This window comes from Providencia sp. PROV032 (genome assembly GCF_028484875.1).
Classification (GTDB): domain Bacteria; phylum Pseudomonadota; class Gammaproteobacteria; order Enterobacterales; family Enterobacteriaceae; genus Providencia; species Providencia rettgeri_E.
Genome location: NZ_JAMPSX010000029.1, coordinates 1 through 43,699, shown reverse-complemented (window position 1 = coordinate 43,699; position 43,699 = coordinate 1). Strand labels below are relative to the sequence as shown.

General features: G+C 41.5%; 35 protein-coding genes. 7 read left to right on the top strand and 28 right to left on the bottom strand.

Translation table 11 applies throughout. The annotated features are described in order from the left end of the window. Positions 1 to 295: 295 nt before the first annotated feature. The 4 genes from PSF42_RS17205 to zipA form a co-directional block, all read right to left on the bottom strand. Positions 296 to 511, bottom strand: coding sequence for a DUF3820 family protein (locus PSF42_RS17205; RefSeq protein ID WP_004912576.1), 216 nt, complete (start codon positions 509 to 511; stop codon positions 296 to 298). 79 nt (positions 512 to 590) lie between these two features. Continuing rightward, positions 591 to 1,775: a NupC/NupG family nucleoside CNT transporter gene (locus PSF42_RS17200; RefSeq protein ID WP_004264869.1), complete on the bottom strand. Its 1,185-nt coding sequence runs from the start codon at positions 1,773 to 1,775 to the stop codon at positions 591 to 593. Positions 1,776 to 2,050: 275 nt separating this feature from the next. After that, positions 2,051 to 4,069 (bottom strand): NAD-dependent DNA ligase LigA, encoded by a 2,019-nt coding sequence (gene ligA, locus PSF42_RS17195; protein ID WP_125892118.1) that lies wholly within the window; start codon positions 4,067 to 4,069, stop codon positions 2,051 to 2,053. Positions 4,070 to 4,126: 57 nt separating this feature from the next. Continuing rightward, on the bottom strand, positions 4,127 to 5,128 hold the full coding sequence (gene zipA, locus PSF42_RS17190) for a cell division protein ZipA (RefSeq protein WP_213913187.1): 1,002 nt from the start codon (positions 5,126 to 5,128) through the stop codon (positions 4,127 to 4,129). Between the two features lie 218 nt (positions 5,129 to 5,346). Between zipA and cysZ the strand changes: the two genes are divergently transcribed. From cysZ to crr, 5 genes are all read left to right on the top strand, one after another. Next, entirely contained in the window at positions 5,347 to 6,111 is a 765-nt protein-coding gene (cysZ, locus tag PSF42_RS17185) for a sulfate transporter CysZ (RefSeq protein ID WP_125892122.1), read from the top strand. Between the two features lie 231 nt (positions 6,112 to 6,342). Next, on the top strand, positions 6,343 to 7,296 hold the full coding sequence (gene cysK, locus PSF42_RS17180) for a cysteine synthase A (protein ID WP_213913186.1): 954 nt from the start codon (positions 6,343 to 6,345) through the stop codon (positions 7,294 to 7,296). A gap of 351 nt (positions 7,297 to 7,647) precedes the next feature. Next, entirely contained in the window at positions 7,648 to 7,905 is a 258-nt protein-coding gene (gene ptsH, locus PSF42_RS17175; protein WP_004264876.1) for a phosphocarrier protein Hpr, read from the top strand. 140 nt (positions 7,906 to 8,045) lie between these two features. Beyond that, entirely contained in the window at positions 8,046 to 9,773 is a 1,728-nt protein-coding gene (ptsI, locus tag PSF42_RS17170) for a phosphoenolpyruvate-protein phosphotransferase PtsI (RefSeq protein WP_272680412.1), read from the top strand. A gap of 48 nt (positions 9,774 to 9,821) precedes the next feature. Further along, positions 9,822 to 10,331: a PTS glucose transporter subunit IIA gene (gene crr / locus PSF42_RS17165; RefSeq protein ID WP_125892128.1), complete on the top strand. Its 510-nt coding sequence runs from the start codon at positions 9,822 to 9,824 to the stop codon at positions 10,329 to 10,331. 93 nt (positions 10,332 to 10,424) lie between these two features. Here the strand turns inward: crr and cysM are convergent, their stop codons facing one another. The 8 genes from cysM to PSF42_RS17125 all read right to left on the bottom strand — a co-directional run bounded on the left by cysM (position 10,425) and on the right by PSF42_RS17125 (position 18,182). Continuing rightward, a complete protein-coding gene (gene cysM, locus PSF42_RS17160; RefSeq protein WP_125892131.1) occupies positions 10,425 to 11,309 on the bottom strand; it encodes a cysteine synthase CysM in 885 nt (294 codons plus the stop codon). 374 nt (positions 11,310 to 11,683) lie between these two features. Next, the gene (gene cysA / locus PSF42_RS17155; RefSeq protein ID WP_213913184.1) at positions 11,684 to 12,772 is read right to left on the bottom strand and encodes a sulfate/thiosulfate ABC transporter ATP-binding protein CysA; all 1,089 of its coding nucleotides are present in this window, start codon (positions 12,770 to 12,772) and stop codon (positions 11,684 to 11,686) included. A gap of 2 nt (positions 12,773 to 12,774) precedes the next feature. Further along, positions 12,775 to 13,635 (bottom strand): sulfate/thiosulfate ABC transporter permease CysW, encoded by an 861-nt coding sequence (gene cysW / locus PSF42_RS17150; protein WP_272680411.1) that lies wholly within the window; start codon positions 13,633 to 13,635, stop codon positions 12,775 to 12,777. Then, positions 13,635 to 14,465 carry a sulfate/thiosulfate ABC transporter permease CysT gene (gene cysT / locus PSF42_RS17145; protein ID WP_272680410.1) on the bottom strand — a complete coding sequence of 277 codons (831 nt, stop codon included), beginning with the start codon at positions 14,463 to 14,465 and terminating at the stop codon, positions 13,635 to 13,637. The genes cysW and cysT overlap by 1 nt, the downstream gene beginning before the upstream one ends. After that, on the bottom strand, positions 14,465 to 15,487 hold the full coding sequence (locus tag PSF42_RS17140; protein WP_102137561.1) for a sulfate ABC transporter substrate-binding protein: 1,023 nt from the start codon (positions 15,485 to 15,487) through the stop codon (positions 14,465 to 14,467). Before PSF42_RS17140 ends, cysT begins: the two co-directional genes overlap by 1 nt. Positions 15,488 to 15,911: 424 nt before the next feature. Further along, a complete protein-coding gene (locus tag PSF42_RS17135; RefSeq protein WP_125892139.1) occupies positions 15,912 to 16,811 on the bottom strand; it encodes a Dyp-type peroxidase in 900 nt (299 codons plus the stop codon). A gap of 242 nt (positions 16,812 to 17,053) precedes the next feature. Continuing rightward, positions 17,054 to 17,659 (bottom strand): RpoE-regulated lipoprotein, encoded by a 606-nt coding sequence (locus PSF42_RS17130; protein ID WP_213913183.1) that lies wholly within the window; start codon positions 17,657 to 17,659, stop codon positions 17,054 to 17,056. Between the two features lie 91 nt (positions 17,660 to 17,750). After that, a complete protein-coding gene (locus PSF42_RS17125) occupies positions 17,751 to 18,182 on the bottom strand; it encodes a GNAT family acetyltransferase (protein WP_004264887.1) in 432 nt (143 codons plus the stop codon). 136 nt (positions 18,183 to 18,318) lie between these two features. Between PSF42_RS17125 and hemF the strand changes: the two genes are divergently transcribed. After that, positions 18,319 to 19,236: an oxygen-dependent coproporphyrinogen oxidase gene (gene hemF, locus PSF42_RS17120; protein ID WP_272680409.1), complete on the top strand. Its 918-nt coding sequence runs from the start codon at positions 18,319 to 18,321 to the stop codon at positions 19,234 to 19,236. Positions 19,237 to 19,394: 158 nt separating this feature from the next. Beyond that, positions 19,395 to 20,531 carry a M4 family metallopeptidase gene (locus PSF42_RS17115; RefSeq protein WP_272680408.1) on the top strand — a complete coding sequence of 379 codons (1,137 nt, stop codon included), beginning with the start codon at positions 19,395 to 19,397 and terminating at the stop codon, positions 20,529 to 20,531. A gap of 119 nt (positions 20,532 to 20,650) precedes the next feature. Here the strand turns inward: PSF42_RS17115 and rluF are convergent, their stop codons facing one another. The 16 genes from rluF to PSF42_RS17035 all read right to left on the bottom strand — a co-directional run bounded on the left by rluF (position 20,651) and on the right by PSF42_RS17035 (position 43,204). After that, positions 20,651 to 21,520: a 23S rRNA pseudouridine(2604) synthase RluF gene (rluF, locus tag PSF42_RS17110; RefSeq protein ID WP_125892147.1), complete on the bottom strand. Its 870-nt coding sequence runs from the start codon at positions 21,518 to 21,520 to the stop codon at positions 20,651 to 20,653. 163 nt (positions 21,521 to 21,683) lie between these two features. Beyond that, the gene (gene der / locus PSF42_RS17105; protein ID WP_272680407.1) at positions 21,684 to 23,168 is read right to left on the bottom strand and encodes a ribosome biogenesis GTPase Der; all 1,485 of its coding nucleotides are present in this window, start codon (positions 23,166 to 23,168) and stop codon (positions 21,684 to 21,686) included. A gap of 130 nt (positions 23,169 to 23,298) precedes the next feature. Beyond that, positions 23,299 to 24,471 carry an outer membrane protein assembly factor BamB gene (gene bamB, locus PSF42_RS17100; protein WP_125892150.1) on the bottom strand — a complete coding sequence of 391 codons (1,173 nt, stop codon included), beginning with the start codon at positions 24,469 to 24,471 and terminating at the stop codon, positions 23,299 to 23,301. Between the two features lie 20 nt (positions 24,472 to 24,491). Then, on the bottom strand, positions 24,492 to 25,115 hold the full coding sequence (locus PSF42_RS17095; protein WP_125892152.1) for a YfgM family protein: 624 nt from the start codon (positions 25,113 to 25,115) through the stop codon (positions 24,492 to 24,494). Between the two features lie 10 nt (positions 25,116 to 25,125). Beyond that, on the bottom strand, positions 25,126 to 26,403 hold the full coding sequence (gene hisS, locus PSF42_RS17090; protein WP_125892154.1) for a histidine--tRNA ligase: 1,278 nt from the start codon (positions 26,401 to 26,403) through the stop codon (positions 25,126 to 25,128). Between the two features lie 218 nt (positions 26,404 to 26,621). After that, positions 26,622 to 27,740, bottom strand: a complete 1,119-nt coding sequence (gene ispG, locus PSF42_RS17085) for a flavodoxin-dependent (E)-4-hydroxy-3-methylbut-2-enyl-diphosphate synthase (RefSeq protein WP_125892156.1) — start codon at positions 27,738 to 27,740, stop codon at positions 26,622 to 26,624. Positions 27,741 to 27,913: 173 nt separating this feature from the next. After that, the gene (rodZ, locus tag PSF42_RS17080) at positions 27,914 to 28,858 is read right to left on the bottom strand and encodes a cytoskeleton protein RodZ (RefSeq protein ID WP_272680406.1); all 945 of its coding nucleotides are present in this window, start codon (positions 28,856 to 28,858) and stop codon (positions 27,914 to 27,916) included. Positions 28,859 to 29,060: 202 nt separating this feature from the next. Beyond that, positions 29,061 to 30,242, bottom strand: coding sequence for a bifunctional tRNA (adenosine(37)-C2)-methyltransferase TrmG/ribosomal RNA large subunit methyltransferase RlmN (locus PSF42_RS17075; protein WP_125892160.1), 1,182 nt, complete (start codon positions 30,240 to 30,242; stop codon positions 29,061 to 29,063). 161 nt (positions 30,243 to 30,403) lie between these two features. Beyond that, positions 30,404 to 30,829 carry a nucleoside-diphosphate kinase gene (ndk, locus tag PSF42_RS17070; protein WP_004264899.1) on the bottom strand — a complete coding sequence of 142 codons (426 nt, stop codon included), beginning with the start codon at positions 30,827 to 30,829 and terminating at the stop codon, positions 30,404 to 30,406. A 277-nt stretch (positions 30,830 to 31,106) separates the two neighbouring features. Beyond that, positions 31,107 to 33,428, bottom strand: a complete 2,322-nt coding sequence (gene pbpC / locus PSF42_RS17065; RefSeq protein WP_272680405.1) for a peptidoglycan glycosyltransferase PbpC — start codon at positions 33,426 to 33,428, stop codon at positions 31,107 to 31,109. A gap of 84 nt (positions 33,429 to 33,512) precedes the next feature. Further along, positions 33,513 to 38,552 carry an alpha-2-macroglobulin family protein gene (locus tag PSF42_RS17060; protein WP_272680404.1) on the bottom strand — a complete coding sequence of 1,680 codons (5,040 nt, stop codon included), beginning with the start codon at positions 38,550 to 38,552 and terminating at the stop codon, positions 33,513 to 33,515. Positions 38,553 to 38,863: 311 nt separating this feature from the next. Next, complete coding sequence (locus PSF42_RS17055) at positions 38,864 to 39,316, bottom strand: enhanced serine sensitivity protein SseB C-terminal domain-containing protein (RefSeq protein ID WP_125892166.1); 453 nt, start codon at positions 39,314 to 39,316, stop codon at positions 38,864 to 38,866. A 112-nt stretch (positions 39,317 to 39,428) separates the two neighbouring features. After that, positions 39,429 to 40,724, bottom strand: a complete 1,296-nt coding sequence (gene pepB / locus PSF42_RS17050) for an aminopeptidase PepB (protein WP_272680403.1) — start codon at positions 40,722 to 40,724, stop codon at positions 39,429 to 39,431. Positions 40,725 to 40,897: 173 nt separating this feature from the next. Continuing rightward, positions 40,898 to 41,098 carry a Fe-S cluster assembly protein IscX gene (gene iscX / locus PSF42_RS17045; RefSeq protein ID WP_004912658.1) on the bottom strand — a complete coding sequence of 67 codons (201 nt, stop codon included), beginning with the start codon at positions 41,096 to 41,098 and terminating at the stop codon, positions 40,898 to 40,900. Positions 41,099 to 41,168: 70 nt separating this feature from the next. Further along, positions 41,169 to 41,972: a helix-turn-helix transcriptional regulator gene (locus PSF42_RS17040; protein ID WP_248466703.1), complete on the bottom strand. Its 804-nt coding sequence runs from the start codon at positions 41,970 to 41,972 to the stop codon at positions 41,169 to 41,171. A gap of 44 nt (positions 41,973 to 42,016) precedes the next feature. Then, positions 42,017 to 43,204 (bottom strand): MFS transporter, encoded by a 1,188-nt coding sequence (locus PSF42_RS17035; RefSeq protein ID WP_272680402.1) that lies wholly within the window; start codon positions 43,202 to 43,204, stop codon positions 42,017 to 42,019. Between the last annotated feature and the right edge of the window lie 495 nt (positions 43,205 to 43,699).

The following is a 43,699-nucleotide window of genomic DNA, read 5'->3' as shown; positions in this document are numbered from 1 at the left end:
AGCTCAGCTGGGAGAGCGCTTGCATGGCATGCAAGAGGTCAGCGGTTCGATCCCGCTTAGCTCCACCAATCATTTAAATACTAAACGTCACTACTCGTCTCTTCCATTTTAAATCAATATATACTCAATATTATGCAATCCTCACAAAGCCAAATTCTCTTGAAGATACGCTTTTCCTACTACAATATATGTGAGTCGCATACAGAGTGAACTTTAGTCCAGATCAAATATTTGGGGATAATATGATGTGCTAGAACGATTGAGATTAAAAAGGGCTTAACACCAAGCCAGTCAACTAACCCCGTTTTAATGGCTTTACCAGCCCTTCTAGGCCCTCAATTTTAAGCCCTAGTGTCATTTCCATTAACTGTCCTAAACGTCCAGCAGGGAACTCCCCTTTCTTATAAAACCATAATAAATATTCTTCGGGTAAATCAATCAATACACAGCCTTTATATTTACCAAATGGCATATACGTGTTGGCCATATCAATGAGATCTTGTTTTTCCATTCTGAGTTCTCTTTCATATCAAGCACAAAAAACGGCGTTCATCTGAACGCCGTTTCGTAATCTAGCATGTTTTCGTGGATTACAAAACCAACCCAACGACCGCTGCAGATAAGAAGCTAACTAAAGTTGAACCGTACAGTAATTTCAAACCAAAGCGAGCTACGGTATTACCTTGTTTCTCATCTAAGCCTTTAATTGCACCCGCAATGATACCAATAGATGAGAAGTTAGCGAAAGACACTAAGAATACGGATAAGATCCCAACAGAGCGCTCAGATAACCCACCAGCAATCGCTTGCAAGCCGTCCATCGCAACAAATTCATTCGTGACCATTTTCACTGCCATAATTCCGCCAACTTGTAAGGCTTCATCGGCAGGAATACCAAGCATCCATGCAAACGGATAGAACACGTAACCTAACATGGTTTGGAAGTCGATACCGAATACCGCGGAGAAAATACCGTTAATCATCGCTATGAGGGCAATAAAACCAATCAACATCGCTGAAACGATAATCGCTACTTTAAACCCAGCAAGAATATATTCGCCTAACATTTCAAAGAAGCTTTGTCCTTCATGCAGGTTGCTCATTTGAATATCTTCTTCACCTTCAGGTGGATACGGGTTAATCAGTGATAGGACGACGAAAGTACCAAACATATTTAGAACCAATGCAGCAACCACAAAACGCGGCTCTAACATGGTCATGTATGCCCCAACAATAGACATAGATACTGTTGACATGGCAGTTGCCGCCATGGTGTACATTCTGCGGTCTGACATCCGGTTCAGTTGGTCTTTATACGCAATAAAGTTTTCTGACTGACCCAGTAACAATGAACTGACTGCGTTAAAAGACTCTAACTTACCCATACCATTCACTTTCGATAACACGGTACCGATGATACGGATCACGATAGGGAGAATTTTGACGTGCTGTAAGATCCCGATCAACGCAGAAATAAAGATGATTGGGCATAACACTTGTAAGAAGAAGAACGCTAAGTTGCCTTCAATCATGCCACCAAAAATAAATTTAGTCCCTTCTGCTGCATAGCCTAGCAAGTGGGTAAATACCCCTGCCACACCAAGAACAAAAGATTCGCCAATATTCGATTTTAAGAACAAATACGCTAATGCAATTTGAATAACGAGTAGTTGAACAACATAGCGAGGACGGATCCCTCTACGGTTACTACTGGCTAAAATGGCAAGTGCTGCAATTACAACTAAAGATAAAACGAAATGCAGGATCGAGGTCATATGCGACTCCAACAAATTTAAGAATCAGTCTATGTGCATATTCTATGTAATAGACAACATTTAAATGAGACGGGAGTCACATTAATATGAAAGCTTACTAGGTGTATTTTGCAAAAAGAAGAAGGTGATCACGTTTCAACGATAGCAATTCCTACCATTCGCTTTTTTTGCACAGAAATTTTACTAAAAATTTAAGTTAAGACTTACAACAACCTGCGTATAAAATTGTTGCCTACAATGATTGTAGGCAACTAAGTCAAATTGAATATAGTTCACTATTGAATATTCAGCAAACGAATCAATTCATTTTCATCGATAACGCGTATGCCAAGTTCATTTGCTTTGGCTAATTTAGAACCTGCGGCCTCTCCTGCGATAACTAAATCTGTTTTTTTAGAGACGCTTCCTGAGACTTTCGCGCCCAAAGCGACTAATTTGTCTTTGGCTTCATCACGGGTTAATACACTCATCGAGCCAGTCAACACCACCGTTTTACCTGCAAATGGGCTATCGATTTCTGCACTATTCACCACTTTTACTTCAGGCCAATGAATATTAGCCTTTGTCAATAAATCTTCAATCACCGCCTGGTTATGAGGTTCACGGAAAAAATTGACCACATGTTTCGCAACTACATGACCAATATCTTGAACGGTTTTTAGTGACTCTTCATCCGCCGCCATCACCGCCTCAAGTGTTGTGTAATGCGCTGCTAAGTTTGCCGCCGTTGCTTCGCCAACCTCACGAATTCCAAGGGCATAAATAAAGCGAGCCAATGTTGTTTGCTTAGACTTATTGAGTGCATCAACCAGATTCTGTGCCGACTTCGGCCCCATTCTATCGAGGCCAGTTAAGATACCAGCACTTAACTGATAGAGGTCTGCGGGGGTTTTGACATACTCTTTTTCAACTAACTGGTCGATAATTTTATCGCCCATGCCATCCACATCCATTGCGCGGCGTGAGACAAAATGCTTCAGTGCTTCTTTGCGTTGTGCCCCACAAATCAGCCCACCTGTACAGCGTGCTACCGCTTCACCTTCAACTCGTTCGATATCAGAGCCGCATACAGGGCAATGGGTTGGGAAAACAATTTCGCGGCTATCGGCAGGTCGCTTATCAACGACAACACTGACGATTTGTGGGATAACATCCCCTGCTCGGCGAATAATGACCGTATCACCGATATGCACGCCAAGACGTTCAATTTCATCTGCATTGTGTAGCGTCGCATTGCTGACGACTACACCGGCAACTTGCACGGGTTCTAAACGCGCCACAGGCGTGATGGCACCGGTACGCCCAACTTGAAATTCTACATCTTTTAATAGTGTTACTTGCTCTTGAGCAGGAAATTTAAACGCCGTCGCCCAGCGAGGTGCTCGAGAAACAAAGCCTAACTCTTCTTGAATTGCAATCGAGTTAACTTTAATCACCACACCATCGATATCAAAGCCAAGATCAGGACGAACTTGCTCAATTTCACGATAGAAATCTAATACAGCCTGATGACCAACACGTAATTGAACATAATCACTAACCGGCAAACCCCATGCTTTGAATTGCATCAAACGCTCATAATGTGTATCTGGTAACGTGCCACCTTCTACTAACCCAACACCATAACAATAAAAAGTGAGAGGCCTTTTGGCGGTAATACGTGGATCCAATTGACGTAGAGAACCCGCAGCCGCATTACGAGGGTTCGCAAAGACTTTACCATCTGTTTTACGCGCTTGCTCATTCAGCGCTTCAAACCCTTTTTGAGGCATGAAAACTTCACCGCGGATCTCAACACGATCAGGCACATTGTTACCTGTTAAACGTAATGGAATAGCGCGTATGGTTCGAACATTCGCAGTAATATTTTCACCGACAGTCCCATCACCGCGAGTCGCAGCTTGTACTAACTCACCGTTTTCATACAACAAACTTACCGCTAGCCCATCAAGTTTGAGCTCACAACAGAAAGTCAGTTCTTGATGATTTTTCAAACGGTCTCTTACCCGTTTATCAAATGCAAGATAACTTTCCTCATCAAAAACATTATCTAGCGATAACATAGGAATTTCATGGCGTACGGTATCAAACGCAGCTAATGGCGCGGCACCAACACGTTGAGTCGGCGAATCACTCGTGACAAGTTCAGGATGTTGTGCCTCTATCTCTTTGAGACGTTGCATTAACTTGTCATATTCAACGTCTGGAATTTCAGGCGCATCTAATACATGGTATTGATATTCATGATGACGTAACTGTTTTTTTAATTCGTCTATTTCTTGTTTGGTTGTCATGATCCACTCATACAGATAAAAAACCCCCAATTAATGGGGGTTCTGTTCAATGTTTATTTAACTTAATGTATTTCTAATTCGAGCATGGTACACCTCTATTTTTTGAGGTGTCAGCATTTTACGTTCGTCATCAAGGACTACCCCTCCCGCATCTGATGCGATACGTTGAGCGGCTTGTAACATCAGTTTGAAATTTTGCCCTGCATCACCGTAAGACGGTACCATCATGAACATGGAAACCCCTGGCGTAGTAAAGTCAGCCATTGTCTCAGGGTCGAATGAGCCCGGTTTCACCATGTTAGCAAGGCTAAACAACACTGGTCCCGTACCCGATGGATTGACATGGCGGTGGAATATTTTCATTTCCCCGAATTGGAAACCGGCTTGTAAAATACTTTGCAGTAATAACTCACCTTGAAGTTCCTGCCCTTGCAAAGCGGCTACGTGAAGTACCAGGACTGTCTCCTTGCTACTTGTTGTAGCAGGATCTTCCTGCGGCTCAGCTTTCTTCTCAATATGCTGCGTCTCTTGTTCATAGGTACTCGACTGGGGCTCTTCTCTTAATTTAGTTGAATCAATATGTGGTTCAGTAGCGGCATTGGTAACCGGTTGAGTTTGAAGTTCAGGCTCAACGGCTACTTCCTCACTCATGTTAATGGTGAGTTGCTCAGGAACATGAACAGCTTCATTACGTTGATGCGGCGTAGGTTCGCTATGTACGGGTGATTTAGCCTCTGGCTCCCTATTCATAACAATATCAGGTTCAACCGACGCCTGTGCCTGTATATTAGGTTCAACTGGAGACTCATTTTTTACCGGATATACAGGCTCAGTGGCAGCTGGATGAACAGGTGCCTGCTGAGTAGGTTGATTTTCAGTAAATAATGCAGAACTATCATATTCTGATGAGTTCTCTTGCATATCGTTCTTTCTACGTTTTACGGGTCTGTCGCGAAATAACTTCGAGCGCTCTTTACGGCTGGTCCATAAACCATGCAGTAATAAAGCGACAATCGCTATCGCACCTACGACCACTAATATCAGACGCAAATCCTGCATCGCTGCTATCTCTAGTTGATGAATGATAATGCCAACACGGCGGAAACTACCTTAAGATTATTTCTCAATTGCTCTAAGTGCAACCCCCAGAACGATTTTCTTACAAGAAAGAGAATATTCCGCTTTCATTTGCTGCTTTTTTAAGCGAATAATGGCTAGTCAGCCTAATTTCATATCTATATGATACATGGTCAACCGAAAAGGAGAGAACAAGAAGTATGACCCAATCGACATTTTCGACACAAAAAGACCATTCTGGTTTTTATTATTTTACACAAGGCTGGAGACTAATCACTCGGCCCGGTATTAAACGTTTTGTTATTTTGCCCCTATTAGCCAATATTTTATTCTTAGGCGGCGCATTTTGGTGGTTATATACCAAGCTTGGTGGCTGGATAGACCAAGTGATGGCTTACATTCCTGACTGGCTACAATGGCTCGATTATGTTATTTGGCCAATCGCTGTTATCTCTATTTTGCTCGTATTCACTTATTTTTTTAGTACGGTTGCTAATATTATCGCTGCACCTTTTAACGGTTGGTTATCAGAAAAACTCGAAGCGGAGCTAACAGGTAAACCGTCACCAGATACTGGCGTTGCTGAGTTATTAAAAGATGTACCTCGTATGATAAAACGCGAGTTTGTCCGAATCGGTTACTATTTACCTCGCGCTATTGGGTTATTGATCCTATTTTTCATACCTGGTATTGGCCAAACCGTCGCTCCGGTACTGTGGTTTTTATTTGGTGCTTGGATGATGTCAATCCAGTATTGTGATTACCCGTTTGATAACCACCGTGTTGGTTTTAGCGAAATGAAACAAGCGCTTGCCAAAGAACGGATGCGAAATATTCAATTTGGTGGCGTTATCAGCCTGTTAATGATGGTGCCTTTTGTCAACCTAGTGATCATGCCTGTTGCAGTTTGTGGTGCAACATTGATGTGGGTTGACCGGTATCGCGACCGCTACGCACGCTACTAATCTATTAAATCATTGCGCAGGTTTACCGCCTGCGCTCTTCTTTTATTTAATTCTCTTACCTATTTTCTGCAAAATTTCTTAGAACTATTAGGTCTAAAATAGCATTTCGTTATAAGCTTATACTCAAATCGTATTTGCATTAATTTGTTCTTTCCGTATGTTGAATCCATCTCATTATTTTTTAATCAATACTGATTACATTACTGGCTAACCGATTTTTAAGGATATCCCATGAGCAAAATTTATGATGACAACTCGTTGACCATTGGCCACACCCCGCTTGTCCGATTAAAGCATTTTGGTAATGGCAATATTTTAGCAAAAGTGGAGTCTCGCAACCCAAGCTTCAGTGTTAAGTGCCGTATTGGTGCGAACATGATTTGGGATGCAGAGAAAAAAGGTATCCTAAATAAAGACAAAGAATTAGTTGAGCCAACCAGTGGTAATACAGGTATCGCTTTAGCCTATGTCGCTGCGGCAAGAGGTTATAAATTGACCTTAACCATGCCTGAAACGATGAGTATTGAACGCCGTAAACTGCTCAAAGCATTGGGTGCCAACCTCGTTTTAACTGAAGGGGCAAAAGGCATGAAAGGTGCGATAGCTAAAGCTGAAGAAATAGTGAATAGCAATCCTAAAAAATACCTATTACTTCAACAGTTTAACAACCCAGCAAACCCTGAGATTCATGAAAAAACCACAGGCCCTGAAATTTGGGAAGATACTGACGGCAATGTCGACGTTGTGGTTGCAGGTGTCGGTACAGGTGGAACCATTACAGGGATTGCAAGGTACCTGAAGAACACCAAAGGCAAAGATGTGACTATTGTAGCTGTTGAGCCAGAAACCTCACCCGTTATCACACAAGCCTTAGCTGGTGAAGAAATTAAACCGGGACCACATAAAATCCAAGGGATCGGAGCTGGGTTTATTCCAGGTAACTTAGATTTGAAATTACTCGATAAAGTCATTCAAATCAGCGATGACGAAGCCATCAAAACTGCTCGTGAACTGATGGAAAAAGAAGGCATCCTAGCGGGTATTTCATCAGGCGCTGCTATTGCTGCTGCCACTCAAATTGCCGTAGACCCTGCCTATAAAGGTAAAAATATCGTCGTTATTTTACCTTCTTCGGGTGAGCGTTATTTGTCTACAGCCCTATTTGCTGACATCTCCGCTGAGTAACATAATTTCGTTACAATATCGTTAAAAAAGCACCTAAATGGTGCTTTTTTTGTGGTATGGATCAAACTTTAGCACGGATGGAGATGATTTATAATTCGGGGTTTAGTATTAAACATAGTAATTATTTTGCACCTCGAAATTAATCACTTTTTAGCCAACCTCAAGGGCAACTAAAATAATGTATCAATGAGAAAAGGTAGCGAGATAGCAAGAAAAATAGAAAAAGGGTTGATACCGCACAAAGTAGGAAACCTTTTTTCAAGTTAATAATCTAACTTATACGCAAACCTAGTCTATTTCATCTACAATTGGCTGGGTAATTAAAAAAACGAAAGTTATTGAGGAAATACTATGTTTCAGCAAGAAGTTACTATTACGGCACCAAATGGTCTACATACTCGTCCTGCAGCTCAATTTGTAAAAGAAGCAAAAGCATTCTCTTCTGACATTTCTTTAATTTCTGGCGGCAAATCCGCTAGCGCAAAAAGTTTGTTTAAATTACAAACCTTAGGCCTAACGCAAGGCACAGTTGTGACAATTTCTGCTGAAGGCGAAGACGAAAAAGAAGCCGTTGAGCATTTAGTTAAACTGATGGGCGAATTAGAATAATTTCGCACGAAAATAGCATTTACTGATTTCATTCAATGTCCCTGAGTGATGTCATTCGGGGACATTTGTATAATCGGCTATATTCATTGTCGTCTCTGCAACATCAGAACTCCCAGCACTAGCAGCAGTAAGGTAATATTATGATTTCAGGAATTTTAGTATCCCCGGGTTTTGCTTTTGGTCAAGCTTTAATCCTCAAAGAAGATCCTATCGTTGTTAGCACAAAGAAAATTGCTGACGATCAGGTTGATAAAGAAATCGCTCGCTTTATTGAGGGGCGAAACAAGTCAGCCGAACAACTCAATTTGATTAAAGAAAAAGCCGAAAAAAATCTTGGAGCTGAAAAAGCTGAGATTTTTGAAGGTCATATAATGCTGCTGGAAGATGAAGAACTAGAGCAAGAAATTGTCACTTTAATCAAAGGCGACAAAAAAACGGCGGATGCAGCTGCATACTCTGTTATTGAAGATCAAGCCCAAGCACTTGAATCCCTTGATGATGAATACCTTAAAGAACGTGCCGCTGATGTGCGTGATATCGGTAAGCGTTTATTAAAAAATATCTTAAATATTCCTATCGTTGATTTAAGTGCAATCAGCGAAGAAGTTATTTTAGTCGCAGCTGATTTAACCCCTTCAGAAACCGCACAGCTGAATTTAGATAAAGTATTAGGGTTTATTACTGATTTAGGTGGCCGTACATCACATACCTCAATTATGGCGCGTTCCCTTGAATTGCCAGCCATTGTCGGTACGAGTGATGCCACCAGCAAAATTAAAAATGGCGATTTTATTGTATTAGACGGTGTTAACAACACTATCCACTTGAACCCATCTGAAACCGAAATTGACAAACTGAAAGCCTTCCGTGATGAATATCTTCAAGAAAAAGAAGAGCTCGCAAAATTAAAAGATTTGCCAGCTATCACCCTTGATGGTCATCAAGTTGAAGTTTGTGCCAACATTGGTACCGTCCGTGATGTCGCTGGTGCAGAGCGCAATGGCGCAGAAGGTGTTGGCCTCTATCGAACTGAGTTTTTATTCATGGATAGAGACTCTCTTCCTACCGAAGAAGAACAGTTCCAAGCTTATAAAGCCGTTGCAGAAGCAATGGGCAGCCAAGCCGTTATTGTCCGCACTATGGATATCGGCGGTGATAAAGACCTGCCATACATGAATTTACCGAAAGAAGAGAACCCATTCCTCGGCTGGCGTGCAATTCGTATTTGTCTTGATCGCAAAGAAATCTTACACTCACAATTAAGGGCTATTTTAAGAGCCTCTAAATTTGGTAAACTGCGTATTATGTTCCCAATGGTTATTTCCGTTGAAGAAGTTCGTGAACTAAAATCAGAGCTAGAAATACTAAAAGCGCAGTTACGTGAAGAAGGTAAGGCATTTGACGAGTCAATTGAAGTCGGTGTGATGGTTGAAACCCCAGCCGCTGCGGTTATTGCTCGCCATTTGGCAAAAGAAGTTGATTTCTTTAGTATTGGGACGAACGATCTCACTCAATACACTTTAGCGGTCGACCGTGGTAATGAACTGATTTCTCATCTTTACAACCCGATGTCACCCGCTGTCCTAAACTTAATTAAGCAAGTGATCGATGCATCACACGCTGAAGGTAAATGGACTGGGATGTGTGGGGAGTTAGCTGGAGATGAGCGTGCAACCTTATTGCTACTTGGCATGGGTCTGGATGAATTTAGTATGAGCGCAATTTCAATTCCACGTATCAAAAAGTTAATTCGCAATGCGAGCTTTACTGATACTCAAGCTTTGGCTGAACAAGCACTTGCTCAACCAACAGCGGATGAATTGATGAAACTTGTAGATACCTTTATCCAAGAAAAAACGTTATGCTAAGAACAGCACATTAGTTCGGTCCCATATAAAACGATTAGGAGAAGGTCCATGGGTCTGTTTGATAAACTGAAATCACTCGTTTCGGAAGACAAAAGTAGCAGTGGCAGTATTGAAATTATCGCACCTTTATCGGGTGAAATTGTCAATATTGAAGATGTTCCAGACGTTGTGTTCGCAGAAAAAATTGTGGGTGACGGTATTGCGATTAAACCCGCAGGTAACAAAATCGTTGCTCCTGTAGACGGCACAATTGGTAAAATTTTTGAAACTAACCATGCATTTTCTATTGAGTCAGATGATGGCATAGAACTATTCGTTCACTTCGGTATTGATACCGTTGAGCTTAAAGGTGAGGGTTTTAAACGTATCGCTGAAGAAGGTCAAACGGTGAAAAAAGGTGATTTAATCATTGAATTTGATTTAGCACTGTTAGAAGAGAAAGCAAAATCAGTTCTAACGCCTGTTGTCATTTCTAATATGGACGAAATCAAAGAACTCAACAAACTGACTGGCTCAGTGACTGTCGGTGAAACTGTTGTCATGCGTATTAAGAAATAACTCAACAGCCAATATTTAGTTTAAACCATCAGGCCTTGCCTGATGGTTTTTCATTTCTGAGCTCTTTATTGAAAACAGCTGAATTCAATGGTCTTACTCATTAAATACACCCGTTGATAAATAACGGTCTCCTCGGTCGCAAATAACGGCCACGATAACCGCTCCAGGGTTAGCCTTCGCCACTTTTAACGCACCGGCAACCGCCCCTCCCGAGCTCACTCCACAAAAGATACCTTCAACTTTAGCTAAAGCTCTCATAGTCTCTTCAGCTTCTTGCTGGTTTATATCCAGTACACTGTCGACTAATGAGTCATCGAAGATACCGGGCAAATAACCAGGGGACCAACGGCGAATACCGGGGATCTGACTCTTTTCCGCAGGCTGCAAACCTACAATATGTACATCTGAAGATTGGGATTTTAAATAACGGCTTACCCCTGTAATTGTTCCTGTAGTTCCCATACTGGATACAAAATGGGTAATGCTTCCGTTAGTTTGCTGCCATATTTCAGGGCCTGTGGTTTTAAAATGGGCCAACGGGTTATCAGGGTTATTAAATTGGTCTAAAACTTTCCCTTCGCCTCTTTGTTCCATTTCCTTAGCCAAATCGCGGGCACCTTCCATACCCACAGCCGTACTCACTAAGATGAGTTCTGCGCCATAGGCTTGCATTGAAGCTTGCCGCTCTTTACTCATGTTATCTGGCATGAGTAATTTCAGTTTGTAGCCTTTTACTGCGGCAATCATCGCAAGTGCGATACCTGTATTTCCACTCGTTGCTTCAATTAGCGTATCACCTGGTTTAATTTCACCCCGTAATTGCGCTTCATTAATCATTGAGAATGCCGCGCGATCTTTTACTGAACCCGCGGGGTTATTGCCTTCAAGTTTCACCCAAATTTCAGCGTCAATCCCTTGTGTTAAGCGCTGAAGTTTTACTAATGGGGTATTACCGATAAACTGTTCCAGAGCCGACACTTTACCATCCTTATAATTTTTATATATAAATAAGAAACAATAGAGATAAGATATTACCCCAATATTGATACGTGAAAGTTGAAATCTCTTCACATTAATATTAGAAAAATAGGTTATCTTAATAAGCATTTCTGATATAGCTAATTGATATATTATATTACAATAAGTTTATAGAATTGCCAGCAATATTTCACATAAAAATACAATGATTAATGCCGCAATATCAATTAGTTACAGAAAATTAAGACGCAAAGGAAATTAGGCTAAATATCTACATATATAAAGCCTAACCATTGGTAATATATGGCGGGAATAATAGAAAATATAACACCAACAATATATTTATCAGTATTATAAATTATTGAATTTTATATTCATGCGCTTTTAGCTAATGGTGGAAAAATTAATTCCTGATCCCCTTGATAAATCTTTGCCTGTTGGCTGCCTAAAAAGTAACATTCACCTCGAGTGGGTATCGTTTTAGCAGACTGCCAAATCACTGACAACGGTTCTTTACCCCAGCCTAAAGGCTGAACAGTTAATTGCCAAAAATGCCCTCTTGGCCCCGATTCGGTAACCCTAACGGGTAAGCGGTGCTGCTCATCCACTTCCGCTTGTAATGAAATATCCCAAGGCCGTAAAAATACATCGACTTCACCTTGCTGAGCACCTGTATGCTTTAGTGGGAACTCATACCCATCGATATTTAATGTGGAACCTTTGATATGGGCAGAAATCTGGTTAATTTCCCCCATAAATTCAAGGACAAAACGTGTTTCTGGGCGCTGCCAAATATCGCTCGGCGTCCCTACTTGTTCAATATGACCTTGGCTCATCACCACCACTCTGTCTGCCACTTCCATGGCTTCTTCTTGGTCGTGGGTGACAAAAACACTGGTAAATTTTAACTCGTCATGTAATTGGCGTAGCCAACGGCGTAACTCAATACGCACTTGTGCATCGAGCGCACCAAAAGGCTCATCCAATAATAAAATTTGCGGATCAACCGCGAGAGCCCTTGCTAATGCCACTCGCTGTTTTTGTCCCCCTGATAGCTGTGCGGGGTAACGTGAAGCCAAATGGCCAAGTTGAACCATTTCTAGCAATTTGGTTACTTTATCTTTAATAACCTGAGCTGATGGCCGCTGTTTTCTAGGTAAAACAGTTAAACCAAATGCCACATTATCAAATACTGTCATGTGGCGAAATAGCGCATAATGTTGAAATACAAAACCAACATGCCTATCTTTGGCGTGGATTTTACTGACATCCTGACCATGAAAACGCAATAACCCCTGACTTTGCTGTTCAAGCCCTGCAATAATACGCAATAAGGTTGTTTTTCCTGAACCAGAAGGCCCTAATAGGGCAACCATTTCACCCGATGCAATATCCAGTGAAATATCGTTGAGTACTTGGGTTTTACCAAAGAACTTACCGATTTTTTCAATTTCAATACTCATGATTAATGGACTCCTGATTCAGATTGCTGGCGACTTAAATGCCACTGCAATGCACTTTTAAGAATTAAGGTGATAATGGCCATGACAGCTAGGATCCCCGCAGCCGTAAACGCCCCTACCGTATTATAATCTTGATGCAATAATTCAACCTGCAACGGTAAGGTGTATGTTTCTCCACGAATAGCCCCGGAAACCACTGAGACCGCACCAAATTCACCAATCGCCCGGGCGTTAGTTAAAACGACCCCATACAAGAGCGCCCAGCGGATATTCGGTAAGGTCACACGCCAAAACATCTTCCACCCTGAGGCTCCCAGTAACACTGCCGCTTCATCTTCTTGGCTACCTTGGCTTAGCATCAAAGGCACCAGTTCACGTACAACAAATGGGCAAGTCACAAAAATAGTCACCAATGCCATACCTGGCCATGAAAACATCAGTTGGATGTCAAAACCTTCAAGCCATCCACCAAACCAACTGTTTGAGCCATAAAAAAGTAAGTACAGCAAACCCGCGACAACAGGCGAAACCGCAAACGGGATATCAACCAAGGTTAATAATAACTGGCGACCGGGAAACTGAAATCGCGTCACTAACCACGCCATCATGGTGCCAAACACTAAATTTACAGGAACGGTAATTAAAGCAATTAATACTGTTAAACCAATGGCATGTAACATATCAGGGTCTGCCAAATTCAGTAAAACGGCATCTAACCCTTTTTGAAAAGCCGTAATAAATATCCAAATAATTGGAATGACTAACAGTAAAAATGAAAATAATAAACCTATTGCAATAAGTAGCCATTTTCCCCAGTTAATTTGAGTACGGCTAGCGGTATGAATTGGTGTAATTTGCGCCATTACTTGCCCCCTAACCGTTTACCAAAGCGGCTTTGTACTAAATTGACACTAAATAAGAGTAACAATGAAACCGCTAAAATAACTGAGGCGACAGCACTGGCTGCCGGATAATCAAATTGCTGTAGCTGACTAAAAATCATTAATGAGACCACCTCGGTTTGCCATGCAATATTACCTGCAATAAAGATAATGGCACCGAACTCACCTAAACTACGTGTAAAGGATAAAACCGTCCCGGCTAATAGTGCCGGCGAAACTTCCGGCAATATAACACGGCGGAAAGTCTGCCAACGGTTAGCCCCCAGGGTTTGAGCCGCCTCTTCGTACTCAGGTCCGAGCTCTTCCAGTACTGGCTGAACCGTGCGTACAACAAACGGAATACTGGTAAACGCCATCGCAACCGCAATTCCCAGCCAAGTATTCACGACTTTAATATCAAACTGCTGAAGATATTGCCCATACCAGCCCGAGGTTGCAAACAGGGTTGCCAATGTCAGCCCCGCGACAGCGGTAGGTAAGGCAAAAGGTAAATCCACTAAACCATCTAAGAACAAACGCCCAGGAAAACGATAACGCGTTAGGACCCACGCTAATAGCATGCCAAACACCGCATTAAACAAGCTTGCGACTAGCGCTGACAATAGCGTCACTTTATACGCGGCAACCACTTGCGGGTAACTAATGACCGCCCAATATTGCTGCCATGTCATTTCTGATAATTGAATTACCAATGCGCTCATGGGTAATAGCAATATCAAGCAGGTATAAAACAGGCTGCTACCTAGCGTTAGTCCGAATCCCGGCAAAAAGCGCTTTCCTGAACGATCCATTAACGGCGCCCTTCAGCCATTAATTGGTCAAACTCTCCACCCGTCGCAAAATGAACCTCCATCACTTTTGGCCAGCTCTCGAATTGTGATTCAACGGTAAAGAGCTGAGTTTCAGGAAATTTAGCCTTATTTGCATTCATCACAGCTTTGTCATTCACTCGATAATTGTACTGAGTGATGATTTCTTGAGCCTGTGGGCTATAGAGATAATTTAAGTAAGCTTTAGCAACGTCTTCAGTCCCATTTTTCTGTACATTTTTGTCGACCCAAGCGACAGGAAACTCCGCTAAGATATCCACAGGTGGCACAATAACTTCGTAGTCTGACTCACCGTACTGAGAGCGAATATTATTCACCTCTGATTCAAAACTAATGAGGACGTCACCGAGCCCTCGCTCAATAAATGACGTCGTCGCGCCACGCCCACCGGTATCGAATACTTCTACATTTTTCAAAAACTGTTTCATTTGCTCACGGGTTTTTGCTTTATCATCTTTATTTTCCTGATTAAAAGCGCCCCATGCCGCAAGGTAGGTATAACGGCCATTTCCTGATGTTTTTGGATTTGGGAAGATTAATTTGACATCTTCACGGACTAAATCATCCCACGTTTTAATTCCTTTAGGGTTTCCTTTACGAACTAAAAATGCCATCGTTGAATAGTAAGGCGAGCTGTTATTTGGTAAGCGCGCTTGCCAGTCTGCTGGGATCAGATTCCCTTTCTCATGCAAAATTTGCACGTCAGTGACTTGGTTGTAGGTCACGACATCTGCTTTCAAACCTTGTAGAATAGCCAAGGCCTGCTTAGATGAACCTGCGTGTGATTGCTTAATCGTGAGTTTGTCGTCAGGGTGAGCCTCATTCCATTGCTTTTCAAATGAAGGGTTCAACGCCACAAATAATTCACGGGCAATATCATAAGAGCTATTAAGTAGTTCAGCGGCAACTAATGGCGAGCTCCCAAGTAATGATACCGTTGCTAAACTCGCTAGTGCTGTTTTTTTCAAAAATGATTTTTTCATTCCACACCTGTTCGTAACTAAACCTAAATGGCTAACATTAAAACCACTGTATATGTTTTGGTTATAACTGTGTAGCTATCAATCACCTTTTTATATACCAAATTGGAATAACAAAGAAATGAACGTCATAAGCAGGAAAATTAACTGATTTTTTAATTAGTTAGTGATATGAATATTACTCAATGGAAGGGCATTCTATAAGTTAAATCATTACTAGGAAGTCAGTCGGCATTAATGACAATGGGTTAATAATAGAATAAATACAAATCATTATGTTTAAATTGCTAGTATAAATAGTGACTCTACATAATTTGTGTTACAGCTAGGCGGCAAGGAAGATTAGCCCTAGGAGCATACAATAGTATGTGACTAGGGTAATCTTACGTAGCCAACAACGCTGTAACACAAAGAATGACGAGTAACTCTAAAGAGACGTCAATGTCTCAATCGACGGAGCATAGTAATAACTCCCCGAAACGGCTTTCGTCATACGCAGCAAATCATCGTATTTACCGTCTTTTTCACCGAACATGCTTAATAATTGCTGTTCAATATTGTGTAACCTTGCACAATAAGCGATAAAGAATAAACCATGTTTGCCGCTTGCTGTGCCATATGGCAAGCTGTGACGCATAACTGAAAGCTCTTCGCCCTCTTCTTCTATCACCACGCGTGAGACATGAGAGGTGACATTACGTACATCTTCATCTAATTCAACGCTATCTTTTTTCGTACGGCCAATCATTTTTTCTTGTTCATGTTCCGAAAAACGATCCCATTTTCTCAAATCGTGTTCATAGCGTTGGACTAAAACATAGCTTCCGCCTTTATCTTCACCATCTTCGATTAATGTGACTTCCGCGATTTCTTCACCTTGTGGATTTTCTGTTCCATCAATAAAACCGCTTAAATCCCTATCATCTACCCAACGAAAACCATGAATTTCTTCAACCACAGAGATGGATTTACCAAATGCTTTTAAAGCTGCCTGTGCTAATGAAAAATTAATATCATGACGCAGTGATTGAATGTGAATAAACATATCCCGCTGAGTGGCGGGAGCAAGCCCTTTCCCCAGAGTTTGAAATGGTTTCAATTCAGGGGCACTATTTGCCTTACCGAGCTGTTTCCAGATGTCAGAGCCAAACGCGATAACGGCACCAAGACGATCGTCTGGATATTGCGCTTGTAATTTGGTTAAAGCCTCGACAAAGCTTTTACATCCAGACTTAACTTCATCCAGAGATCCCTCTTGCACTTGCGCTTCAATAAAAATACCAAAACGGCTATGTTCTTTCAAAATACCACTTTGAGAATGAGACATACGGTAAACCTCGTAAAATGAATATGTTATATAACCTATTTCTTATATAAACGATTTTAATAGCTTATCTTATCGTCATGATGTTCACCTTGTTTTAACGCAAGGGAATATAGGTTTCCGGTCTATTATAAGAAAGAAAATTTAAGAAAGGGGAAATTTCTTTGAAAACAAGGAAAAAGAAATACTAACGGAAAAATATCGCCAGTATGAATAGTCCTGGCGATATCATTAACGAAATGAACCTATTTATGCCAAATAATCTGTGATATTTGCCATGTTTTCAGGTCATCATCTGAAGGCATTAGATCTTCTGGACCTTGCCATTTACCTGTAAACCGGTAAACCACTTTACTTGATTGCGGTGAATTACATTCAATTGTCGGAACGTCATTTACACGCTCACCTAAGCCGCAGATACCAAATGCTTTTTGATAAATTTCGCTAAATTCAGTACCAATCGTAGGCCCCCATTCAGTTATAATATCTGGGTCATTCACGGTAATTCGTGATACATAACCATGTTCAGGGCCAACGATTTCTAATTTTACTTCATTATCATCCATTCCTTGGAAAACTGTGACCACATCCCCACTTTCCATTTGCATACCGCTGCGTAATGTATAGCGGTCATTGAGTTGTTTCTTAATGATATCCGCTTGCATTGGTGTAAAATTTGTCACTTGGCCAAGCCCTGAGTCAGAAACCACCAGCGGGCCACTAAACCAAGTCGACGGTGAAAAAACCTTCACACCCGCACACCCTGATAACAGGGCTGCTCCACAGAGTAGAGAAGCCTTAAACAACGGCGATAATCCATTATTACTATTCAACTTTGCATGTTGGGACATATCATCCTCTTTTATGAGTCGCATAATGCATATTGTGACAATCTATTTATTAAAACATTCCCATGAATAGTTAAATAAATAGTCAATTAACTTAAAAATCCGTTTCGTGCGTTAATTTTTTCGAATAAATTAAACGTTCAGGTTGTTCTTCTTCATACAACATTTTTTCAAACATACAGATAGCCGCATCCGACTCTTCACTCACTAATAGCTCTATTCTTCCGCAACCTCTGGCGATCAGTTTCTTTTCTAGTCGGCTCACTAGTGCGTTAGCGATACCCCGTCCACGGTATTCAGGATGAACGGCAAGGTAAACAGCGGTGCCGCGAATGCCATCATATCCCCCCATAATGGTGCCAACGACTTCACCGGCAACTTCAGCCACTAAAAATAAGTCTGCCCCACACTGTAATTTGCGTTCGATATCGAGCTCAGGATCCCCTGAAAATTCATTGAGAGAACAGCGCTCCCAGAGTGTCAGGACATCTTCATAATCACTTTGCCGAAAGACTCGTATTTCCATATTATTTGCCTGCTTAACCTAATCTTTCTGCCATTATCTCTGCTTTTACGACACAATCAATATTCAATATGCCTTTCTTCGTACAAAAGGGTATACTTTAACCATTATTTTTTACCTATGGTTTTATTATAAAACAATGAATTACCCAGATATTGATCGCGTAAAAAGCTATTTGCAAAGCTTGCAAGAGACGATTTGCCAAAAAATCACTGAGCTAGATGGTAAAGAAACTTTTCTAGAACAAACATGGGAACGCTCTGAAGGTGGTGGAGGTCGCAGCCGGGTACTAACTAAAGGGGCACTATTTGAACAAGCTGGGGTGAATTTCTCGCATATTAAAGGAGAAAAATTACCTGCATCGGCTTCTGCACATCGCCCTGAACTTGCAGGTCGCAGCTACCAAGCAATGGGCGTCTCTCTCGTTATTCACCCGCTGAATCCTTATATTCCAACAACCCACGCTAATGTCCGTTTCTTTATTGCGGAAAAAGAAGGTTGTGAGCCCGTTTGGTGGTTTGGTGGCGGCTTTGATCTCACTCCTTTCTATGGTTTTCATGACGATGTCATCCACTGGCACACCGTTGCTCGTGATTTATGTCGTCCTTATGGGCATGATGTTTATCCTAAATATAAAAATTGGTGTGATGAATATTTCTTCCTGAAACATAGAAATGAACCTCGTGGTGTTGGCGGCCTATTTTATGATGACCTTAACCAAGGTGGGTTTGAATCTTGTTTTGACTTCACTCAAGCAGTTGGCAATGGCTTTTTAGATGCCTATGTGCCTATTGTTGAAAAACGCCGAGAGTATTCATGGGGTGAACGAGAACGCCAATTTCAATTATATCGCCGTGGCCGTTACGTAGAATTCAACTTAGTGTGGGACAGAGGTACATTATTTGGCTTACAAAGTGGAGGCCGAACAGAATCCATCTTAATGTCAATGCCACCGCTTGTTCGTTGGGAATATGACTATCACCCAGAACCGAATAGCAAAGAAGCCGCTCTCTATACTGAATTTTTAATCCTAAATAAAGAGTGGGTTTCGCCATAATTAATGACACTGGTTTATAAATTAAGGTAGAAAGATAACAGTTCTACCTTTCTATCATAAAATAGCAATAAGTAATTTTAAAGCTTATATATCAGGTAGTTACAAAATCATCACGACGAATTATGATTCCATTTCACCCAACTGAATGGAGTTATAATATGAATCAATTTTTAGGCCGTTCGTTACTCTCACCTTGTTTATTGGCCAACTTAGTAACTAAAGCAGGTCATAATGACTTAAAATCAACGCTCACACATATCAATGATATTATGAGCCGAACCTACTCACATGAAGATGCATTACTTCATCGCAATAATCTTTCATCTTGTCCTATAGATACAACAGGAAAGCGTTATAACCGCTTTATTCGTGACGCTCAAGTCCCCGTTCCATATAAGCACCACTGGCATTCCGACCTACCAATCTGTGAACGTTCAGGGCTTTCTCCTGATAGTCATATGCCACATGATGATTATGCTGTCATTATGTGCGAAGACGACACTCAAGCACCCTCAAGACCCGCGGGGCAAGTATTTAATTCAATTGGCGTTATTCGCACCTTTTTTAAGGAAAAATTAAATATTGATCAAATTTTTGGCTGTTCTGCTGATATTAATGCGGTTATTCATTATGGAACAAACTATGCTAACGCATTTTGGAATTCTCAAGCTATTTTCTTTGGTGACGGGGATGGAATCGTTTTTGGTCCATTCTATAACGACATTGATATAATCGCTCACGAACTTGCTCATGGTTTTATTAGTTCAAAAGCTGATTTTAGATACTCTTTCCAGTCTGGAGCACTGAATGAGTCCGTCGCGGACGTACTTGGGATTATGGTGAAGCAATATTTGAACAATGAAACCGCGGATACATCCAGCTGGTTGCTTGGTGAAAATTTATTTATTGACCAAATAAATGCGCCTGCACTGCGTTCGATGATAAATCCAGGCGACGCTTATTATCTTTCTGATGACATTAGAGATCCACAAGTTGGCCATATGGCTCAATATCAAGATTTACCTATTTTTATTGATAATGGTGGCGTACATATTAATTCAGGCATTCCAAATAAAGCCTTTTACCTATTAGCCAAAAGCCTTGGCGGCTATACATGGGATATTGCGGGTAGAATTTGGCTTGAGGCCGTATCTGACAAACGCGTAACCTCGAAGGCGACCTTCATCGAATTTGCAGATGCGACGATCCGTGCAGCTAAGAAATTGTTTGATGATAATATCGCACAAAAAACACAACAGAGTTGGCTAGATGTTGGGTTGAAAGTTAATCTGTAGTAATCAATATCACTAGACAACATTAAACTATTTAAGATCCATTTTCTGAAAAACTAAAGGCCGATATTAAAGAGCATTCGCTAACTCTTTCAATCAGCCTTATTAACCAAACCTGCACGTCAACGTTTTTTCTTTTTTCTACCTGGTTGTGTAAATTTTTTACGTGTCGGGTTTTCTGTTTTTGCTTTTGGTTTACTTGGCGATGCTTGCTTTGTATTCCCTTTAGTCGCAGAAGTGGATTTCTTTGGCTTTTTCAATTTCACGTCTGACTCAGATTTTTCCATCATATCAAATAATTCAATCAGTTCGTCATCCGTTAAATCTCGCCACTCACCGACAGGAATACCAGTCAACCTGACATTCATGATACGAACACGTTCAAGTTTAGTGACGTCAAAACCAAAATGCTCACACATACGACGAATTTGACGGTTTAACCCTTGCACAAGCGTAATTCTAAAAACAAAAGGCGCTTCTTTCTTAACCTTACATTTTTTAGTCATTGTACCGAGGATCGGGACACCAGCCCCCATGCCACGGATAAAATCATCTGTAATGGGTTTATTGACGGTAACTAAATACTCTTTCTCATGAGAGTTTCCAGCCCGTAAAATTTTATTCACCAAATCCCCATGGTTAGTGAGAAAAATTAACCCTTGAGAGTCTTTATCTAAGCGGCCAATTGGGAAAATTCGGGTGCTGTGATTAACATAATCAACAATATTATCTTTTTCGCCACTCTCCGTCGTACTGACAATACCGACAGGCTTATTGAGTGCGATTAACACTAAATCTTCTTCATTACGCGGCTCAATTAATTGCCCATTAACTTTTACTACGTCACCCGAAAAAACTTGGTCGCCAATTCCTGCACGCTTACCATTAATAAATACATTACCTTGCTCAATATAACGGTCAGCTTCACGTCTTGAGCAAATACCACTTTCACTAATATATTTGTTTAAACGTGTAGAAGAACGAGTATCCATAATTTCCCTCAATCACTTATCCCCCTGCAGCCCTATTTTTATCTATTTTGGCAGCACAGGCACAATGTTAATTTTCCAAACCTTCGAAGTCAGTAATATAGTAAAAAGCCGTAACATCATAATTTTGTTACGGCTTTTTATAAGGTTAATAAACCTTAATTAACTAACGTTTTTTCATATGTTGCATTAAACGTTTACGCTTACGTAATTGCGTTGGCGTTAATTTATTTTTCTTATCTGCATAAGGGTTTTCACCCTCTTTAAACAGAATTCGAATTGGCGTTCCCATCACTTGTAATGAACGACGGAAGTAATTCATCAAATAACGCTTATAGCTGTCGGGTAAATCGGAGACTTGGTTACCGTGGATCACCACAATCGGTGGGTTGTGCCCACCTGCATGCGCATATTTCATTTTCACACGACGACCACGGATAAGCGGTGGTTGGTGCTCATCTTCAGCCATCTTCATGATGCGAGTTAACAGTGCCGTACCGACTCGACGAGTTGCTGACTCGTAAGCTTCTTGCACTGATTCAAATAGGTTCCCCACTCCACTACCATGCAGCGCAGAAATAAAGTGAATACGCGCGAAATCAATAAAACCAAGACGCAGTTCAAGCATGTCTTTTACGTGTTCGCGATCTTCTGGTTTCATACCGTCCCATTTATTGACCGCAATCACCAATGAACGTCCCGCATTAAGGATAAAACCAAGTAAAGACAAATCTTGGTCTGAGATACCTTCACGTGCATCAATAACTAATAATACGACGTTCGCATCTTCAATCGCTTGTAATGTTTTAATTACAGAAAATTTTTCGACTGTTTCTGTAACTTTACCGCGTTTACGTACACCTGCTGTGTCAATCAGGATATATTCACGCTCATCGCGTTCCATTGGAATATAAATGCTATCACGAGTTGTCCCGGGCATATCAAACACGATAACTCTATCTTCACCCAATATCCGGTTGGTTAATGTGGATTTACCTACGTTCGGACGACCAACAATGGCTAATTTAATCGGTAAAGTTGTTGGGTCAAAGTCATCTTCTTCATCTTCATCTTCATCAAGCTCACCTTGTGCTTCTAATTCAGCCCAATAAGCCGCATTTTCTTCTTCTTCGGTCAGCTCAACGTCTTCTTCGACTTCACCAATAAACGGTTTCAACGATTGTTCTATTAACTGAGTAACACCACGGCCGTGTGATGCGGCGATAGGATGAATTTCCCCTAAGCCAAGAGAGTAAAAATCCCCAATTGCCGTTGTGACATCAATACCATCTGTTTTGTTTGCAACTAAATACGTTTTTTTCTTGCGACTACGAAGATGTTTGGCAATACCTTCGTCCGCAGGCATTAGCCCAGATCTTGCATCAACCATAAACAGAACAATATCGGCCTCTTCAATGGCTTGCAAGGACTGTGCGGCCATGTGCGTTTCTACGCCTTCCTCAGTCCCATCGATACCACCCGTGTCGATAATAATGAATTCATGCCCTTCAACTTCAGCACGACCATATTTGCGATCACGAGTCAGACCGGGAAAGTCCGCTACTAATGCGTCACGGGTACGGGTTAAACGGTTAAATAACGTGGATTTTCCTACGTTTGGACGCCCTACCAGCGCTACGACGGGTATCATTCTTAGATGCCTCACAACTTTTATTAACTAAAGGAATTCTGAGGCTTTAACTCAGAAAACAAAAAAACGAAACGGCTCCTGTCTTCAGGAACCGTTGATTTTATCGATAAATTGGCGGTTTGTCAGAAAATTAACGTGTTAACAGGTAAACTGTTCCGTTTTTTGTCTGAACCATTAGCTTATCACTCGCAACGACTGGGCGACTGTGAATACCGGAGCTGTTTAGTTTGTTTTGCGCAACAAACCCACCCGTATTCATATCTAACCAATGCAGGTAGCCTTCTTTATCACCGACAACAAGGTAACCATTATACATTTCTGGCGCAGATAACCCACGATTTAACAGGTCTTCCTGTGTCCATAGCGTCACACCGTCGCTTTTACGAACAGACAATACGCGGTCATTTTGATCTACGAGATACAGGTTTTCACCAGACATCACCATGTTATTGATTGAGCCCAAATCACGTTTCCACAGAATTTGACCGGAACGCATATCCAGTGCCGCCAATGTGCCATTATAAGCAATCGCATACACTTTACCGTCATCAATAATTGGTGTCATATCGACATCATTTAAGCGGCCGATTTCTGTCGAGCTTGTCACTTGCGAAATACGTTGTTGCCAAATTAATTGACCTTGAGACAACAGCACTGCACTAACACGACCGTTATCCCCACCGACAATCGCAGCACCAAAAGCCACCGCAGGAGCAGATTCACCACGTAATGACAACGATGGAGTATCCATGTTAACGGTCCATTTGATTTCACCGCTATTGACATCTAAAGCTTGCAGTTGACCATTACTGGTGTGAATAATAACAAGATCGTTACTCACTACCGGTTTAGAGAGGGCTTCACCTGCAACTTCGACATCCCAAACAACTTGGCCATCTTCTTTGTTCAGAGCAATTACGGTTCCGCGCTCTGTACCCACAAAGATTTTGTCGCCATCAACAGTTAAACCGCCTGACAGTAACGCAGACAAGTTAGCAGAAAGAAAACCTGTTCGTTTAGATAAATCGACTGACCAGAGTTCTTTACCGCTATCGAGTTCAAAGGCTTTAACTAAACCTTTGCGGTCTGCTGCATAAACCGCTGAACCGTCCCAAGCAGGTGATAATTCAGAATAAAATTGTTCAACACCATTTCCGACAGATTTATCCCAAACAATTGATGGGCTGAATTGATTTTCAACCTGTGGAAGTGGCGCCATGATAATAGAATCAGTTTCGCTGGAACAACCGGCAAGTAAAGCTGAAGCGACTAGGCCAACTAAAAGTGTTTTGCGCAACTGCATGTTTGTCGTTTCCTTTCTTCTTATGAATTAGATACGTTGTTCAACTTCAGAGTCAAAATACCTCTAATAGATTGAGAGCCTTCACTTTCTAACCCCTGAGCGTAAGCCGCTTTCGCACCTGCTTTATCGCCCTTATGGAGTAAAGCATCACCACGGACATCCTGTGCCGTTGCTTGCCATGATTTACTTTTAATATTTGCAACTGATGCTATCGCGCCATCAGCGTTACCTTGAGCCAATTGAACTCGCGCTAAACGCAGGTTAATTAAATCTTGCATATCTGCGGTTTTTGCCTTCGCTAGTGCATTGGTCAAAGCAGTTTGTGCGTTAGCTAAATCACCTTTATCTACAGCAATTTGCGCAAGCTCTAAACCCATCATCGCACTGTATACATCGTCAGTTTCAGCCGCGAATTTTTGTGCTGCAACAATACCTTGTTCTGAACCCGAACGTAGCTGAGTGTTTACTGCTTCAAACTTTTGAGCGCTTTCTTGCAGTACATTGATTTTATGTGATTGCCAGTAGTTCCAACCAAATACACCACCAACACCAATTACGAGGCCAACAACTAATGCCACGCCATTATTCGCAAAGAAGCGTTTAATCGCATCGACTTGATCATTTTCGTTTGTATAGACTTCCACTTGTCTCTCCTTAACCTAATAACTCGGCGATGCGTGACGCCATAAGTTGCTGCGAAATGGTTTCTTGTACGCCTGTGCGTAAATCTTTCAATGTGACTTGGTTATTTTGAATTTCATCTTCCCCCAAGATCAGGGCAATTTTAGCGCCTTGTTTATCCGCTCTTGCTAACTGTTTCTTGAAGTTACCACCACCGTGGTTAGTCATTAACCGCAGTGTCGGGAGTGCATCTCGCACTTTTTCGGCCACTAATATCGCTGCTTGTTGGCTATTTTCGCCAAATGAAGCAAGATAAACATCAGCCACTGAAGCATCCGCTGTAAATTCAGGATTCACTTCTTGAACTAATAACACCATGCGTTCCATACCCATGGCAAAACCCACCGCAGGTGTTGCACGACCGCCTAATTGTTCAACTAAGCCATCATAACGGCCACCCGCGCAAACTGTACCCTGTGAGCCCAACGCCGTTGTTACCCATTCAAAAACAGTGCGGTTATAGTAGTCAAGACCACGAACTAAGCGCTGATTAACACGGTATTGAACACCAGCGGCTTCTAACAGCTTGCATAAGCCATCAAAGTGCTCACGTGATTCGACATCAAGGTAATCAAACAGTTCAGGTGCATCATTCAATAAAGTCTGAACGCCTTGATTTTTGGAGTCCAAAACACGCAGAGGGTTCGTATACATCCGACGTTTACAATCTTCATCCAGCTTGTCTTTATGCTGTTCTAAGAAAGCAACTAGAGCCTCACGGTAATTAGCACGCGCTTCTAATGAGCCAATCGAGTTCAGCTCTAATGTCACATGCTCACTAATACCTAACGCTTTCCACCAGCGCGCTGTCATTAAAATCACTTCGGCATCGATATCCGGGCCAGCAAGCCCAAAAACTTCAGCCCCTAACTGGTGAAATTGACGATAACGACCTTTTTGTGGACGCTCATAACGGAACATAGGGCCTAAATACCACAAACGCTGTTCCTGATTGTACAGCAAACCATGCTCAATACCGGCACGGACACAACCTGCGGTATTTTCAGGGCGTAATGTCAGACTTTCATCATTACGGTCATTGAAAGTGTACATTTCTTTTTCAACGACATCCGTCACTTCACCTATCGCTCTGCGAAATAGCGGGGTCTGCTCTACAATCGGGGTACGAATTTCACTAAAACCATAACCCTGTAAAATATTTTTTAATGTTGCTTCGATTTTCTGCCATACACGCGTGTCAGCTGGCAAGTAATCATTCATGCCGCGAATGGCTTGGATATTTTTTCCCACTTTATTTCTCTATTTTCAGAATTACATAAGTTTGATTATAAGAGCGAAATATCATCTGGTTCAATCAACAAACACCAATTACTGATACTAATCGGGATTTATCTGTCAATTTGTACGGTGAGCGACCGATTTTAGAAAAAAATGCGGATAATTGATATAGTGTTTGTTCTAAATACGCCAAACGACTCTGCAAGTCGCTTGGCATTAAACAGACAACATTAATCTTTTAAGTTGACTTCAATCCGTCTACTTTCATCCATCATCGCTGCTTTAGCTCGAATTTTAGCCTCTAACTGGTCGATAATATTGTCATTATCAAAGCGCTCTTTTTGACGTTTACCGTCTTCATAAAAACCGCTCTTGGTTTTTGCACCTGCAACACCTAAGGTCGACACCTCCGCTTCACCAGGGCCGTTAACCACACAACCAATAATCGACACATCCATTGGTGTAATGATGTCTTCTAAACGCTGCTCTAATTCATTCACGGTACCTATCACGTCAAACTCTTGCCGTGAACACGTTGGACAAGCAATAAAATTAATGCCACGCGAACGAATACGCAGTGATTTTAAGATATCAAAACCGACTTTAACCTCTTCAACCGGGTCTGCTGCTAAAGAAATACGCAAAGTATCACCGATACCTTCAGACAGTAGCATTCCTAAACCAATTGCCGATTTTACTGAGCCTGCACGTGCACCACCGGCCTCGGTGATCCCTAAATGCAGTGGTTGATCGATTTTATTCGCTAATAAACGGTAGGAGCCGACAGCGAGAAACACATCTGATGCTTTTACACTGACTTTAAACTGGTCAAAATTCAGTCTATCTAAGATATCCACATGGCGCATTGCTGACTCAACTAAGGCTTCAGGTGTCGGTTCGCCATACTTCTCTTGAATATCTTTTTCAAGGGAACCACCATTGACCCCAATGCGAATAGGAATATTGTAATGGCGTGCACAATCAACCACTTGGCGAATTCTTTCTTCGCTACCAATATTACCTGGGTTAATACGTAAGCAATCAACACCGTACTCGGCCACTTTTAATGCAATACGATAGTCAAAATGGATATCAGCCACCAGAGGAACACTAACTTGCTGTTTAATCAACTTAAACGCTTCTGCCGCATCCATCGTAGGAACAGAAACGCGAACAATATCCACACCAACACGCTCAAGTGATTTAATTTGGCGGACAGTGGCTTCGACATCAGTTGTGCGGGTATTAGTCATTGACTGGACAGCGATAGGTGCGCCATCGCCTACTGGTACGCTGCCTACATTAATACGAGTGGATTTACGTCTTTTTATCGGTGATTCATTATGCATTTTTGTTTAATTCTCCGAACGTCCATGTGCTCTTTGTTACCGTGGTACTCTGTGCTACCGAGGTATAGTTTTAACGATTATTTTTATACGCTCAACTATACACAAGAAAACAAACCATAGCCTATCAAAAAAGATGTTTTCGGATATAGTTTGCTTCATTTTGTCTTTCTAATTTAGGCTTCAGGTAATTTCAATTTTGCCGGACGTTTCGCTTTAATGAAGCGGCTTAAGTCAACGTCATTACCTTGGAACTGTACCGTGACATTTGCTGGCGCACCGATGTTCAAACGATAAGGCTGCGGGCCATCAAGTTCCAGCTTATCACCATTATTTTTGGTGCCACTAAATAAGATTTTATTATTCGCATCACGAATTTCTAACCAGCACTGGCCAGTAAAGTTCAAGACCAAAGCTTGGCTGCTAACAGCAACAGAGTCAGTCGTTTCTGTATTTTGTGTTCTGTCTAATGCAACGGAAGATTGCGGTGCATTAGGTAATGGAATGGTTCTGACTGGCTCGGTAATAGTGTCTGTGGTTAAAGCAGGCTCTTGGGCTTGTAATTCAAGCGTATTTTCCTGTACGACAGGGGCTGTGTCAGTTGAGACAATCTCTGTTGAAGTCGACAATTCAACCGGGGTTGCGCTGTTATCTTGCTGAGACAAAATCAAATCATTTTGATTTGCCATTGAAACTAGCTCATTTTTCTGTGCGTTATGATCTTGCCACCACCATACACCGACCATTGCAATCAGTACAATCACAATCAACCAAGTCAGTTTCATTAACCAACCTTCACGCTTTTTACGTTTTTTTCCTAAAGAATAGCTTTGCATAGGAGAAACTTTGGCTAATGTGATAGGTTCTTCCGTTTTCAGATACGCTTTTAATTCATTTTCTGGTATGCCGACCATTCGAGCATAAAGGCGAATATAACCACGTAAAAATGTCGGTTCGACACCAGCGGGTGCAATGTCTTGTTCTATCTCTTTTACCGTACTGATTTTAAGGCATAATCGTTCTGCAACAACATCTTGGGTTAGCCCCATGCGCTCACGTGCTTGCATCAATAATTGTCCGACTGTCGTCGTAGTCTGTTCGGTATTATTTTCGATAGTCATTTGCTGGCAACACTATTTCCAAGTTTAAAATATATAAAGCAAGCATTGAGCAGCTTTATTCGTCAATAATTTATCATCATGTTGAAACAACAATTAAATTTTTCTTATTGCTTCTACTATTGTAGGTGAACAAAGGCGTTTTGCCTAACTCTAAAACGCCCTAAATCATAACCTAATTCACTGATTCAAACATATTTATAAATCAGACTGTTTTTACCTGAATAGGTTCCCCTGCTAAACGTTTTTTCAAAGTCCGCTTTGTTCTGTCGATCACGTCGCCAGCAAGTTGTCCACAGGCAGCATCGATATCATCACCGCGTGTTTTACGCACTATTGTGGTAAAACCATATCCCATCAACACTTTACAAAAACGGTCAATACGGCTATTCGAACTTCTACCGTATGGCGCTCCTGGGAACGGATTCCATGGGATCAAGTTGATTTTGCTCGGTGTGTTTTTTAAACATTCCGCTAATTGATGTGCTTGCTCAACACTGTCGTTAACGTGATCTAACATCACATATTCAACGGTTACTCGTCCTGCATTGGCATTCGATTTTGTTAAATAACGATTCACACTGTTGAGGAAGGTTTCAATATTGTATTTTTTATTAATTGGAACAATATCGTCGCGAATATCGTCTGTTGGCGCATGCAACGAAATCGCTAACGCAACATCAATCATATCGCCTAGCTTATCCAGTGCAGGTACAACACCCGATGTTGAAATCGTTACGCGACGCTTAGATAATCCAAAACCGAAGTCATCTAACATAATTTCCATGGCTGGAACCACATTATTCAAATTTAATAATGGCTCACCCATTCCCATCATTACGACGTTGGTAATTGGACGGCGTCCACTGGATTTCAGTGAACCAATAATTTTGGCAGCACGCCAAACCTGACCAATAATTTCTGAAACACGTAAGTTACGGTTGAAACCTTGTTGCGCCGTAGAGCAGAATTTACATTCCAATGCGCAACCAACCTGTGAAGAAACGCACAATGTTGCACGATCTGCTTCTGGGATATACACAGTTTCAACCAGTTGGTCACCCACTTTGATGGCCCACTTGATGGTACCATCTGATGAACGTTGTTCATCAGCGACTTCTGGCGCACGGATTTCTGCAACTTCTTTCAGTTTTGCTCTAAGGACTTTATTAATATCGGTCATTTGGTCAAAATCATCATAGCAATAATGATAAATCCATTTCATGACCTGATCCGCGCGGAACGGTTTTTCACCCATTTGCGCAAAAAATTCGCGCATTTGTTTGCGGTTTAAATCAAGTAAATTCGTTTTTTGGTTCGTTTTTTCTGGTGTGACAGAAATAGCGGAAGAAGTTGCACATTGTGCATCTGTCGTCATATCAGACATGGTGTATTGCCTCGTTGTTACACTTTCGGCAGTGCTAATGATGAATATAGCACGACGTAATTTTTGCGGTCTTAAAAATATAATCGCCCCGCTAATTATAGCAGGGCGTCGCATTGTACAAACTTTATAACAATAATGCTAATGCATTAGTTAAAGAAGTCTTAGCGCGGGCAGATTTCATCAGCAGTGAAGAAATAAGCGATTTCACGGGCAGCAGATTCTTCAGAGTCTGAACCGTGAGTTGCGTTTTCAGTGAAGCTGTCTGCGTAATCTGCGCGTAAAGTACCCGCTAATGCGTTATCTGGGTTCGTTGCGCCCATCAGGTCACGGTGACGCTGGATTGCATTTTCACCTTCTAACACTTGCAGCATAATAGGGCCTGAAGTCATGAATTCAACCAGACCTTCAAAGAAAGGACGGCCTTTGTGTTCAGCGTAGAAGCCTTCAGCTTGCTCACGAGTCAAATGCATCATTTTAGCCGCGATAATAGTGAAACCCGCGCTTTCAAAACGGTTGTAGATTGCACCAATAACGTTTTTCTTCACAGCGTTTGGTTTAATAATAGAAAATGTACGTTGAACAGTCATAAATAACCTCTTAGCGATTCATTAGGCCTTTATTCTTTATTCTTCCCTGTAACTTAGGATTCAAGAACTTAAAATAGGCATGTTGTAGTTTTTTATATTATTTCTAATTCTATTGTTAGGCTTTTAAACTTCAAAAGCAACCCTATCTAGGAAAAAGAAAAATAAGGCGATGATTATAGGGGCTCTGATTACAATTTCCTACAGTCACAACAACATTTTGTTAAACTTTTTATAGCAAAAAACACTATTTTTTCGGGTAAGTCACATTTTTCCTCTATTACTTCACTCTAAAGCTGATCGCCGTTACTTGGCCACTTAAATCTAATACCGAAATTTGGTAGTTTCCACTTTTGTCCAGTGTTAGCAAAATAGAACCGTTTTGCTCGGTTGTATTCACTTGTTCTCCATTTAAAAACCACCATTTCTGCCCTTGTCCACCTTGTGTGATTAAACGTAAATCTAAGCTGGTTTTTCCAGGTAGACGCTGTAAAACTTCCCCATCACGGATACCAGAAATCAATAATGGCGGCATTTCTAACTTCATAGGAGGACAAGCTGGATCCACTTTTGGTAACCGATTCTCCCGTTTTTCACTGTTTGGCAACCATGACTCCACCGTAATTGGCCATAAATGCACTTCTTTTTCTTGGGCATTCGGGCAATCAGCGGCAACTTGGCGCCCTTTTTCATTGACCCAAATTTTTTGTCTTAATCCTAATAGTGACTCTTGGTCTCGCGCCATTAAAGTCGGTGGGATTGTATTATCTAAGATCCAGCTAAGACGCCTTTGGCGGCAATTATTGTCATCTTTCAGTAATGATGTGCCTCCCGGCCAGCAAATCACCGCTTGGCTTACACTTGCAGGCTTCACATCTTTTGGTAACGGCTCATGAGATTGGTAAATTTTGCTCAGTAACATGCCATTTATTTGATTCATGATAGGGATCGCTATAGCAAAACCTAACTGCCCTGCAACAGGTGTGGCATCTGGCCGCCCAACCCAAACACCGATGGTATAACGTGGGTTAACACCAATTGCCCACGCATCACGGTAACCATAACTGGTCCCTGTTTTCCATGCCAAATTTACTTGCCCTGATAAGTTAGTATCCGGTACAGGACGCGCCTCTCCGCCCATAATGCGGCGCACAATCCACGCAGCTCCCGGTGACATCAATACCCTATCGCGAATTTCATCCGTTGGTTTAAAGCGCAGCGGTGACACATAACCTTTTCGCGCAAATGCGCTGTAAGCGGAAACCAAATCTTCCATCCGTGTGGCTGTGCCACCTAAAATTAGCGATAAATTTGGCTCGCTGCCTAACGGAAAGCGCAGTTCAGTCCCAACATTGCGAAGTTGAGCCGTAAATCGTTTACTGCCATACACGTCTAACAACTGCACTACGGGTAAATTCAATGAGCGAACTAATGCATCACTGGCACTCACAGGGCCACTAAAACCACTGTCAAAGTTACCGGGACGATAATCATTAAAGCGCCGCGGAACATCTTGTAATAACGATTCCGCGTGGATGAGGCCATCATCCATCGCTAATGCGTATAAAAATGGTTTTAACGTTGAGCCGGGGGAGCGCCAAGCGCTTATCATATCGACATGCCCAAAACGGCTATCATCTTGGAAATCAATGGAGCCAATATACGCTTTCACAGCCATATCCGTATGATCGACCACCAAAATCCCCAATGATGTTTGTTTTGGCAGTTGGTTTTTCCAATTCATTGCCATATCTTCCAGCTGCCTTTGTAAACTGGCATCGATAGTGGTTTCAACGATGGACTCTTGCGCACCTTTGGTCACTCGCCTTGCCAGCAAGGGCGCTGAATGTGGATTTTTTCGCGGTGCTAACCAAATTTGTTCTTGTTTAATATCCGTAACTTTTTCAGGGCTCCAGACTTGGTATTCTTCTAATCGGTCTAACACCTTATCTCGAGCAGCTTGTGCCCTTTCTGGATAACGATCTGGCCTTAAACGACTTGGTGCTTGAGGTAGAACAGCAAAAAGCGCAGCTTCGCTTGCTGTTAATTTTGCCGGTGACTTATTCAAATATACCCAGCTAGCGGCCCCAATCCCTTCAATGGTTCCACCATAAGGCGCGCGGTTTAAATACATCTCCAATATTTCATCTTTTGAGTAGTGATACTCAAGCTGCGCTGTACGCCAAAGCTGTTTCAGCTTACCGCCCAATGTTCTTTCATGGGGGTCAATTAGCCTTGCGACTTGCATCGAAAGGGTACTACCACCTGACACAATACGCCCTGAGCTCACAAACTGCCCCGCAGCCCTAACTAACGAAAACGGGTTTACTCCCGGATGACGATAAAAATGGCGATCTTCATAGGTTAATAACGCTTCGATAAAATCAGGGGAAACCTCTTCGAGTGTAACCGGAAAACGCCAAATACCCTCTTTGTCTGCAAAGCGCCACAATGGTGTACCATCTGCTGCAACCACGGTTCGTGCCATTTCAATTTGCTTAAGCGGCAACGGCCAGATTTTATCAGCCGCTAGAAAAGCCAGTGGCAAAATAATGACCAACAGAACCAGTGTGATGCCTGTGCGACGTAACCATTTTTTCATTGCTGGGAGTACCAAAAATAAATTAAAAAGAGCCCTTATACTTTATATATAAGGGCTTTATATAAGGGCTCAATTTAGCGGTGATTAACGGACGATTTCTAATTGGCCATCAGAGTAGCCTGTCGCTCGCCAATCAGGGACATACATTGATTCCACTTGTGGGACAGGAATACTGTAAACACCTGGAGTGACCGCACGTGCCAAGTAAACTAATGTCGTTGGTCGATATTGCTGAACTTCAACAGCAGCTACAAAACGGTCATCACGGTATTCCATATGGCGAATTTGTGATTGCTGCATATCATCAATCAGTTCTTGCAAGTTTGGTGCCGAATCACTTAAGTTTGCACTGCTATTCGCTAAGTTTTGGTTTTCCAACTCTAAACCAGCTGGCAATAAGTCAACCACTAACGCATCTGGCACACTTTGGGATGCCTGAACTTCCAGCTTAACCACCACCATTTCACCACTTCTTAGTCTATCTAATGAAATGCGATTGCCTTTCATATCATAGTAACTGCGAGTGATACCTAGTACGTTGGAACTTGGTTTCGGTGAATGTTGTGGATAACCCACTACGTTTAAGCGTGTATATAGGGTATTGGTGCCACTGTTTTCGATGCTATAGCCTGTTTCTAATTGACCTTTGCTCAAGAACTCACTCACTGGTTTATCTGAAACCATCGGAGGTTCTTGGCCATTAATCGTTGCTTTCCATGGGGCTTCACTTTCATTTAAGTAGAAACGGCCGGCTAAGTACAACGCGTTGCTCTCTTGTGTCGAGAAATAACGTTGAGAAGTCAAGTTATTAGACAAGGTTTGCAGTTTTTGATCGCGCGATTTTGGCATTAAATTATACTCATTTAACAGCGCAACAATCATCGCATCATCACGGATCACTGAGCCGTAGTCCCCGACATAACTGTAGCGATTACGTTGTTTTTTCAGTCCGTCAATCACCGCGCTCTCACCACGTGATTTATCCCCCATCAAGTTCAACGCAACGCCTAACTGAACAAGTGGTAAGCCACTCGCGGCATGATCTCTTTGATTATAAAGTTGACGTAATGCTCCTAAAGGCGCTTTTTGCTGTGACGCCAACACTAAGCCTGCATAAGCTTGAGTTGCGAAACGTGCACCTGCCTGATTTTCCGTATAAGGATAATTGATTTGGTTGCCATCTTGTAAATAGCTCAATAAGCGCGTGTTCGCGTTACTGATAGCTTCTTGGGGAACCGTAAACCCACGCTGATTCGCTTTATTCAAGAAATCTGCTGCATATGCGGTTAGCCAATACTCTTCGCGGCCGTTTCTATCCCATAACGAGAAACCGCCATCATTACGTTGCATACTTAACAAATGCGGAATACCAATTTCAATCGCTTTATGGCGATCTGCATCCGTTTGCGTTTTAATCCCTATCTTATTCAGCTCAGCTTGAGTTGAGAATAATGATGGATATAACCCGCTGATAGTTTGCTCCAAGCAACCATATGGGTAAGCGAATAACTCCCTAATATAACGAGAAACATCTAACGGTGGACGGCTCGTTAACAGGACCTGTCCTTCAATGGTATCCGGCTGTAGGCCCGCAATTTGGTTAATTGGCAGCGCCCATGAAGTACCTGGCTCAATCGCGGTTGCAAACGAAACGGTTTCTGCCGGTTGTGCCGGACGAACACCCACTTTCCAACTGTTGCTGTAATCTTTATTGGCTTCGCCTTGAATGTTAATGCCATTAATGGTCATCGACACTTCGCCTTCACCAAAGCCGTAGTCTGCTTTGACTGGTAAGTTAATCGTGGTGCGTTTGCCTTTCGGTAACGCTAGTTCACGGCTACTGACACCATCAAGTTTCACCATTCCTGATGCCTTGAAGTTGACGGTCACATTCTGCGTGTTATCCGTCATATTGGTCAAATCAAGTGCAAAATAAGACTTATCACCGCCAGCCATAAATCGTGGCATCGACATTTGTGTCACTAATGGTGCCGCGACAATCACTTTGCTATCCGCATGGCCGAACTCTTTTTCATTCCATGCTTGCGCCATTACGCGGAGTTCGCCGTTAAAATCAGGGATAGCAAGGCTAATTTCACCTTCGCCGTCTTTATTTAATGTAACAGGCTTAGCCTGCTCAGCAATAATTTGCACTTCAGTGAGTGGCTTCATACCACCACGCTCTAATGCCGCCTCTTCACTGTCACCACCAAAGCGTAGGTTAGCAACCTTACCTTGGCCTTCGATTAAGTGACCATAAACGTCATATTGATCAACACCATAGCGTTTACGACCAAAGAAAGCGTCATAGGGGTCCGGTGTTTTGAAATCCGTGATATTCAATACACCTGTATCAACTGCGGATAACAACACATTCACTTTTTCAGGTAACGGTTTTCCGACTTGTGCGGTCGCTTTAATTTTTACCGTCAAGTCTTGATTAGGACGCATTTTGTCTGGCGTCGTTAGTGCCAACGCTATTTTACGATTTTCATCTGCAATCGGTAAATGCAAGACACCCACAGCACGTTTCACCGTGGCTTCTTTAGAGTCATCTCCTGGGCGAACCACAACTGCTGAGACGTAGAGGTCATGACGAGCCCACTCTTTATTGACAGGGATCTCAACATCTAAGCCTTTTTCTGGCACATCAATTTCTTCCCACCACAATGGGCCATTACTCGATTCGAGCAAGATGTACCCTTTCCCTGCTTTTGGTGATTCAATACGAACTTTGGCTTTTTCACCCGGTAAGTACGCAGGCTTATTCAGACTAAGTTTCACTTGGTCAGGGCGAACTGAGCCACTTCCCCCCGTATTATCTTGCCATGAATACCCCGCCCAGAACTGGACGCTAGAAACGAGCTGATTCTCTGGGTTGACGACTTCTAAACGGAATGCGCCCCAATCCACAGGGAAGGAGACTTTCGCTGTACCGTCTTTGGCGATGGCAATATTTTCATTCGCCATAACGAGGTCTTTTTGGTCATAATTTGAAGACCAGCCACCACTTTCAGACCAACTCCAATAATAATCACGGCGTTCGTACACTAGACGCGCTGTTAAGTTTTCTGCCGCCAGTTTATTACCCGCTGCATCTGCCATGACTAATTCAAACTCAGCTAACGAGCTTTCATCCACATTATGACGTTTGACATAACGGTCTGTGCGGTAATCATAAATTTCTTTTTTGGCAAACAATGGGCGAATACCCACCAGTTTTTCCGCTGGCCAAATCGCTTGCTCTGCACGACGCGTCACCGGACGGCCACCCGCTTCAAGCAAACTTGCTTGTAAAACAGCTGAAATCGGTGAACGTGTTGAACTCCAATTACTGTTTGGAATTGAAATCACCGTTTCACCGTTGCTGTCCAGCGTCAGGTCAAACTCATCCAACTTACGTGGTAAGCCCTCTTCGTTGACAGCACCGAATTCAAAGCCCGGTAATTTTGCTACCGCTTCGCGATTGGCCTTTAACACAATTTGGCCTTGTAACTGGTTATCTGCCGCTGGCGCACCATATAAATAACGCCCTTGAATATCAAAATCCACGGATTGATCCGTTAAACGCGGCACATCGCTGCCAACGATTTCTAACGCCATACGTTCAGGCATGAAATCTTCAACATTAAATTTGTAATAACGCAGTGGCGAGCCATCACCTAAATCAAAGCGCAGTGACCAACCGCCTGTCTCTGCATTTTTAGGGATTTCAAATTGATATTGATATAGCCCATTTTGGTTTTCTTCCGGCTGCCAAACAAAGCTGCGAACCACTTGCCCATCCGTTTTTAATACATCAACTTTAACGGGCTGAGTTTTAACCGGATTACCATCACCATCACGCAATAAACCATTGACCAGTAGCAATTCACCTGGACGATATAAATCACGTGGCCCAAAGGTGAAAAATTGTTTTGCGTAGCCTTCCGGCCCTGAAATATCGAATTCAGATAAATCAAGTGCAGGCTGAGTTAAATCAATCATACTGGTTTGCCCTTCGTGGGTTGCCAGTAATAATTTTCCACCCGCTAATTTATCTAACTGAGCATGACCATCGCCATCTGTCGTGCCTTTTGTCACTAACTGGCCTTTTTCATCCAAAATACGCAGCTCAACACCTTTAATTGCGGAGCCTTTCGCTAAGGATTGGGTGAAAATGTCGACACGGTCTTGGTAACTGTGTAGCGACACACCAATATCACTCAATGTGAAGACGGTCGCAGGGAATTGGTAACTATAGCTGCCTGCTTTTTGCATGATGGCCAAATATACGCCGTCTTGCTGCAACTCTTTGATATCTTTCAATGGCAGTAAAATCGTTTGGCGGGTATTTTTATCTGGATTTAAGTCAAAACGGCCAGTATAAGCCAGCTCCACTTTGTCGAGGAATTCTTCTGAATACCAATATTCATAATTGCTGCGGTATTGCCATTGCGCTAAAAACTGCGGCAATTGTTTTTCATTCACACGGAAAAAATTGACGTCAACTTTATCAACGTTCAAGGCGATCACAGGTAAGCCTTGGGCAACCTTACTCGGTAATAAGGAGCCTTTGCTAGCAAAACCAACCGTTGGGATGATTTGCGCTGTGGTCAGTTTTTTCTCAAAACTGTCGGCCAGTGTACGCTCATTAACCGCTTTAATACCCGGGTTAATGGTTAGATTTAATTCTTTAGAGGGGGGAAGGTGGCGAAAACGTAGCTCCATTTGGTTATCAGACAGCTCCCAAGCGCCATCTAACTTACCCGCTTTAACATCAATAAGGTTAATAAACTGGCCGAAGTCTTGGTTGGCTTGTAATGGCACGGAAAATGTCACCACCATGGCACTCGCACCATCAAGCTGTAATTCAGATGCATCCAAAATAGTTAAATCTTTCCCTGCATATTTTTTTATCATTTCTTCAGTGGAAAGTTTCGGTGCTACTTTTTTCTGCTCTGCAACTGGCGCTGTTTTGGTTTGATTTTCTGGCGCTGTGGTTGAAACATTTGACTCATTTTTGGTTGTTTCTTCTGCATTATCACAACCAGTTAATGCCACTACCGATGCCAATGCCAGTGCTAAATAACGTTTTTTGGTTTTGAGACCCGCCAATGAAGCCCAACTTGATTGTTGTTTCATTACCGCCCGCCCTTTAATTAGTTAAATGTGTTCTCTTTTTAAGGTTTTAACAGAAGGTTAAAACCGTACTATATACCTTGAAATCGCTTAAAATACACACAGATAAATGCTGCTGATAGTGTTTCAATTATCGATATAATTTAACAGAATGTGATAAAAACACCTATCAGACAAAACGGAAAAATGATGGGAGAGAAAAACAGCAAAATGAAATACTGTTTTTTAAATAGTAAGCAAAATATATATTTAATAAATGAGCAATATGGGTTTTAGGAGTGAGAAAAAACTCTCTCACTCTAATCACAGGGTCATTATGTATTCTTTACTGGGATCGTATCGCGTAAGAAGCTCCCAAGACGACGCTGATAAAAGGGTTGAACATGTTGAGTAATAAAGTGACTAACCCCTTGCTCATTTTCATTCACCACACAAAAATCAATAGATTCGTCATCAGCTAAGAACTCACACGCAAGTGTCCCTGCTTCATGAATTATGGTATCAATATTTTCCGCACCTACGGTAAACTCCAACGCTATCATTAAGATAGGCGTTTCTTCAGCAGCATCACTCTCTGTTGCGGAGACCATAAAACCGCGTCTGACCACTTTGTGTTGTTTAAAAAACTCAGTCAGCGCCTCAACAATCGCCTGCGGTTGTTCCTCTAACACACTTAATTTCAGTGATGAGCCTTTTGGCACGGTTAATTCCGTAAATTGGATCTCAGTTTCTTGGTTGGAACTGTTATTATTCGATTGCTGCGACATTGCCAATCCCCTGCTATGAAAAAGAATCGCTTATTATACTCGCAAATACGCCAAGGTAAAAAAATAGGCACGAAAAGTCACCTTCTCGTGCCTGTTATCAATCAAATATTTACTATTTTGATTTACTGATTAATAAGTTAGCCAGTGTTCTTACACCTGTACCTGTTGCGCCTTCAGCCCATAAGCTAACCGCGGATTTGCGGTAAGTCGCTGAGCAGTCAATATGCACCCAATTTTGACGATAATTTTCAACAAAGTGCGATAAAAAGGCTGCCGCTGTACTTGCACCCGCGGTATGAGATGGTGCTGCAATGTTGTTTAAATCGGCAAAGCCTGACGGCAATTGTTGGCGATGGAACTCTGCTAATGGTAAGCGCCAAAATAACTCGAACTCTGCATCTGACGCGCTCATTAAGTCAGCAACTAATTTGTCATCGAAGCTTAATACTGAATGGTAGTCATTACCCACTGCCATTTTTGCTGCGCCTGTCAAGGTTGCTGCATCAATGATCAGTGTTGGTTTTTCTTTACTCGCATCAATCAAACCATCAGCCAATACTAAACGACCTTCAGCATCCGTATTCATAATTTCAACGGACTTGCCATTACGGTAACGAATAATATCACCTAGTTTGAATGCATTGCCGCTAACCATATTGTCAGCAATACACAGGAACATTTTCACGCGTTTTTGTAAGCCACGCGAAATCGCTAATGCCAATGAACCCGCTAATGTTGCCGCACCGCCCATATCCGCTTTCATTGAATTCATTGAAGCAGAAGGTTTGATGCTATAACCGCCTGAATCGAAGGTAATACCTTTACCCACTAACGCAGCAAATACAGGGGCGTTCGGGTTGGCACCCGGATTGTAATCTAACGCTAAAAAGACAGGTGGACGACTTGAACCACGACCTACCGTATGCATACCGGTATAACCTTGTTCTAATAAATCATCACCTTTAATAATACGATAGCTAATATCTTGTGCGCCTACCGTGCAGAGTAAATCAATGGCGCGTTGTGCGAGTTGTTCTGGCCCCAATTCTTCTGCAGGTGCGTTAATCACATCACGTACCCAATCAATGGTACGAATACGGTTTTCTAATTCTTTGCGATCCGCTTCTGGCAATACAGGCCATTCAATCGTTCTAGCCCCTTTTGGCGCACGAAAACCTTGCCAAAATGCCCAGCTTTTTTCTAAATCCCAGCCTTCACCTGCCAAGGCAACATTACGGATCCCTTGGCCATCTAATTTACGGCCAGCGCTTTGTACTGCACATAATTTACCTGCATGTTTCAGGTGGATTGTCATCCCTTTATCACTAGAGCTTAACAATGCGCCCTCACCCCAACAAGGTGCAGCTGGCTCACAAGAAATCATTACTGGCATAATTTGTTTTGTCATCGTTTTTCTCACTTTGTCTATTTTTGCAGACAGCAAAAGCCCATTTATTCTGTCTGCAGATGGCATTACCTTAACTGATAAATGCCAACAGGGATATCATTATAGTGCTGATATAAAATAAAAAACCGAGCACTATTTCTAATAGTCGCTCGGTCTTTAGAATAAATCCCTCGTTACTCGAATTCATCCAGCCAAACTAATAAAATAGCCTCTAGGATTTTCTCATTCGATTTTTGCGGATCATCATCAAATTCTTCTAAATCGCAAATCCACTGGTGCATATCGGTAAAGCGCACCGTTTTCGGATCAACATCTGGAAATGCATCATACAGGGCTTCACCGATTTCACGGCTATTTGACCATTTTAAACTCATGTTTTTCTCTCATTATATGAACAACTATTTTTCAAATTATAGTCCTTTGAATCATATCAACGGATCTTTTTCATCTATTCTTCATTATACTGTTTGTGAGAGGTAAATCGATAAGTGTTTCCAGACAAGCCAATGTAATGCCTTGCTCTTTTAATGCAGCAAACAAGCCACTTGATGATACATAAGGGCAACCCAATTTTTCTTTGATATTTTGAATTCGTCTATTTTCACTGGCTTCTGAACAACCTTGAATATAACTGATTTCTTTTACCTTACAGTGCGAAAGCAGTAGGCGTATGGTTATCATCTCTTTTCGTGTAAAACGAATATGGCCAAAACGCATATATTTTTGAGGATTTAATAGTTCCGGTGCAACATTCTTTGTTTGCCCCAATAATTGTGTTGTTATCGGAATATTCGCCCTCATCGGCAGTGTGACCTCGGGATTTTTTTTCCAAATTTGGTTGGCATACTCCGAAATGATAGGACGATGCTTATAAATAGATAACATCTCAGATAATGTGAGCTGCTTATTTGAATTTACCGTTGTAATTTCAAATGAATTTTCATATCTTGCGCATAGATCTATTTTAAATTTATTCTTCGTTGATTTTTCTAATGTTATATTATAAGCCTCAGAATAGTTACCCCAGTATTGGATGCTTGATTTCAATCTTTCCTCCATAAAAAGATCTAAATCATCATCCCAACATATTAACTGCCATTCATAATTATTTGAAACTATACTTATCTCTTTATTTTCCATATCAACACGGAAGTAAGTCAGGTCGATTTCATCCCAATCAAAATATATTGAGAATAAATCCGAAAATTCAGTGCATACATTTTCAAATAAACCATTTTCTATATTCATGATAATTACCTTTGATTATATTTATTGCAGCAAGGAATAAAAAACTATGCTTTTAGTTTAAAACAATTCATCTGATAGACTACAACTCCTGATAAACCACATAATGTCAAATAAATCCCAATATACATCAAGTTAAATTTAGTAAAATAAGAAAATAGCAAAGGAGTAATTCCACCCAGTATCGTTGCTGCTAAATTAAAGCCTAACGCTAACGAAGCTGTTTTTCCTTCAGAATATAGACATAACATGAATGAGAAATTACTTAAAATCATTGCAGCATAGATTGTTATTATAAATTGAATGCATATTACCCACTGAATAGATTGAGTGCCCATCAGCCAATAAGTAGGGAATGAAAATATAAACATCCCTAAGATGCCTAGTTTAAATACTTTCTCTGGCTTACTGTATTTATCTGTTAGCCATCCAACAGCAATCATAGAAACAAATAGTAGTGTAGATGATATAATTCCATATAATGTTTTAAATTCAACTAGTTTTAACTCTTCAAGAAACAACGGTGTTGAAATGTTTTGTGCGAAGAAAATCACTGTTCCCGGTATTGTTACAAGAAAAATAGGTACTAAATTTTTCCACTTAATCGAAAAATTATTTTTCTCTTTTGATGGATGACTCGGTAACCTCACTCTAAACCAGAAACTGACAACTATATTTAATACTCCCAGTAATAAAGGTATCCTCCAACCAATATCTTGCATTACTTTAGGTTCAAGAATACGTTCAAGAACAAAAACAACAGAAAGTGAAATAATCACACCTAATACTGAACTTCCACAAATAATAGAAGAAACTCGTCCATATTCTGCTCGTTTAGCACTACTAATTAAATAAGTTACTAGCGATGGATATTCCCCTGCAAAACTAAACGATAGAGCCATTTGCAAAATTAAAATGATTATCGGTGTATATGAACCTAAAAGCTGGATGGGGAGCATTGCCATACAAAGTGTTGCTATACCAGTTATCAAGCTAGTTAAAACTAAAGCAGGCTTCTTTCCCACCTCTTCTGCATAACGCCCAATTATGTATCCACCAACAGGCCGAATAATAAAACGCAAAGCAAATATACCCCATACCATCTCTGTCGCTTGGTTATAGCCTAGCCGCTCTAATTCTGCGCTGAGATAACTCGATATTGCCGCAAAAACAGCAATATCATAATATTCAAGTGTATTACCAGCCACTGCGCCAAATCGATATTTCCATTTCATGATAAAATTCCTTTTTATCTCCAACTTTATTTAATTAGCATTTATATAATCATTAAATCATTACCTTTTAATCCAAAGATAACCGCTCAATATCGATATTATCTATAACATAAAAAATAAAGTGTACAAAGTGAAAATTTAATTATTAACTTTAAATTAGCTGGTAAATAAAACTGAATAATTTCATAATATATAAACAATTCATTTATTAAAATGAAATATTATGAGTTGAATTTTAATTTCAAAAAAAAATAATAATGAAAATATTGAAATACAACAAAAAATCGCCCTTATTACATATATAAATAGATATTAAGGACGATTTTCTGTTATTTTTTAAATAATTCACGTTGTCGCTAGGCGGCAAATGAGCTAATCCCTTGGAGCATACACCAGTATGTGACTAGGGTTAGCGAAAGAAGCCCCCCTACAACGCGAAATATAACAAACTATTCAATGCTCTAAATAGTTCGTGTTGTAGGTAGGCGGCAATTT

What these genes read in the sequence shown, in the direction of transcription:
- PSF42_RS17205 (WP_004912576.1), bottom strand. Translation starts at nt 511, where the DNA reads ATGGAAAAACAAGATCTCATTGATATGGCCAACACGTATATGCCATTT.
- PSF42_RS17200 (WP_004264869.1), bottom strand. Translation starts at nt 1,775, where the DNA reads ATGACCTCGATCCTGCATTTCGTTTTATCTTTAGTTGTAATTGCAGCA.
- ligA (WP_125892118.1), bottom strand. Translation starts at nt 4,069, where the DNA reads ATGACAACCAAACAAGAAATAGACGAATTAAAAAAACAGTTACGTCAT.
- zipA (WP_213913187.1), bottom strand. Translation starts at nt 5,128, where the DNA reads ATGCAGGATTTGCGTCTGATATTAGTGGTCGTAGGTGCGATAGCGATT.
- cysZ (WP_125892122.1), top strand. Translation starts at nt 5,347, where the DNA reads ATGACCCAATCGACATTTTCGACACAAAAAGACCATTCTGGTTTTTAT.
- cysK (WP_213913186.1), top strand. Translation starts at nt 6,343, where the DNA reads ATGAGCAAAATTTATGATGACAACTCGTTGACCATTGGCCACACCCCG.
- ptsH (WP_004264876.1), top strand. Translation starts at nt 7,648, where the DNA reads ATGTTTCAGCAAGAAGTTACTATTACGGCACCAAATGGTCTACATACT.
- ptsI (WP_272680412.1), top strand. Translation starts at nt 8,046, where the DNA reads ATGATTTCAGGAATTTTAGTATCCCCGGGTTTTGCTTTTGGTCAAGCT.
- crr (WP_125892128.1), top strand. Translation starts at nt 9,822, where the DNA reads ATGGGTCTGTTTGATAAACTGAAATCACTCGTTTCGGAAGACAAAAGT.
- cysA (WP_213913184.1), bottom strand. Translation starts at nt 12,772, where the DNA reads ATGAGTATTGAAATTGAAAAAATCGGTAAGTTCTTTGGTAAAACCCAA.
- cysW (WP_272680411.1), bottom strand. Translation starts at nt 13,635, where the DNA reads ATGGCGCAAATTACACCAATTCATACCGCTAGCCGTACTCAAATTAAC.
- cysT (WP_272680410.1), bottom strand. Translation starts at nt 14,465, where the DNA reads ATGGATCGTTCAGGAAAGCGCTTTTTGCCGGGATTCGGACTAACGCTA.
- PSF42_RS17140 (WP_102137561.1), bottom strand. Translation starts at nt 15,487, where the DNA reads ATGAAAAAATCATTTTTGAAAAAAACAGCACTAGCGAGTTTAGCAACG.
- PSF42_RS17135 (WP_125892139.1), bottom strand. Translation starts at nt 16,811, where the DNA reads ATGTCTCATTCTCAAAGTGGTATTTTGAAAGAACATAGCCGTTTTGGT.
- PSF42_RS17130 (WP_213913183.1), bottom strand. Translation starts at nt 17,659, where the DNA reads ATGTCCCAACATGCAAAGTTGAATAGTAATAATGGATTATCGCCGTTG.
- PSF42_RS17125 (WP_004264887.1), bottom strand. Translation starts at nt 18,182, where the DNA reads ATGGAAATACGAGTCTTTCGGCAAAGTGATTATGAAGATGTCCTGACA.
- hemF (WP_272680409.1), top strand. Translation starts at nt 18,319, where the DNA reads ATGAATTACCCAGATATTGATCGCGTAAAAAGCTATTTGCAAAGCTTG.
- PSF42_RS17115 (WP_272680408.1), top strand. Translation starts at nt 19,395, where the DNA reads ATGAATCAATTTTTAGGCCGTTCGTTACTCTCACCTTGTTTATTGGCC.
- rluF (WP_125892147.1), bottom strand. Translation starts at nt 21,520, where the DNA reads ATGGATACTCGTTCTTCTACACGTTTAAACAAATATATTAGTGAAAGT.
- der (WP_272680407.1), bottom strand. Translation starts at nt 23,168, where the DNA reads ATGATACCCGTCGTAGCGCTGGTAGGGCGTCCAAACGTAGGAAAATCC.
- bamB (WP_125892150.1), bottom strand. Translation starts at nt 24,471, where the DNA reads ATGCAGTTGCGCAAAACACTTTTAGTTGGCCTAGTCGCTTCAGCTTTA.
- ispG (WP_125892156.1), bottom strand. Translation starts at nt 27,740, where the DNA reads ATGCATAATGAATCACCGATAAAAAGACGTAAATCCACTCGTATTAAT.
- rodZ (WP_272680406.1), bottom strand. Translation starts at nt 28,858, where the DNA reads ATGACTATCGAAAATAATACCGAACAGACTACGACGACAGTCGGACAA.
- PSF42_RS17075 (WP_125892160.1), bottom strand. Translation starts at nt 30,242, where the DNA reads ATGTCTGATATGACGACAGATGCACAATGTGCAACTTCTTCCGCTATT.
- ndk (WP_004264899.1), bottom strand. Translation starts at nt 30,829, where the DNA reads ATGACTGTTCAACGTACATTTTCTATTATTAAACCAAACGCTGTGAAG.
- pbpC (WP_272680405.1), bottom strand. Translation starts at nt 33,428, where the DNA reads ATGAAAAAATGGTTACGTCGCACAGGCATCACACTGGTTCTGTTGGTC.
- PSF42_RS17060 (WP_272680404.1), bottom strand. Translation starts at nt 38,552, where the DNA reads ATGAAACAACAATCAAGTTGGGCTTCATTGGCGGGTCTCAAAACCAAA.
- PSF42_RS17055 (WP_125892166.1), bottom strand. Translation starts at nt 39,316, where the DNA reads ATGTCGCAGCAATCGAATAATAACAGTTCCAACCAAGAAACTGAGATC.
- pepB (WP_272680403.1), bottom strand. Translation starts at nt 40,724, where the DNA reads ATGACAAAACAAATTATGCCAGTAATGATTTCTTGTGAGCCAGCTGCA.
- iscX (WP_004912658.1), bottom strand. Translation starts at nt 41,098, where the DNA reads ATGAGTTTAAAATGGTCAAATAGCCGTGAAATCGGTGAAGCCCTGTAT.
- PSF42_RS17040 (WP_248466703.1), bottom strand. Translation starts at nt 41,972, where the DNA reads ATGAATATAGAAAATGGTTTATTTGAAAATGTATGCACTGAATTTTCG.
- PSF42_RS17035 (WP_272680402.1), bottom strand. Translation starts at nt 43,204, where the DNA reads ATGAAATGGAAATATCGATTTGGCGCAGTGGCTGGTAATACACTTGAA.